Genomic DNA, 57,035 nt, shown 5'->3' with positions numbered 1-57,035 from the left:
GGGGCCCGAGCCGTCGTACGCGCTCGCGGGGCGCTGTCCCGAGCCGGACCCCCGGGCGGTGCTGGAACCGGACACGGACGGCGGCTGGCGGGTCGTGGCGGAGCGGGTGACGGTGGTGGTCTCCCGGCACGGGGCGATCGAGGTGTGCACACCCGGAGGCGTCATGCTGCGCCGGGATCTGCCGCCGCGGTGGTGGGAGCCGGTCGGCGGCGGCCCGGCACGCTGGATGCAGCGTTCGGAGGTGGCCGCCGACGCGCGGTTCTTCGGATTGGGCGGGCGTGCGTCCGGCCCCAGGCTGCGCGACGGGACGTACCGGCTGTGGAACGCCGATCCCGGCCGTGCCTTCTCCCCCGGCGACGATCCGCTGTACATCACCATGCCGGTGCAGTTGGTGGTCGCCGACGCATCGACGCATCTGGTCTTCCACGACAGCTCGTGGGACGGGACGGTGACGCTGCGGGAGGGCGAGGAAGGCGCCGGCTCCGGCCACGACCGGGGCGGGAGGTGCGAGGTGCGGATGGACGGCGGCCCGCTGCGCTGCTGGGTGGTGGTGGGCGCCCCCGCGCGCGTGCTGCACGCGTGGGCCTCGTTGACGGGGGCGCCCGCGCTGCCGCCGGCCTGGGCGCTGGGCCACCATCACGCGCGTTGGGGATTCGGCAGCGAACAGGAGGTGCGGCGGATCGTCGCGGGCTATCAGGAGCGTGGGCTGCCCCTGGACGCCGTTCACCTGGACATCGACCACTACGACGAGCATCAGGTGTTCACGGTCGACCCCGAGCGCTTCCCGAAGCTGCCGGCGCTCGCCGAGGAACTGCGGCGCGAGGGGGTGCGGCTGGTGTCGATCGTCGACCCGGGGGTGAAGGCCGCCACGGGCAACGCCGTGTACGACGGCGGGGCGGCCGTTGACGCCTTTGTCCGGGGCCCGTCGGGGCAGGTGGTGCGGGGCGTGTCATGGTCCGGTGAGTCGGTCTATCCGGATTTCACGCACGCGCGCGTGCGCAAGTGGTGGGGCGGGCTGTACGAGGAGCGGCTCGCTCAGGGCTTCGCGGGCTTCTGGCACGACATGAACGAGCCCACGTCGTTCAACGCCTTCGGGGAGTCGACACTGCCGCGCTCGGCCCGGCACGGCCTGGAGGGCCGCGACGGCGACCACAGACAGGCGCACAACGTGTACGCCCTGTGCATGGCAGACGCGGCCCACGGGGGGCTGCGCGAGCTGAGCCCGTGGGAGCGGCCGTTCCTCTTCTCGCGCTCCGGCTGGGCCGGAATGCAGCGCTACGGGGGCACGTGGTCCGGGGACGTGGCCACCGGCTGGCCGGGGCTGCGGGCGTCCCTGTCCCTGGTGCTGGGCCTAGGGCTGTGCGGGGTGCCGTACTCGGGGCCGGACGTGGGCGGTTTTGACGGGACCCCGTCGCCCGAGCTGTTTCTTCGCTGGTTCCAGCTCGGCGCGTACCTGCCGCTGTTTCGCACCCACGCGGGTCTGCGGGCCGGGCGCAGGGAGCCGTGGGAGTTCGGTGCCGAGGTGCTGAAGCACGCGCGCGTGGCGCTGGTGGAGCGCCGGCGTCTGCTGCCGTACTTCGTGACGCTCGCGCATCTGGCGCGGCGTACGGGCGCGCCCTACGTGCGTCCTGTGTGGTGGGGTGCGCCCGAGGACCGGGGGCTGCGCGACTGTGAGGACGCGTTCTTGCTGGGCGACTGTCTGCTGGTGGCGCCGGTGCTGGACCCGGGCGCCGACCGGCGTGCCGTGCGGCTGCCGCGCGGGCGCTGGTACGACACGGTCACCGAGCGGGCGTACGAGGGACCCGCGCAGGTGCTCGTCGAGGCCCCGTTGTCGCGGATTCCGGTGCTCGCGCGCGCGGGTGGCGTCGTGCCCGTGCGGGGCGCGGACGGCGGGCTCGATCTGGAGGTGTGGGCGCCGGCCCGCGGCAGGACTGGCGGCGGACTGGTGGTACCGGACGCGGGCGACGGCTGGGACGAACCGGAGATCGAACGCTACGTCGCCCGCTGGCAGGGGCGTCGGGTGGTGGTCATGCGGGACGGGGAGGACGGCGTGCGGGAGCCGTCCCACCCGGTGCGCATACGGGGGCTCGGGTGAGCCCCGGGCTCATATGTACCGGCCCTCGAACCATGCCCGTACGGCCAGGGTGTGCAGAGGGAAGGCGAGTTCCTCCGGCCTGCGCAGCAGGTGCCGGCCTTCCGTCTCGTTCGTCGCCCGGGACGGCGGGAGGGCGTCGGCGGGGCGTTCCGGGAGGAGCCCGAACAGCAGGAGGTGCCCGTCGGGCGAACTCATCGCGTCGATGAGCCGTACGTCGCGGGCGGCCGCGTCGATGCCCGTCTCCTCCTTGAGTTCGCGGACGACGGCCTGGCGCCAGTCCTCCCGGTCGTCGAGATAGCCGCCGGGGAGCGCGATGCCTCCGCGGGCGGGTGCGACGGTGCGGGTGATGACGACGAGGGCGGTGCCCTTCGGGTCGTACACGGGCTGGAGTGCGATCGCCACCGGCAGCGGGTTGCGGTAGGCGACGGCCCCGCAGGCCGCACAGGTGCGGGGCCAGCCGGAGACTCCCTCTCCGTAGGGTGCTCCGCAGCTCGAACAGTGCGAGTCCGGCTCGGAGTTGACGGTTGAGTGCTGGAATTCGGACACGCGCGGACTGTATCCGATCACAGGAACGACGTCTTCCGGAAGCCGTCCGGCTGGAGCCGTCCGGTTCCGCGGCGCGGCCTGCCCAAGTGCGCGCGCCCGTGTCACACTCCTGACGTATCGTCAGATCCAAGGTCTGGAGGGGCTTTGTCGCGCACACGCACACCGGCGGTCTCCGGCTGGTTCGCAGGCGAGGGAGAAGCGTTCCGGCTCCTGGGCACGCGCTGTTCGGCCTGCGCCACGGTCTTCTTCCCCCGCGAGGACGCCCACTGCCGTAACCCCGGCTGCCCCGGCGGCACCCTGGTGGAAACGCCTTTGTCGCGACGCGGTCGCATCTGGTCGTACACGGACAGCCGCTATCGACCTCCGTCACCCTATGTGAGCAATCCGGAACTTCCGTGGGAGCCGTACGCGTTGATCGCGGTGGAGCTGGAGTCCGAGCGGATCGTGGTGCTGGGACAGGCGGCTCCCGGTATCACCGTCGCGGACCTGGCGGTGGGCATGGAGGTGGAGGTCGTCCCGGGGGTGCTGCACGAGGACACCTCGACCACCTGGACGACCTGGAACTGGCGGCCGACGGGGGTGCGGGCATGAGGGCGGACGTGGCGGTGCTCGGCGTGGGCCTGCACCCCTGGGGCAAGTGGGGGCGCGGGTTCGTCGAATACGGCGCGGTGGCGGCCCGCGCCGCGCTCGCGGACGCCGGACTGGAGTGGCGCGCCATCGCATCGGTCGTCGGCGCGAACACGGTGCGTGGCGGCTACCCGGGGCAGGTCGCGGGAGCGACGTTCGCGAAGGCCCTGGGCTGGCAGGGCGCCCAGGTCACCAGCGTGTACGCGGCGTGCGCGTCCGGTGCGCAGGCCATCGCCGCGGCGCGGGCCCAGATCCTCGCCGGGCTCGCGGACCCGGTGCTGGTGGTGGGCGCGGACGCGGCGCCCAAGGGCTTCTTCCGGCCCACCGGCGGCGAGCGGCCCGACGACCCCGACTGGCTGCGTTTTCGCCTGCTGGGGGCGACCAACCCGGCGTACTTCGGGCTGTACGCGCGGCGGCGGATGGCGGTGCACGGCGACACGCTGGAGGACTTCGCCCTCGTGAAGGTGAAGAACGCCGCTTGCGGCGCGCTGAATCCGTACGCGCGCTACCGCAGGCGCGTCACGGCCGAGGAGGTCGCCGGCTCCACGGTGGTCGCCGACCCGCTGCGGCTGCTCGACATCTGCGCGACCTCGGACGGCGGCGCGGCACTGGTGCTGTCCAGTCTCGAGTTCGCGCACCGGCACGGGGTGCCGAGACCGGTGCGGATCCGGGCGGTGTCCACGGTGACGCCGCGCTATCCCAGCACCGTGCTGGACCTGCCGGACATCGCCACGGACTCGGCGGCGGCGGTCGAGCCACCGAAGCGGGCGTTCCGGGAGTCGATCGCCCGGGCCGCCTACGAGGAGGCGGGCATCGGCCCCGAGGAGCTGTCCCTGGCGGAGGTGTACGACCTTTCCACCGCGCTGGAGTTGCAGTGGTACGAGGATCTGGGGCTGTGCGGCCAGGGCGAGGCGGCCAAGCTGCTCCGGGAGGGCGCGACCACCCCGGGCGGGCGCATACCCGTGAACGCGAGCGGCGGACTCGCCTCGTTCGGGGAGGCGGTGCCAGCCCAGGCGATCGCCCAGGTCTGCGAGCTGGCCTGGCAGTTGAGAGGAGCCGCGGGCGAGCGGCAGATCACCGGAGCACGCGTGGGGATCACCGCCAACCAGGGGCTGTTCGGGCACGGCTCATCGGTGATCGCACTGCGCTGAGCGGCGACGGAGGTGACCCGTGGAACCGGTAGGCCGCAAAGACCTCCCTACGCTGTGTGATCGACCGGGAATGCTGCGTGAACGTCTTATGAACTGCGCCTGGGCGCGCGCCGGAAACGTCATCATGCTCCCGTGCGCCCCTGGACGGATACTCTCCGCTTCGCCTTCCAGCCGGTGGTCAACCTGGCCACCGGCGCGGTGGCCGCGCTGGAGACGCTCGCCCGCCCGGAGTCCGGAGACATCCTGGCCGAAGCCCGTCGGAACCCCGAACTCGACGGCAGGCTGGCCGTATTGGCCTTCCGAGCGGCGGCTCGCCACGAGCGGCTGGTGCCCCTGCACATCAACGTGTTCGCCGCGACGCTCGCCGACCTCGGCGGCCTCACGCCCCTGCACGACGCCGTGCGCGGGGCGGGACGCCTGCCGTGGGAAGTGACCCTCGACATCGTCCCGCCGTACACACACGTGCCGCAGCGGGCGCTCCTCGACGCCCTGTCGGCACTGCGCGACCAGGGGTTCCGGATCAGTGCCGACGGCATCGGCGAGGGCGACGTACCGCTCAGGCTGCTCACCGACCTCGCCCCGGACCTGGTCAAGCTCGATGCCTCGCTGCTCAGCCGGCCGGCCGCGGTGCGGGCCATGCGGACGCTGTGCGAGCATCTGGGCGCCCTGCTGGTGGTCGAGGGCGTGGAGACCGAACGGCATTACGCGGAGGCGCTGTCGGCCGGTGCGCAACTGGCGCAGGGCGAGCTGTTCGCACCGCCGACCCGGATTCCCGCCGTGGACGTGTACGTTCCGCCCCGCTTCCCGGACGCCCCGCCCGTGCCGCGCTCGGGGCCGACGGTGCGCGAGTTCGTACGCCCCGCCGCGCTGTTGCCGGTGACCGCCTCGGCGGGCCAGGTCCGGGCGCTGCTCACCGGGTCGCCCGACGTGTCCGGAGTGCTGCTGGTGGACCAGTCCGGGGCCCCGGTGCGCTCGGTGCACCGCTCGCGGTTCCTGTTGTCGATGTCGGGCCGCTACGGGCACGCCCTGTACGCCGACCGGCCCGCGTTCAAACTGGGCGACCCGCCGCGCACGGTCGGCGTCGACGCCACCGCCTGGGAGGTCCTGGACGTCGTCGCGGTGGGCGGCCGGGACCGCACCTCGGACGATGTGGCGGTCGTGGACCGCCGCGGGCGCTGTGTGGGCGTCGTCCGGCTCGCCGACCTGGTGCGGGCGCTGGCCGAGACGCGGGTCGAGGAGGCGGCCGGGCTCAATCCCCTGACGCGGCTGCCGGGTTCGGACGCGATCACCGAAGAGGTGGACCGGCGGATCGCCGGCGGGCGCGGCTTCACCCTGAGCTGGCTGGACATCGATCACTTCAAACAGGTCAACGACGGGGCCGGCTTCGCGGCCGGCGACGAGCTGATCCGGTCCGTGGGGCGGACCCTGCAACAGGCCACGGCTGGGCACACGCGCGTGGGTCACATCGGCGGCGACGACTTCCTGGTGCTCGCCGACGAGGAGGGCCTCGGTGCGCTGGCCGCGGCCGTGCTCGGTGCCCCGTGGTCGGCGGGCGGCTGTCCCGTCACGCTGTCCCTGGCGACCGTCGCGTGCGCTCCGGGCAGCGTGGTCGACCACCGGCAGGCCGCGGCCTGTCTGGCCCCGTTGAAGAAGGCCGCGAAGGAACTGAGCGGCACGAGCTGGGTGCTGGCGCGCGCGGGGCTGCCCGGGTACGAGATCCGGCACGGCTCGGCCGTGCCGCCCGCCGAGGCGGGCTATGCGGCGGTCGAGCCCCGGAACTGAACGGCCGCCCGTGCGAGGCCGGTTGAGCGGACGCGGGGCACACGCGCGTGGCTGTCACCGTTGCCGTCGGCGACCTTGACGCTCCCCGGGCGGCGGTGAACACTTCCCGGTGTCGGTCGGCATCGCCGCACATTCTCGGCGCCATCAGGCACTGCGCCGCGCGGGCACATCCTGAGCCACCACCCGCTCCCCCACGGGCGATTCGGCCGCGACGGCACGCTCGTCACGGCCGCCGGGCGGGGCGCGGGACTCTCCCTGACTTCGGCGGAGGTCGCCAAGGGAACCGTTCCCGCACGGAGAGCCGGGGCAGATCCCCCGGGAGCCAGCGCCTAGGCTAGGAGCCGCCATGAGCAATGCAGACATATTCGTCGGCGAGATCATCGGCACCGCGATCCTGATCCTTTTCGGTGCCGGTGTCTGCGCCGCCGTCACCCTCAGACACTCCAAGGCGCAGGCCTCGGGATGGGTCGTGATCGCGTTCGGCTGGGGATTCGGCGTGCTGGCCGGCGCGTACACCGCGGCTCCCCTGTCGGGCGGGCAGCTCAATCCCGCGGTCACCATCGGCATCGCGGTGGACACCGGCACGTGGGACAGGGTCTGGGTGTACCTGCTGGGCCAGATGGTCGGCGCGATGCTCGGCGCCGTCCTCGCGTACCTCGTCTACCTGGCCCAGTTCCAGGCCAATGTGCGCGAGGAGGACTCGGCGGACGAGCCGACTCCGACGCTCGGTATCTTCTCCACCGTTCCGGAGATCCGCAATCCGATGGCCAACCTGATCACGGAGATCATCGCGACGATCGCGCTGGTCCTGCCGGTGCTGGCGTTCGGCCTCACCAAGGGGCTCGGCGAGTCCGGCACCACCGTACTGATCGTCTCGCTGCTCGTGGTCGGCATCGGGCTCTCCCTCGGCGGGCCCACCGGGTACTCCATCAACCCGGCGCGCGATCTCGGCCCGCGCATCGTGCACGCCTTTCTGCCGATCCCGAACAAGGGCACGTCCGACTGGGGGTACGCCTGGGTCCCGGTCGTCGGCCCGCTGATCGGCGGGGCGCTCGCGGGCCTCGTCTACAACGCAGCCTTCTGACCCGGCGACCGAGGGACAGCCATGACGGACACCGCCGAGACGTATGTCGCCGCCATCGACCAGGGCACCACCTCGAGCCGCTGCATCATCTTCGACCACGGTGGCGCGATCGTCGCCGTCGACCAGCGCGAGCACCGCCAGATCTTCCCCAAGCCGGGCTGGGTGGAGCACGACGCCACCGAGATCTGGTCCAAGGTGCAGGCCGTGATCGCCGGAGCCCTCGCCAAGGCGGGGCTGCGCGCCGACCAGCTCAGCGCCGTCGGCATCACCAACCAGCGCGAGACGACGGTCCTGTGGGACCGGGCGACCGGCAGACCCGTGCACAACGCGATCGTGTGGCAGGACACGAGGACGGCGGCCCTGTGCAACGAACTGGGCGGCTCGGACGGACAGGACCGGTTCCGCGAGCAGACGGGGCTGCCGCTGGCGAGCTACTTCTCCGGTCCCAAGGTCGCCTGGCTGCTCGACAACGTGCCGGGGCTCAGGGCCCGCGCGGAGCGCGGCGAGATCGCCTTCGGCACCGTCGACTCCTGGCTGATCTGGAACCTGACGGGCGGCACCGACGGCGGACGGCACGTCACCGACGTGACGAACGCGGGCCGCACCATGCTGATGAACCTGCACACCCTGCAGTGGGACGCGGCCATCCTCGCCGCGATGAACGTGCCCGAGGCGGTCCTCCCGGAGATCAGGTCGTCCGCGGAGGTCTACGGGACCGCCGTCGGCCAACTCGCCGGCGTCCCCGTCGCGTCGGCGCTGGGCGACCAGCAGGCAGCCGTGTTCGGGCAGGCCTGCTACGACGTCGGCACCGCGAAGAACACCTACGGCACCGGCAGCTTCCTGCTGCTCAACACCGGCAGTCGGCCCGTGCCGTCCAAGAGCGGGCTGCTGACGACGATGGGCTACAAGATCGGCGGTGCGGCGCCGGTGTACTGCCTGGAGGGGTCCATAGCGATAACGGGCGCGCTGGTGCAGTGGTTCCGCGACCAGCTCGGGATCATCCGCAGCGCCGACGAGATCGAGCCGCTGGCGGCGAGTGTCGAGGACAACGGCGGCGCGTACATCGTCCCCGCCTTCTCGGGCCTGTTCGCCCCCTACTGGCGCTCCGACGCGCGCGGGGTCGTCACCGGTCTGACCGGGTACGTCACCAAGGCCCACCTGGCACGTGCGGTGCTGGAGGCGACGAGTTGGCAGACCCGCGAGGTCGTGGACGCCATGTTCCAGGACTCCGGCGTGCGGATCACCACCCTGAAGGTGGACGGCGGCATGACCGGGAACAACCTGCTCATGCAGCACCAGGCCGACGTGCTGGGCGTGCCGGTGATCCGGCCCAGGGTCTCCGAGACGACCTGCCTCGGCGCGGCCTACGCGGCGGGCCTGGCGACCGGGGTGTGGAACGACCTCGACGAACTCACCTCGCACTGGCGGCAGGACGCGACATGGACGCCGGCGATGGAGGCGTCGGTGCGCGACCGCGAGTACCGGAACTGGCGCAAGGCCGTGGAGAAGAGCTTCGGCTGGCTGGATGACGCGGCCAAGTAGCCGGAACGTGCTTCCACGCGCGTGTGCCCCGGAAAGCACCCACACGCGCGTGGACGGCCACACAGGGGCCACGGCTCCACCCCGGTCGGCGGGAGTGCGGGCCGTGCGCCGGCCCGCTCAGGTGGTGACGGACTGCCGGCGCCCGGCCCCGTACGCCATCGCGTGCTGGACGACTCCGATGAGCACCTCCTTGACCGACCGGCGGTCGCGGGCGTCGCACAGCACGAGCGGCACGCCATCGTCCAGGTCCAGGGCCTGACGGACGTCGTCCGCCGGGTAACGCGACGCTCCCTCGAAGCAGTTGACGCCGATGACGAAGGGTATGGAACGCCGTTCGAAGTAGTCGACGGCGGCGAAGCAGTCCTCCAGGCGGCGGGTGTCGGCGAGGACGACCGCGCCGAGCGCGCCCTCGGACAACTCGTCCCACATGAACCAGAACCGCTCCTGTCCCGGGGTACCGAACAGGTACAGGACCAGGTCCTCGCGGAGCGTGATCCGGCCGAAGTCCATGGCCACGGTGGTGGTGTGCTTGCCCTCCACGCCGCTGGTGTCGTCCACCGGACGGCCGGCCTCGGTGAGCAGTTCCTCCGTGCGCAGTGGCCTGATCTCGCTGACCGCGCCGACGAGGGTCGTCTTGCCCACGCCGAAACCGCCGGCCACCAGGATCTTGAGCGTGACGGGCTCGACCGGCGGCTTGTCGCGCTCAGAACGCCCGAAGATCATCGATCTCTTCTCCTGCTTGATGGGGGTGGGGTGCCGGCCGGCCGTAGCCGCCGCCACCGGGGGTTTCGATGACGAGTACGTCGCCGGGGCCGACGTCCGCCGAGTCGCTTCCGCCGAGTTCGGTGACCGAGCCGTCGGCCCGTTCCACGCGGTTGGCGCCGAGTGCGCCCGGACAGCCTCCCGCCATGCCGTAGGGCGGGACCCTGCGGTGCTGGGACAGTGTGGAGACGGTCATGGCCTCGTGGAACCGGATGCGGCGCACCGCGCCGTCCCCGCCGGACCACTGTCCGGTCCCGCCGCTCCCCCGCCGGATCGCGAAATCGTCGAGTTGCACGGGCAGTCGCCATTCGAGGACTTCGGGATCGGTGAGCCGGGAGTTGGTCATGTGGGTCTGCACGACGCTCGCGCCGGGGAAGCCGTCACCGGCGCCGGACCCCGAGGCGACGGTCTCGTAGTACTGGTGCCGTTCGTTGCCGAAGGTGACGTTGTTCATGGTCCCGGAGCCCTCGGCCTGGACGCCGAGGGCCGCGTAGAGGGCGCCGGTGATGGACTGGGAGGTCTCGACGTTGCCCGCGACCACGGCGGCGGGCGGCTCGGGCGCGAGCATCGAGCCGCCCGGCACGATGATCTCCAGGGGGCGCAGACAGCCGTCGTTGAGCGGGATGTCGTCGGCGACGAGGGTGCGGAAGACGTACAGGACGGCGGCGTTGACGACCGAGAACGGCGCGTTGAAGTTGGTGGCGAGCTGGGCGGACGTCCCCGTGAAGTCGATGGTCGCGGCGCGGCCGGCGCGGTCCACGCGCACGCGTACCCGGATGACGGCGCCGGAGTCGGTCTCGTAGGCGTACTCCCCGTCGTCCAGCGCGTCGATGACGCGGCGGACGGCTTCCTCGGCGTTGTCCTGGACGTGCCGCATATAGGCCTGGACGACGTCGAGCCCGAAGTCCTCGATCATGCGGCCGACCTCGTCGACGCCCTTCTGGTTGGCGGCGATCTGCGCGCGCAGATCGGCGAGGTTGGTTCCGGCGTTGCGCGTGGGGTACGGGGCCTCGGTGAGCAGGCGCAGCGTCTCCTCCTCGCGGAAGCGGCCGTCCTCGGCGAGCAGCCAGTTGTCGAAGAGGACGCCTTCCTCCTCGATGGTGCGGCTGTCGGCGGGCATCGAGCCGGGCGCGATGCCACCGATCTCGGCGTGGTGGCCGCGGGAGGCGACGTGGAAGAGGATCCGGTCACCGTCCGTGCCGAACACCGGCGTGATGACGGTGACGTCCGGCAGGTGGGTTCCGCCGTGGTAGGGGTCGTTGACGGCGTAGGTGTCGCCGGGCCGCATCGAGTCGCCGCGGCGGCGGATGACCTCTTTGACGCTGGTGCCCATCGAGCCGAGGTGGACGGGGATGTGCGGGGCGTTGGCCACCAGGTTGCCGTCCGGATCGAACAGGGCGCAGGAGAAGTCGAGGCGTTCCTTGATGTTCACGGACTGGGCGGTGGACTCCAGCCGGGCGCCCATCTGCTCGGCGATGGACATGAACAGGTTGTTGAAGACCTCCAGCAGAACCGGGTCGACTTTCGTGCCGAGATCGGAACTCTGTGTAATCGCCGCGCGTTCCAAGACCAGATGCCCGTCGTCGGTCGTCGCGGCCTTCCAGCCGTCGTCGACGACGGTCGTCGCGCCGGACTCGGTGATGATCGCGGGGCCGGTGACGATCCGTCCGGGGGGCAGCGCCTCACGGCGGTGGAGGGGTACGTCGCGCCAGGCACCGCCGGTGTGGAGGCGGACGGTCTCGGGCGCGGCGGCGCGGCCCTCGTAGGTGGCGAGGGCGGACAGATCCGGGGGTGGAGTGATGCCGGTGGCTTCGACGGAGAGGGCTTCGACCACCACGGGACGGTCGAGGGTGAAGGAGTACGTGGCGCGATGACGTTCTTCGAAGGCGTGTCTCATGGTGTCGGGCTCGGTCAGCTCGACGGTGAGGATGGTGTCCGTGCCGTCGTAGCGGAGCTGGGCACGGCGGGTGACCTCGATACGGTCCTCCGGGACGTCCTCGGCCAGGAGTTCCGCGCGGGCCGCGGTCTCCAGGTCGTCGGCGGTCGTGCGGACGCCCGGCATGGAGGCGGCCTCCAGCGGTGCTTCGACGGACTGCTCGCGCATCGCGGTGGTGTCGGCGAGGCCGATGCCGAGCGCGGACAGGACACCGGCCATGGGGGGCACGAGGACGGTGCGGATGCCGAGCGAGGCGGCGACCATGCAGGCGTGCTGCCCGCCCGCCCCGCCGAAGGTGGTGAGTGCGTAGCGGGTGACGTCGTGCCCTTTCTGGACGGAGATCCGCTTCACGGCGTTGGCGATGTTGGCGACGGCGATCTGCAGGAACCCCTCGGCGACCTGCTCGGGGGTGCGGTCGTCTCCGGTCCGCTCGCGGATCTCGCGCGCGAGGGCGGTGAACCGGTCCCGGACCAGCGCCGCGTCCAGGGGCTGGTCGCCCTCGGGGCCGAACACGGCGGGGAAGTGCGCGGGTTGGATGCGGCCCAGCATGACGTTGGCGTCGGTGACGGCGAGCGGGCCGCCGCCGCGGTAGCAGGCGGGTCCTGGGTCCGCACCCGCCGAGTCGGGACCGACCCGGTAGCGGGAGCCGTCGAAGTGCAGGACCGAGCCGCCGCCGGCGGCGACGGTGTGGATGTCCAGCATGGGCGCGCGCAGCCGGACGCCGGCGAGCTGTGTGGTGAAGACGCGTTCGTACTCGCCGGCGAAGTGCGAGACGTCGGTGGAGGTGCCGCCCATGTCGAAGCCGATGACCCGGTCGAAGCCGGCGAGCTGCGACATACGGGCCATGCCGACGATTCCGCCGGCGGGCCCGGACAGGATGGCGTCCTTGCCGCGGAACTGCCCGGCTTCGGCGAGCCCGCCGTTCGACTGCATGAACATCAGCCGTACGCCCTGGAGTTCGCTTGCGACGTGCTGGACGTAGCGGCGCAGCACGGGCGACAGGTAGGCGTCGACGATCGCGGTGTCGCCGCGTGGGACGAGCTTCATCAGGGGGCTGACCTCGCTGGACCACGAGATCTGCGGGAAGCCGGTGCGGGCGGCCAGTTCGCCGATCGCCTCCTCGTGGGCGGGGTGCAGATGGCTGTGCATGCAGACGACGGCGACGGCGCGGATCCCGTCGTCGTACGCCTCCCGGAGCGGCCCCCGCAGGGCGTCCAGATCGGGTGCGCTGAGCACGGTGCCGTCGGCCGCGGTCCGCTCGTCGGCCTCGACGACGCGTTCGTACAGCATCTGGGGCAGGTCGATACGCCGGGCGAAGATATGGGGGCGGTTCTGGTAGGCGATGCGCAGGGCGTCACGGAATCCGCGGGTGATGACCAGCAGGGTGCGCTCGCCCTTGCGTTCCAGGAGGGCGTTGGTGGCGACGGTCGTGCCCATGCGGACGGACTCGATGGGTTCCGGGGAGCCGTCGAGCAGCGCGCGTACGCCGGCGACGGCGGCGTCGGCGTAGCGCGTCGGGTTGTCGGACAGCAGTTTGTGGGTGAGCAGGCGGCCGTCCGGGCGCCGCGCGACGATATCGGTGAAGGTACCGCCCCGGTCGACCCAGAACTGCCAGCCTGTCACGTCACTTCTCCGCTTCCGCGCCGGTCACAGCGCCCGCAGGCCGTTGATCACGTCGCGCAGAATACTCTCGTCGGGCAGTTCCGCAGGCGGTACGGGACGTGTCACGTGGACGAGTTCCGCGGCCACGAGGTCGCCGACGAGAACCCGCACGACGCCGATGGGCAGGTCGAGTTCCGCGGCGAGTTCGGCGACCGACTGAGGGGTGTGCCGGCAGAGTTGGACGATGTCCACGTGCTCCGGGGACAGCGTCTGGTCCGCTTCCGGGTCGCCCGCGTGGGGTTCCGTGACGACCACCGCGATCAGGTCGAGGCGGTGCTGGCCGGCCGTGGTGGTGCGGCCGCGCGTCATGGCGTACGGGCGGACGACCGGTCCGGCCTCGTCGTCGAACCAGTGACTTCTTCCCTGACCGTCTCCGCTCATGTCATCCCACTACCCGCCCGAGGTCAGATCGGTACGCGGGGCGGTGCCCAGATGCACGCCGACCCGCTTGACGAGGAGCGTCATCTCGTAGGCGACCTGGCCGACGTCGGAGTCGGCGTCGGAGAGGACGGCCAGGCAGCTGCCGTCGCCGGCCGCCGTCACGAAGAGGAATGCCTCGTCGAGTTCGACGACCGTCTGGCGGACGCTGCCCGCCTCGAAGTGCCGGCCCACGCCCTTGGCGAGGCTGTGGAACCCGGACGCGACGGCGGCCAGGTGCTCGCTGTCCTCCCTGGTCAGATCCTTCGATACGCCCGTGGCCAGTCCGTCGCCGGAGAGCACGACGGCCTTGCGGATGCTGGCGACCCGGTCGACGAGGTCGTCGAGGAGCCAGTTGAGCGCGCCCTTGTCCGGTGCGGTGTGGCCGGTCGCCTTTGGTGCGGTCATCGACCGTCCCCCTTTGTCGTTCCTTGTGCTGTGCCGTTCCGGGCTCCGTCGCCCGTGGCGTTCTCCTCCCGGCCGCGCTGCCAGCCGCGCTGGAGCGAGGCCATCCGGCTGCGCACCTCTTCGGCGTCGCGTTCGACGGGTTCCCTCTCGCGCCCGGACGGTCCCGCGGGACCCTGCTTGAGCTGCGGGGCGAGACTGGCCTGCCGTACGCGCTTCGGCAGCGGTCCGGTGCCGGACCGGGTCTCCTGCGATGTGCCGCCGGTCGGCGGGGCGGTGCCGCCCTCGCCGTCGCGGGAGCGGTTCTCCGGGCCACTGGTGCGCCGGGGGAGCTGTGGGGCCGCTGAGGGCTTTTCCGGGCCGTCGGCCGGGGATTGCGCGCGTGGGTCGAAACGGGCCACGGATCCGGTGCCGGGCCGCGGGGCCGTCTCGTCCCGGTGTCGGGAGGGCAGCGGCGCCAGACGGGGTTCGGCGCCGGGCGGGTCGGCCGGGGACGGCTCGTCGTCCTCACTCCGGCGGGAGCGCTGCTCCTTGATCGGTCGGCCGTGCGAGCTGACCAGCTTGGGCGTCCGCCGGCGGGGCAGCGGCACCAGGGCGTCCGGAGAGTCGTCGGCCCCCGCCCGTTCCGCCGTGCCGGAGGACGGCCGGTGATCCGCGGCGGTGCGGCCCGCGGCCTCCTCGTCGGCACGGGCGAGGGAGCGGCGGGCGCGGAAGAGTCCGCCGCGTTCACTGTGCTCGTCGGTGAGGGCGCCCGGGAGGGCGTCCAGGTCGATGGGCGCCTCCAGTTCCACCGGGCCGTCCAGGACCGGCGCGGGCGGGCCCGGCAGGTGCACCGGAACCTGGGCGAGGGCGGCCCGCCGCTCCTCCCCATCGGCCTTCGGCCCGGTCCGGTCCCGGTCGAGACGGAAGCCGATGCCGTTGGTGTCGGGGACATCGTCGGTCAGCAGCACATCGGGGATGAAGACCACCGCGGTGGTGCCGCCGTAGGGGGACGGCTGCAGGGATACGCGGACGTTCTGGCGCTGGGCGAGGCGGCTGACCACGAACAGGCCGAGCCGGTCCGTGTCGGAGAGTTCGAACTCCGGTGTCTCGGCGAGTCGGAGGTTGGCCTCCAGCAGTGCTTCGGCCGCCATGCCGAGGCCCCGGTCGTGGATCTCCAGGGTGAAGCCGTTGGCGACCCGCTCGCCGAGGACCTGGACCGCCGTGTGCGGTGGGGAGAACACGGTGGCGTTCTCCAGCAGCTCGGCCACCAGGTGGGTGAGGTCGGCGACGGCCGGCCCGGTGACGGCGACACGCGGCAGCCTGCGGACCTCGATCCGCTCGTAGTCCTCGACCTCGGCGACGGCGGCGCGGACGACGTCCATCAGCTGGACGGGTTTGCGCCACTGGCGCGAGGGGGCGGCGCCGGAGAGGATCACCAGGCCCTCTGCGTGCCGGCGCATGCGGGTGGTGAGGTGGTCGAGGCGGAACAGGTCGGCGAGTTCGTCGGTGTCCTCGGTCCTGCGCTCCATGCTGTCGAGCAGGGTGAGCTGCTTGTGCAGCAGCACCTGGCTGCGCCGGGCGAGGTTGACGAAGACCTCGGAGACCCCGGCGCGCAGTTCGGCCTGCTTGACGGCGGCTTCGACGGCGGCGCGCTGGAGGGTGTTGAGCGCCTGGCCGACCTCGCCGATCTCGTTCCTGTCGTACTCCAGGCGCGGGGCCTCGGTCTCCACGTCGATCTTCTCACCCGCGGACAGGCGGCGCATCACACTGGGCAGCCGGACGCCGGACGCCTCGTGCGCCTCCAGGCGCAGTTGCCGCAGATCGCGGATGAGTCCGCGGCCCAGCCGCACGGACAGGACGAGGGAGGCGAGCAACGCGACCAGTCCGAGCAGCCCGGCGACGGCCGCCTGGATGATCACGCTCACCGCGACGGGGCGGGTGCGGTCCTGATAGCGGTCGCCGACCTCGTCGTCGAGGGTGCCCAGTTCTTCGAGCACGGTGCCCGCGGCGGCGTCCCAGCGCTTGGCGCTGACCTCGTTCGCGGTGCCCGCCCCGGAGTCGATGACCGCCTCCTCGGCCACCCGCACGGGCGCGGTGGTGGCGCTCCTCCAGAACCGGTCGTAGCGGTCGCGTTCGGCCGCCGGCAGCAGCGGCAGGCTGATGTCGTACAGGAGGGTGCGCTGGGCGACGAGGTCGGAGATGTCGCGGGTCTCGTCCCGGGAGAGCCTGCCGACCACCAGGGCGGATCCGAGCAGGGCGTCCTCGCGGGAGAGGAGTTCGCGGGCACGGTTGACGTTGATGAGGGCGCGGGCCTGAGTGTCCATCTCCACGTCGTCGACGCCGTCGAGGCTCGCCAGCAGCGAGTAGCAGGGGTCGACGACGCGGTTGTAGAGGTCGAGGGCCTGATGGCGGGTGACCGTGCCGTCCTCGACGCTGCGGCGCAGGGAGTTGACGCCGTCGAACGCGTCCAGGACCACGGTGAGGCGTTCGTCGTCGCCCGCGCTCATGCTGTCGCGGACGTCGGAGGTCTCGGCGTTCTTCCGGGTCTCGGCGATGGCCTCGTCGGTGGCGGTCCGGGTCCGGCGCAGGTCGCCGAGGGCGTCGGAGGCGCGCGGGTCGGCGAGGTAGACGAGGGTCTGGCGGCGTTCCTGCTGCAGGGCGCGGACGGTGTCCTCGGTGGGGTACTCGATCTTCTCCACCACGTGCGACACATTGAAGACCCGGACCACCTCCCGCCCCGTGAGCACGGTCGCAAAGCCCCAGATGGCGGCCAGGGACACCAGCGGCACGAGAAGCAGCGCCACGATCTTCCGGCGGATCGACTTCCCGCGAAAACGCATGGCCTCCCCCAGCTCGGTCCCCCTGCGGACGGGGGTGCACAGGTGCGTCAACAAACGGCGCGAGCCTACTACCGTCGCAGGGTCAACTCGAAGGCGTGTCCGGAGCCTGAACTTCACCTTCACTTCTGGGACATGGCGAGTTGTCCGGGCATTACGGGAGATTGCCGCCTGGGCTCCGGCGTCCGGGGTTCGGAGGTCCGGTCCGGCGCGCGGGGTCGGTTGGCCGAAATTCTTCGTGGGTCGGGAATCTTCCTGACGCGTCGTTCGTCCTTCTCTATGGGATATGGGGGCGGAATCGGCCACTGGAGCCGCATCCACCATCCTGGCGGCGTAAAACAGTGCAAGCCGGGCAACCACAGGGGAGCCGGTGTCTCGGGGCGCCGGAGCAGGGGTCTGCCGGCGGTGGGGAGTGACATGTTGATGGGCACGGCGGAGCGGCGCGAGGCGCCCGAGGACGACGTGGCGGGGCGCGGGACGGCGCGGCTGCTCCCGGAGGCGACGGGTGGTGGCGTTCCGTCGCAGGAGTGGGCCGCCGAGGCTGCGGAGGCGCGAAGTCAGCCGGTGTACCGGCCGTTGTGGGTCGAGGAACCCGCACGCAGACGCCGGATGCCCGATCCGGTGCGTACGGCGGCGGTGCGGGCGGTGATCATCATCGCGGTGACGTTGATGCAGGCGATGGTGGCCTTTCTGTGCACGCTGGCAGGGTCCTGGCTGGCCTTGCCGATGGTCATCAGCAGTGTGGTCAGCACGGTGGTGGCCACCTGGGGCGTGCTCGACGTCTGGGTGACGCGCCAGGTCTGGAACCAGCGCAATGGCGTGGTGTCGGTGCCGAGCAGCACGGCGCGGTCGCTGCGTCGGGAGCGGCGCACCGCCCGGCGGCAGGCGAAGGCCGCCGCGCGGGAACGGGAGCGGATACGCAGGCGGGGCGGCACCGGCCAGCTGTCGCACTCCTGACGCCGGGGCGGCGCACTACGGGCCGTCGCCGCCCGCCGACGGCCCGTGGTGTGCCGCCGCTGTCCCGGTCAGGGCGTGCTGGGCGCCGGGCGTTTGAACATGCGGGTCGCCGTGATCTCGCTGTGCACCGTTTCCCCGGCCGGGGCCTGCTGCGGAAGTCCCGGCCGCAGGTGTTCCTCCACGCTGATGTACTTCAGCCCGGCTCGCAGGTCGGCATCGTTGCGCAGGCGGATGACCAGGGGGAACTCGGCCAGTGCCGTCGTGTCGAACAGGCCGGTGGTGTAGAGGAGTTGCACGCCGAGCGCGTCGGAGACGGCGCGTTGCAGCTCCAGCAGATAGGTGGCGTTGGCGCGGCCGATGGGGTTGTCGAGGAACAGGGTGCCGGCGTGCCGGTGCCTGTCCCGTCCGCGGTCGTTCGACCGCAGGGCGGCCATCGTGCAGTACAGGGCGATCGCGGCGGTGAGCAGTTGGCCGCCGGAGAACACGTCGCCCATCTGTCCGACGGGGACGCGTTCGGCGCGCAGGACGGCGTCCGGCTTGAGGATCTCGACGGCCACGCCCTTGGGCCGCAGCGCGGCGGCGACCCCGCGGAGCAGCAGGGACATGCCGTCGCGCCGCAGGTCGGAGTTCTTCTTCAGGGCGGCGCGGGTCGCCTCGTCGATCACCTCGCCGAGCCGTTCGGTGAGCGTGGCCTGGTCGGGTTCCTCGAAGCGGATGCGCAGGAACTCCTGCCCCGACCACTCGCCGAGCCCTTCGGGCAGCCGGGAAAGCCGCTGGGCGGAGCGCAGGGTGGCGAGCGCCGACTCGACGAGTCCGCGCAGCCGGTCCACGATGGAGTCGCGGTTGCGTTCGAGCTGCGCCAACTCGTCGGTGAGGACCCGTAGTCGGGGGGCGAAGGCGTCGGCCCACTTCTGGGCGTGCTCGGGCAGCGCGGCGGCGGGCAGCTCGCGGATCTGCTGCCGGGCGGGCGTGCGCACCTGCTCATAGCGGGTCGAGTTGGCGTGCCGGACCAGGACGTCGCCGGCTTCGCGCACGGCGGCCTCGGCGGCGGACAGGTCGGCGGCGCAGCCGCGCAGCGAGCGCCGGGCCTCCGCTGCGGACCGTCTGGCCTCCTCCAGGTTGCCGGGGTACGGCTCGGGTTCCTCCTGCTCCTCGTCGGCCGCGTGCTCGCGCAGCAGGTCGCGGAGCATGGCCGCGACCTCCTCGAAGCCGCCGGCCGCGTCCTCGGCCGCGCGGTGGGCCGCGAGGAGTTCGGCGTGTGTGTCTCGTGCCTGGGCCAACGCTTCGGTGCGGGAGGCGAGTTCGGTCGTGGCGGTGCGCAGCAGGGCCTGGGCGTGCTCGGCGTCGCGCGGGAGGAGTTCCTCGGGCAGTTCGGTGTGCGCGCCGCCGTCCTCGGGGGCATGGCGTTCGGCCTCGCCGCGCAGCCGGCCCAGTTGCTCGCTCGCGGTGGACATGCGGGTCTCCAGGAGCTGGACCAGCTCCTCGGCGCGTGCGGCGGCGGCCTGCCGGGAGGGGCCGTCGGAGCCGTCGGGCGACTGGAGCAGTTGTTCGGCCCGGGTGCGGACCTTGTTGCTGAGCCGGTCAAGTTCGGCGCGGGCCGCGCTCTCGTCGCTCTCCGCGCGGGCCTGCTCGGCGCGCAGATCGGCCCCGACGCCCACCTTCTCGTACACCTGGGAGGCGGCGCGGTAGGCCTCGCGGAGGGCGGGCAGCGACGCCTTCGAGGCGTCGCCGTCGCCCTCGGCTGCGGGCACGTCGTCGGGTGCGCCCGCGATCTCGGAGCGCTCGGCGCGCAGCGCGCGGGCGGTGCGGCGGGCGTCGTCGGCGGCGCGCTGGGCGGCGCGGCGGTCCTCGTCGGCGGCGCGGGCGCGCTCCAGGCAGACCTGGGCGCGAGCCTCCGACTCGGCGGCCTCGTCGGCGAGTTCGCGCAGCTTGGCCTGCCAGCCGGAGCGCTCGCGCAGCCGGAAGGCGAGCCCGGCGAGCGCGTCGGCGGCGCGCCGGGCCTTCTGTGCGGCCTCCTGGCGTTCGTCGCGGGCCTGGGCGGCCTCGGCGGCGGCTTCGTCGGCCTCGGCGCCCGCGGTCCGGGCCTCGGCGAGTTCCGCCTCGGACTCCTCGGCGAACACGCGCGCGTCGCGGGCGGCTCGGGCGAGTTCGACGAGCCGTCCCGCCGGGCAGCCGGTGCGCCAGGAGGTGAGCCGCGCGGCCAGTTCGCGGTCCTTGGCGAGCCGTGCGGCGAGCGCGCGGATCTCCTCGTCCCGCTCGGCGGCCCGGGCGCGCAGCGCGTGCCGTTCCTCGTCGGCGGCGTACTCGTCGTGCATGGCCGGGTTCGGCGGTACCAGGAACACCTCGCCGTCGCTGGCGGCGGCGGGGGTCGGGGCGAGCAGGGCGGCGGCGGTGCCGACGGCCACGGCGGACCGCGGCAGCAGTGCGGCGTCCCCGAGGGTTTCGCGGGCACGGGTGTGGGTGTCCGGGTCGGTGATGATCACGCCGTCGACCAGTTCGGGGCGGGCGGCGAGCACCCGGGCGTGGTCGGCCGGGTCGACGGCCTGGGCGAGGTAGCGCCAGCCGGGCAACGCGGGGATGCCGTGTTCGCCGAGGAACTCGACGGTGGCGAGTACGTCGGGGCCGGGCGGCAGCAGTCCGCCGTCGCCGAGCGCCCCGAGGATGCGGGCGTCGTCGGCGGCGGCGGTGCGCAGCTCGAAGAGGTGCCGTTCGGCCAAGGAGACGGAGTCGTCGAGCAGGGCGCGCAGTTCGTCGGCGAAGCGGTCCAGGTCCTCGGGGGTGAGGGGGCCCTCGCCTGCGGGGCGGGCGCCGTCCGCGGCGGTCTCGGCGGGGGCGCCGGGTGCCGCGGCGGGGTCCTGGGTGGTGTCGCCGCCCGCGCGCGGTGCGGGCACGCCGGTCCGGGTGCCGCCCCGGGTGCCCGGCAGGCCGAGCAGTTCGCCCAGTCGCTCCTCGGCGGCAAGGGCCTCGGCGATGCGGCGTTCGGCTTGGTGGACGCGCTCGGCCGCGGTCGCCGCGTCCGCGGCTCGGGCGGCGGTCAGCTCGGCGCGGGACTCGGTGGACGCGGCTTCGCGCGCGTGGTCGGCCGCCGTGCGCGCCGCGTCGCGGGCCGTGTCCCAGGCGGCCACGGCGGTCTTCTCGGCGTCGCTGGCCGCGAGGGCGGCGCGGGCCGGGTCCGCGTCGGGGGCGCTGTCGTCGAGCCAGCCCGCGCGCACCGCCTCGGTGGTCTCCTGTTCGACCTCGGTCAGGCGCTGCCTGAGGTGTCCGATCTCGCTGCGGGCGCGCTGTGCCTCGGTGGCGGCGGCGGTCGAGTCCCGGTGGGCCGCCTCGCCTGCCTCCTGGAGGGCGGCCGCGCGCTCCTCTCCCTCGTTGGCGAGGGTTTCGGCGTTCTCGGCGGCCGCGTGCAGGGCCCGTACGAGGTCCACGGCGGCCTTGGCGCGGGCCGCCAGGGCCGGGGCGGCGTCCCGTTCGGCTTCCTGGATCGCGGTGGCCACGCGTGCGACGCGGTCGGCGGCGGCGCGGTGGCGCAGCACGGCCTCGGCCGCCTGCCAGGCGGAGTACAGGGTGCGCGCGTCGGCCAGTTCGCGTTTCTGCGCGGCGGCCGACTTCTCGCCGGCGGCGAGCGCCAGCGAGGCGTGCCGGTAGGCGAGTTCGGCGGCGATGAGCGCGCTGCGCTCGCGCGCGGCCTCGGAGTGGGTGACGGTGTGCGCGGCGGCCGTGACCCGCTGGGCGAGGTCGGCGGCCCGCACCCGTTCCACGGCGCCTCGCGCGGACAGCCGCCGGGCGAGGGTGCGGGTGCGGCGTTCGGCGCCGGCGTGGATGTCACGCGCGCGTGCGCGGGCTTCGGCGGCCTCGACGATCCGGCCGAGCAGGTCGACCGACCCGGCGGTGAAGTCTCGTTCGGCGATCAGTTCGGCGCGCCGGCCCAGCTTGTTGCCGAAGCCGCCGACCAGGTCGGCGAGGCCGTCGGTGTCCCGGGTGTCGGTGACCGCGCGCAGCAGCAGGTCGGTGAAGTCGGAGTCCTTCTTGACCGCGAACAGGCCGGCCGCTTCGCCCTCGTCGGCGTTCATCTCCCGCTGGTAACGGAAGAGTTCGGGGTCGAGGCCGAGGTCGCCCAGGTGCTCGGTCCAGCGTTCGTGGGTCTCCTCCCAGTGCACTTCCAGGTGCGGATACGCCTTTCCCGCCTCGGTGATGGCGTCCCGGAAGCCCTTCATGGTGCGGCGGCGGCCCTGGGCGCCGGACTGGCCCTCGGCGGGCGGGCGCACGGCCGTGGACTCGGCCACGGGGAGGTTGTCGAGGCTGAGTCCGGGGCCCGGCCGGAAGGAGTACCAGGCCTCGGCGAACTTGCGCGGGTCGTTGGAGACCTGCCGTCCGCGCCATTCGCTGACCTTGCCGACGACGACGCATTCGCCGGTCTGCACATGCTGCCACTCCAGGGCCACATGGCCGCAGTCGTCGGCGAGCAGGAACTTGCGCAGCACACCGGAGCTGGCGCCGCCGAGGGTGTTGCGGTGGCCCGGCAGCATCACCGAGAAGATCAGCTTGAGCAGGACGGACTTGCCGCCGCCGTTCTCCAGGAAGAGCACGCCCGCCGGCGCGGGGCGGCGCGGCGGTCCGACGGGCTCCTCCTCGAAGAACTCCGCCTGCGTGGGGGCGGGGTCGGGCACCGGCTCGCCCACGCCCCGCAGGTCGAGCACGGTGTCGGCGTAGCGCGCACCGGCAGGACCGATGGAGTAGAGGCGGACCCGGGACAGCTCGTACATGGCGGACTCTCGTGGAAGGTCTTCGAAGGGGCAGGGCTACGGAACGGAGGGGCAGGGCTACGGAGGGGTGGGGCTACGGTCAGGTGCGGCGGCCGGGCCGTCAGGAGTGGAACGGCAGCCCGGCGTCGGCCACCAGGTCCAGGTCGTCGGTGTCCTCGGCGGGCAGCAGGCTGGCCGTGCCGTCGGTGACTGGGACGACGCCGAGTTCGAGCAGTTCGGCCATGGCGGCGGCGCCTGCCATGTCGCGGACCTGGAGCTGGTAGCGCGCCGTGGTGCGGTAGGTGCCGCCGTTGTCGTCGCCGGTTCTCTGCAGGAATCCGGAATCGGTGAGGAAGGCGACCGCCTTGCCGACGATGCCGGTGGTGGAACCGGCCAACCGGCGAGCGTCCTTGGTGGCGCCGGTGGCGCTGCGCCGCACCCAGATCCGCCAGGCGGCCTCCAGGCCGGGCGCGTCGGTGGCCGGGTCGGTGTTCTCACCCTGCTCCGCGGCGCGTTCTTCGAGACGCCGGCAGGCCTGTCGTACGAACGCGTCGACGCCGTTGACGGAGACCCGACCGATGTAGCCGTCGTCGGCCAGGTCCTCCGGGCGGGGGAAGGCCAGGGCGGCGATCGCGAGATGGGCGAGGCCGTGCAGGAACCGGTCCTGGGAGTCGGCGGCGGTGCGGCGGGCGTAGTCGCCCATACGGACGGCGAAGACGGAGTCCTCGGCAGCGGTCACCGCCATGCCCGCGCGCGGGGACACCTCCAGCACGACCAGGCCGAGCCCGGCGGCCACGGCGTCCGCGAGCCGCGCGAACACCGGGTCCTCGCGGTGGCGGCGCAGCAGTTCGGTGTACTCCTGGTCGCGGGCGGGCTGCAGTTTGGGCTGTAGCCCGAAGGCGACGAGCCGGGCGGCGTCGGCGGCGTCGGCGGGGGTGACGGCGGAGCCCGCGGGCGTGGCGGCGGGCTCGGGCTCGCTGCGGTCGGCCTGCTCGGTCACGGTCGGGGCTCCTTGCTGCACTGGCCTGGTCGGGTGGGGCGGTCGGGTCGGGTCATGCCGCCTCGGTCCGGTCGGCCGCCATGCCCGCCGAGTCCAGCAGAGCGGTGCCGACGATCAGATCGGCGCCGCCGAACTCGGGGTCGTCCAGTTCCGTACCGTCGTCCACGGCGAACAGCAGTTTCTCCTCGCCCTGGCGGTAGGCGGTGCCGACCGGGGGGCTGGCCGCGTGCACGGCCATCAGTGCCACCAGGTACGGCAGTTCGGAATCCCGGCGGCGCGCCTCGGCGAGCAGCCCGGACAGCCGGCGCGGTGCGTCCGCCGGCAGGTCGAGCAGTTCCGTGGCCGCGGCCAGCTGCTCGTCGCTGAACCGGCTGTCGTCCGGTGTGGCGATCAGATCGGGCTCGGGCATCTCGGCGCCCAGGTGCTCCCGCTCCACCGGTGGGGTGAGCAGGAGGTCGACCAGGTCACCGACCCGTACCGACACCGGTGTGCGCAGCCCGGTGCCGCGCGCGAAGAAGGCGTCCGTGACCCTGACCGCCCGCTGGACGGGCAGTGGGAGGACGGGGGCGACGAGGTGGCCGTACAGGTCCGTGCCGGACGTGGTCATGGGGGTGGCGAAGGCCTGCCGGTCCTGTTCGGCGCGGAACAGCGGACCCGCCTCCAGCAGCCGGGACTGGAGCTGCGTATGGCGCCGGATGCAGTCCTTGACGATGTCGACCAGTTCGGCGGCGCGGCGCTTGTGCCCGGGGTCCTCGGACTCGTCGCGTGCCTTGCGGATGTTGGTGAGGATGGCGTTCTCGTGGCGATAGCGGTCGGCGACGTGGTCCAGGGCCTCGGCGATCATGTCGGGTACGGCGTTGAGCCAGTCCACCGCGCGGACGTTGCGCCGGGTGGCCTCCAGGGCCCTGCGCAGCGTTTCCGAGTACTGCACGGTCCGGTAGCGCGCCTGCTCCGCGGCGAGTTGGGCGTCGGCCAGGCGGCCGCGGTTGATCAGCACCTCCAGCTTGACCTCGGCGGCGATCTGGGCGCTGGTGACGTCGGTGTCGAGGGCGCCGACCAGGACGTTGACGGCCTCGTCGGTGGTGCGGAGGTAGACGGTGCCGCCGGGACCGGGGACCTCCTCGATGAGTTTGAAGTCGTAGTCGCGGCGTACGTAGGTGCCGTCCGGCGCGAACGTGCCGTAGACGGCGCGGAAGCCGCGGTCGACGCTGCCGACGTTGATCAGGTTCTCCAGGACCCAGCGGGCCACGCGCTCGTGCTCGGCCACCGGGCGGCGCGGGGCCTGGGCGGCGATGCGCGGGATGAGCCGGGCGACGATCTGTTCGTGGGCGGCGCCCGTGTCGAAGTCCATGGTGAGCGTGACCAGGTCGATGGCGGCCAGGGCCACCTCCGCCATGCCGTACACCGAGTACTCGCCGGCGAGGTTGGCCTTGCGCGCGTCCAGGTCGTGCAGCGGCGCGGTGCAGGCGAGCGCGCGCAGCCGCCGCGCCAGCCCCTCGTCGGCGGCCGGGCCCGGGGCGGGGCGCGGCCCCGCGCTGAGCTGCGGCGGCACGCTGTCCGTGGATGCAGGCGAAGTCACGGTGCACAGACTAGGTCCTCCGTCTGACAACGACCCAAACGACGCAGAAGCGGCGGCCGTCACAGCGGCGCGAGACGGCCTCGCCCCGATGGCCCCCGCCCCGCCCGGCGCCGTGTCCGCTCCCGGCGGCCCCCGCTCCGCCCGCCCGCCTCAGCCGACACCCCGGCCGCCCGCCACAGCCCCGCTCCGGCTGTCAACAACAGCCCGCACCCCGGACGCTGGGCGCAGCCGCACCCCGGACACCCACCACAGCCCCCACTCCAGCCGCCCACCACAGCCCGCCCCCCGGCCCCCAACCACAGCCCCCACCCCGGACACCCGCCACAGCCGGCGCTCGGCCGCTCGGCGTTGCCCGCGCCCGGGCGCCCGCTTCAGTCCAGGCCCTGGCCGTTCTCGCCGACCCGGCGCCGGTAGACCTCGACGACCCGTTCCAGCGAGTCCGCCAGATAGGTGCTGAGCAGCCGCTCGGCCTCGCCCCGGTCGCCGGCCTGAAGCCCTTGCAGGATCTGGCGGTTGCGGGCGAGATAGGGCTTGTGCAGCCGACGCGGGTCGTCGACGACATGGAAGGCGAGGCGCAGTTCGGCGAAGACGCTGCGCATCAACTCGTCGGTGCGTTCGCTGCCGGCGAGGGCGACCAGTTCCCGGTGGAAGTGGATGTTGGCCGTACCCACCGCTTTCCAGTCATTCTCGACGGCCGCCACCTGACCCTCGGTCACCGCGGACGCCAGTGCGTGGAGCGCGTAGGGAGGTTCGCCGAGGCCGCGGACGACGGCGCACTCGACGAGGGTGCGGGTGCGGTAGATGTCCTCGACGTCCTCCACGGCGAGGACCCGGACGAAGACGCCCCGGTTCAGCTCGTGGACGAGCAGGCGTTCGTGCGTGAGCAGCCGGAACGCCTCGCGCAGGGTGTTGCGGGAGACGCCGAGCGCCCCGCCGATGCTGTCCTCCGACAGCCGGGTGCCGGGCGGGAAGTAGCCGTCGGCGATACGGCTTCTGAGGATGTCCGAAACGCGTTCGGCGGTGCTGGTGCGCCCCAGGAGCGCGCGGTCGCCGGCCAGTCCCGTCAGCTGCTCTGCCATGCCCGGAATTCAAACGTAGAGACAAGGACGAAACAACACGGGTATTGAAGGATCGTTGAACGATCCTCTACGGTGTTCCGCACGGCACGGTCCCGGCACGGCTCAGTTCCCGCACCCTCCGTCCCTCATCTGCGAGGTGCCCATGAGCTCGCCCCCTCCACCGCAGGCCCTGTCCGCCGGCGCACGGTCCGGCACGGGTGAAGACACCGCCGACGACGGCCCGTTGGACCGGCTGTACGGCCTCGGTCCGCACGGCAGGCGTGCGTTCGCCGGCGCTTTCGGCGGATATGCCCTGGACTCCTATGACTACTTCACGCTGCCGCTGAGCATGGTCGCGCTGGCGGCGTACTTCGGTCTGGACAGCGGCCAGACCGGTCTGTTCACCACCGTCACCCTGGTGGTCTCCGCGATCGGCGGCGCCGCCGCGGGCGTGCTCGCGGACCGGGTCGGCCGGGTCCGGGCCCTGATGATCACGGTGAGCACCTTTGCGGTCTTCACCGTGGCCTGCGGTTTCGCGCCCACCTACGAGACGCTGCTGGTGTTCCGCGCCCTCCAGGGTCTCGGTTTCGGCGGCGAGTGGGCGGTCGGCGCGATCCTGGTCGCCGAGTACGCGAGCGCGAAGCACCGGGGCCGCACCCTCGGCGCGATCCAGAGTTCGTGGGCGGTCGGCTGGGCACTGGCCGCGATCGTCTACACCCTGGTCTTCTCGTTCCTCGGCGACGACCTGGCCTGGCGGGTGATGTTCTGGACCGGCGCGCTGCCCGCGCTCCTCGTGGTGTGGCTGCGCCGCCGGGTGCAGGACGCCCCGAAGGCGACGGCCATCCGCGAACGCAGCCCGCGGCGCGGCTCGTTCACGGCCATCTTCCGGCCCGGCGCGGCCTCGGCACCGGGTCTGCTGCGCACCACACTCTTCGCCGGACTGCTGTCCACCGGTGTCCAGGGCGGCTACTACACGCTGGCGACCTGGGTGCCGACTTGTCTGAAGACGGACCGCGGCCTGTCGGTGGTCGGCACCGGCGGCTATCTGACCTTCCTGATCTCCGGTGCCTTCCTCGGCTATCTGACCGGCGGCCACCTCACCGACCGGCTGGGCCGGCGCCGCAACATCTGGCTCTTCGCGCTGCTTTCGGCGCTGTGCGGCCTGGCGTACGCGAACATCCCGAGCGGCGCCGACGGCCTGCTCCTGGTGCTGGGCTTCCCGCTCGGCTTCTGCATGTCGGCGATCTTCAGCGGCTTCGGCTCCTACCTCAGCGAGCTGTATCCGACGGCGGTGCGCGGCACAGGACAGGGATTCACGTACAACACCGGCCGCGCGGTGGGCGCCGTCTTCCCGACCCTGGTGGGCTTCCTGGCCGGCAGCTGGGGCGTGGGCGGCGCGCTCGTCTTCGGTGCGATCGGATACGGCATGGCGGCGCTGGCGCTCCTCGGACTGCCGGAGACCCGCGGGAAGGAACTGGCATGACCGGCACGCCTCGTACCGATGACCGCCCCCTGACCCTGGTCGACGGGCACGCGCACGCGTGGCGTCCGGCGAGCGCGCGGGCCCGCTTCCGGGAGGGCCTGTCCGGTCCCACCGCCGGCGTCGCCGCGGGCCACACACAGGCCAACCTGATCTCGGTGCCCGCCGACTGGGCCTACGACATGCTGCTGTTCTGCCAGCGCAACCCCAAGCCCTGTCCGGTGCTCGACGTCACGGACGCCGGTTCCTGGCGCACGGTGCTCGCGGACGGCGCCGACCTGCGCACGGATCTGCCGCGCTACCGGGTGTGGCACGACGGCCGGCCGGTGGACGAGCCGACGGACGTGCGCGCCCACTGGCACGAGGACCTGGTGTCGTTCCTGATCGGTTGCAGCTTCACCTTCGAGTGGGCGCCGGCCGGGGCTGGCGTCCCGATCCGCCACGTGGAGCAGGGCCGCAACGTGCCGATGTACGTGACCACCCGTCAGTGCCGGGCGGCCGGGCGGGTGCGCGGCCCGATAGTGGTGTCCCTGCGTCCGGTACCGCCGCATCACCTGGCGGCGGCCATCCGGGAGAGCAGTCTGCTGCCGGCGGTGCACGGCGGCCCGGTGCACTGCGGCGACCCGGCCGTGCTCGGCATCGACGACCTGGACCACCCCGACTTCGGGGACCCCGTGGACCGTGCACCGGACGACATCCCGGTCTGGGCCTGCGGGGTGACCCCGCAGGCGGCGGTGATGGCCTCACGGCCGCCGTTCGCCATCACACACGCGCCGGGCCAGATGTTCCTCACCGACGCCCGCGACGAGCAGTACCGCGTCCTGTGAAACGAGCCATACCGCGATACCGCGCCCGTAGGACGAGCCGTACCCCGTGGTCCGGAACCGGCCGGACCACGGAACCCGAAGGGAGACACGGAAGACCCATGACCTCGATCGATCTGAACGCCGACCTCGGCGAGGGCTTCGGCCGCTGGCGGCTGACCGACGACGAGCGGCTGCTCGCCGTGGTCACCAGCGCCAACGTCGCCTGCGGTTTCCACGCCGGGGACGCGGCCACCATGCGGCGGGTGTGCCACCTGGCGGCCGAGCACGGGGTGACGGTCGGCGCCCAGGTTTCCTACCGGGACCTGGCGGGGTTCGGGCGGCGCGCGATGGACGTGCCGCCCGCCGAACTGGCCGCCGAAGTGGCGTACCAGATAGGCGCCCTGGAGGTGTTCGCGCGGGCGGCGGGCGCGCGCGTGGGGTACGTCAAGCCGCACGGGGCGCTCTACAACCGTGTGGTGCGCGACGAGGAACAGGCCGCGGCGGTGGTCGAGGGGGTGCTCCTCGCCGACGCCGCGCTTCCCGTGCTGGGGCTGCCGGGCTCGCGGCTGCTGGAACGGGCCGGCGCGTGCGGACTGCCCACCGTCACCGAGGCGTTCGCGGACCGTGCGTACACCGACGAGGGCACGCTGGTGCCGCGCGGGCAGGACGGCGCCGTGGTCACCGACCCGGAGGCGGTCGTGGCGCGCTCCCTGGAGCTGGCCCGCGACGGCGCGGTGACCGCCCGCTCCGGCGCGCGCGTCACGGTGCGCGCCCGCTCGCTGTGCCTGCACGGGGACACCCCCGGGGCGGTGGAGCTGGCCCGCCGGGTGCGCGAGCGGCTGACGGTGTCGGGGATCCGGGTGGAGGCCTTCGCGTGAGGGCGCTGGCCGTCGGTGACCGCGCCCTGCTCGTGGAGGTCGCCTCGGGCGAGGAGGCGCGGGCGCTGCACGCGGAACTGCTGCGCCGCCGCGCGGAGGGCTCCCTGGTCGTCGACGAGATCGTCCCGGCGGCCCGTACCGTGCTCCTCGACGGGCTGGCCGACCCGTCCAGCTGGGCCCATGAGCTGACCTCGGCCGAGGTGCCGCCCGCCCCCGCACACGCGCGTACCGTCGTGACCCTCCCGGTGCGCTACGACGGCCCGGACCTGGCCGCGGTCGCCGCCCACTGGGGCGTTGCCGAGCGAGAGGTGGCCCGTATCCACGCGGCGACCGAATTCTCCGTCGCCTTCTGCGGGTTCGCCCCCGGCTTCGGCTATCTCACCGGCCTGCCCGCCCGCTACGACATGCCGCGCCGGGACACCCCGCGCACCGCCGTGCCGGCCGGGTCCGTGGCGCTGGCCGGCCCCTACACCGGTGTGTACCCGCGGTCGTCACCGGGCGGCTGGCAGCTGATCGGCACGACGGACGCGGTGCTGTGGGACCACGCGCGCGTGCCGGCCGCCCTGCTCACTCCGGGCGCGCGCGTCCGCTTCGTACCGGTGGCCACGGCATGACGGACCGTGCGCTCCTGGTGGTACGTGCGGGGGCCCTGACCACCGTGCAGGACCGGGGGCGGCCGGGGCACGCCCATCTCGGCGTGCCCCGCTCGGGTGCGTTGGACGGGCCCGCGGCGGCGCTCGTCAACCGGCTGGTCGGCAATCCGCCGGGCGCCGCGGTCCTGGAGACGACGCTCAACGGCTGTGCCGTGCGACCCCGTTCGACGGTCGTCATGGCCGTCGGGGGCGCGCCGAGCCCCGTCCTGGTGGGCGGGCGGCCGGTCGCCTGGGGCGCGCCGGTGGTGGTGCCTGCCGGGCAGGTGCTGGAGGTGGGGACGGCCGTCCTCGGGGTGCGCGCCTATGTGGCCGTGTCCGGCGGCATCGGCGTGGAGCCGGTTCTCGGCAGCCGGTCCACGGATCTGCTGTCCGGGCTGGGTCCCGCGCCGCTCGCGGACGGTGTGGTGCTGCCCCTGGGCGACCCACCGGGTCCGCACGCGCGCGTGGACGTCGCCCCGCAGCCGCGCCCGCCGGCCGAGCTGGTGCTGCGCGTGACGCCGGGCCCGCGCGACGACTGGTTCACGCCGCGGGCCGTGCGCGACTTCACGTCACGCGTGTACCGGGTCTCGTCCGCGAGCAACCGGATCGGGCTGCGTACGCAGGGGCCCGCCCTGGAACGCGCGCGTGCCGGTGAACTGCCCAGCGAGGGCATGGTCCTGGGGGCGGTGCAGGTGCCGCCTGACGGGCGTCCGGTGGTCTTCCTCGCGGACCACCCGACCACCGGCGGCTACCCGGTGATCGCGGTGGTCCGCGCCGCCGACCTGCCGGCCGCCGCGCAGGCGGTGCCCGGTACCCCGGTCCGTTTCGTGGCCGTGCGGCGCCGCTGAGCCCTCACGCGGCGTCCGCGGTATCCGTCCGCTCCGCCACCGACAGGGCCGCGAGGGCCGCCGACACGGCGGCCGTGGCCCGCAGATCGAGTCGGGCGCTGGTGCCCCGCGCGCGGTGCCGCATCTCGTCGGCGGCCAGCCTGAGCAGTTGCGGCAGCAGGTCGGTGCAGCGCCTGGCCACCCAGCCGGTGCCGGCGGTCGCCAGCCACCACAGGCTCGCCGACCTGGTCGGCGCGGGGAACTCCGGCTCGGGCGAGGGCGCGGTGCCGGTCGCGCTGCCCGCCGCGGCGAGCAGCGCGTGGAAGCGCAGCGCGAGCTGGCGGTGGCCCCGCTCGCCGGGGTGCAGCCGGTCCGCGCTCCACATGGCCCGGTCGGTGAGCCATGCGCCCTCGGCCGCGTGCAGGTGGACGGCGCCGTACCGCTCGGACAGCGCGTGGACCACCGTGTTGACCGCGCGCTGGCGCCGGGCCAGCGGGCGGGCCAGCACGCCCGGCAGCCCCAGCATCGCGCCGGGGTCGGGCAGGCACGCGGTGAGCAGGACGGTGCCCTGCCGGGTGAACGCCGCGTAGACCTCGTCGAGCCGGGCGGCCACCGCGTGGATGTCGAAGGTGCAGCGCAGGGTGTCGTTGACGCCGATCACGACGGAGGCGATGTCCGGGCGCAGGTCGAGTGCGTCCGAAGTCTGGCGTTCCAGCACGTCGCGCGTCTGCGCCCCGCTGACCGCGAGGTTGGTGAACTCCACCGGCCCCTCGGCGATCCCGTCGGCCAGCAGTTCGGCCCAGCCGCGCCACCCGGCGCCGACGGGATCGCCCACGCCCTCGGTCAGTGAGTCCCCGAGCGCCACGAAACGGACGGGTCTCATGCCACGCCCTCCGGCACGACACGACGGGACGGCGCGGACACATCGCGCATGTCGGAGCGGGCGGCTCGGGGCGCTGCCGACGTCTGGTCCACGTCGGAACGGGACGGTACCGACGTATCGCCCTCGGTACGACGGGACGGTACCGACGCGTCGTCGCCGGTGCGACGGAACGCTCCCGTCATCACGTCGTCGTCCTCGTCCCGCCGGCAGAGCACCGGCGCGTCGTGCGCCGCCAGGAACGCCTCCACCGCGGTACCCCATCCGAAGCACTCCGCACGCGCGCGTGCGCAGTCCCGCCGCTCGGCCGTGGGGCGCACGAGAAGTGTCTCGACGGCGTCTGCGAACGCCTCTCCGTGGTCGGCCGCCGTCGCCCCTGCGGACCCGATGACCTCGGGCAGCGCGGACGACGCGCTCGCCACCACGGGCGTGCCGCACGCCATGGCCTCCAGCGCGGCGAGCCCGAACGTCTCGGCCGGGCCGGGCGCCAGGGCCACGTCGGCCGAGGCCTGCAGCGCGCCCAGCTCAGCGCGGTCGGAGACATGCCCGAGGAAGGTCACCGGCAGCCCGCGCTCCCGCGCCCGCTGCTCAAGCCGTGTCCGCAGCGGACCGTCCCCGGCCACCACGAGCACCGCCCGCCGCCCGCGCCGCAGCAGCGCCTCCAGCGCGTCCAGCGCCGTCCCCGGCCGCTTCTCCACGGACAGCCGGGAGCACATGACCAGCAGCGTCTCGTCCGCGCGCGCGTGGACGGCGCGCAGCCCGCCGTCGCGCAGCGCCGGGTGCCGGTCCGTCAGGTCCACGCCCAGCGGGGCCCGTACGACATTGCGCGCGCCGATGCGGACGAACTCACGCTCGGCGAACTCGGTGGTGCACACGACCCGCGAGTAGGTGTGCGCGGTACGGACGTTGAGGGCGTCGGCGGCCCGCCGGGACAGGCCCTGCGACAGGCCCCAGGTGCGCAGCACGCCGTCGGCGGTCTCGTGGGAGACCATGACGGCGGGGACGCGGGCCCGCCGGGCCCAGCGGCCGGTCCAGCGCAGCGTCGTGCGGTCCGAGACCTCCAGGCGGTCCGGGGCCAGCTCCTCCAGGAGGGCGGCGACCCGCCGCTTGTCGAGCAGCACCCGGTAGCCGCCGGTGCCCGGCAGCAGCGGGCCGGGCAGGGTGATGACCCGGCCCTGCTCGGTGTCCCGGTCGCTGTGGCGCTCGCCGGGCACGATCAGCACCGGCTCGTGGCCCGCCGCACAAAAGCCCTTGCCCAGCTCGCGCAGCGCGGTGCGCAGGCCGCCGGACGCGGGGGCGACGAAGTTGGCGAGCCTGACGATGCGCAGGGAGTCGGTGCTCATGCCGCCACCGCCGTCTTGCGGGCGGCGAGCATGTCCTCGTAGTGCGTGATCAGCCGGTCGCCGATCGCGGCCCAGGTGCGGCCCTCCACGGTGGCGCGCCCGGCGGCGCCGTACCCGGCCCGCAGCGCCGGGTCGACGGCCAGGGACCGCACGGCGTCCCGGAAGGCGTCCGCGTCGCGCGGCGGGACCAGCAGCCCGGTGTGCCCGTGGGCGACGAGGTCGAGCGGGCCGCCGGCGGCGGGCGCGACGACCGGCACGCCGCTGGCCATGGCCTCCTGGACGGTCTGGCAGAACGTCTCGAAGGGGCCGGTGTGCACGAAGACGTCCAGCGAGGCGAAGATCCGGGCCAGTTCCTCGCCGGTGCGCCGGCCCAGGAAGACCGCGCCCGGCAGGGCCTCGCTGAGGTGGGCGTGACTGGGCCCGTCGCCCACCACCACGACCCGCACGCCCTCCAGGCCGCAGGCACCGGCGAGCAGTTCGACCTGCTTCTCGGGGGCGAGCCGGCCGACGTAGCCGACGATCACCTCACCGTTCGGGGCGAGTTCCCGGCGCAGCGTCTCGTCGCGGTGGCCGGGGCGGAAGCGGTCGGTGTCCACGCCGCGCGGCCACAGCCGCACCCGGGGCACCCCGTGGGTCTCCAGGTCGTTCAGGGCGGCGCTGGACGGGGCGAGGGTGAGGTCGGCGGCGGAGTGGACGGAGCGGATGCGCCGCCAGGCCGCCGCCTCGCCCGCGCCCATGTAGGTACGGGCGTAACCGGCGAGGTCGGTCTGGTAGACGGCCACGGTGGGGATGCCGAGCCGGGCCGCGGCCGCCATGCCGCGGACGCCGAGGACGAAGGGGCTGGCCAGGTGCACGACGTCGGGGCGGTGTTCGACGAGGGCCGCGGCGAGGCGTCGGCTGGGGAGGGCGACGCGGACCTGGGGGTAGCCCGGGAGCGGTAGGGAGGGGACATGGACGACAGGGCACGGCGCAAAGGCGTCGGGCCTGTTTCCGGGAGCGGGAGCCGGAGCGACGACGAGGGGGGCGTGACCGCGATCGACGAGGTGCCGGGCGGTCTGGAGCGCGCAGTGGGCCACGCCGTTCACATCGGGGGGAAAGGATTCGGTCACGATGACGACACGCATATCCGTGTTCTCGCCGCACTGGACGTGGCCGCGTCAACGTGGATCTTTCCGAACGAGGAACGTCCCATGAGCGTTGCGCTGCACACCCGAGCAGGTCAGCCCGTGTCCATCCGCTTCTGACCGATGAGTCACCCCGTGTTCACGCGAACCGTCCGTCGGGTGCGATGCGGTTGCGTACGGCGGTCTGGACCTCGGCCTCCTCGGCCGGGTCGGCGGCGAGTCGGCGCAGCCGCTCGACGACCCGGGCGTCGCCGGTCTCGGCATGCCGGGCGGCGACCTCGCGCGTGGTCTCCTCGCAGTCCCAGAGGCATTCGACGGCGAATCCGGTGGCGAACGAGGGGTCGGTGGCGGCCAGGGCGCGGGCGGCCCGGCCGCGGAGGTGGGAGGAGGCCGTCTCGCGGTAGACATGGCGCAGAACGGGCGCGGCGCAGGCAATGCCGAGGCGTCCGGCGCCGTCGACGAGGGTCCACAGGGTGGGCGCGTCGGGCCCCTCGCCCCGTACGGCCTCGCGCAGCGCCGCGAGGACGAGTTCGCTGTCGCGGGCCGCGCCGCGGCAGGCGAGCATGCGTCCGGCGGCGGCGCCGAGGGCGTCGGGCCTGAGGGCCCAGCCGCGTGCCCGGTCGACGGCGGCGACGCTGCGCATCCGTTCGAAGGCGTCGACGGCGGCCTCCGCGACGGGCGTCGAGCCGCCGGTCACCGCGGCCTCGATCAGGCCGAGGGCTTCGGGGTCGTTGCTGTCGGCGAGGTACCGCAGGGCGGTGCACCGGGCTCCCTCGGCGCCGTCCCGGGCGGCGCGGACGATCTCCGGCCGGTCCTCCGGGCCCGCCACGGCGGCGAGACAGCGGGCGGCGGGAACGTGCAGGACGGTGCCGCGTTCCACGCCCTGCTGGGCCCATTCGAGGACGGCGTGCACGCTCCAGCCCGGGCGGGGTCCGGTCGATCGCAGCTGGCGCTGCCAGCGGTCGAAGCAGCCCGCCTCCTGGGCGGCACGCACGCGCGTGGCGACGGATTCACGCGGATCGTCGGCCCACAGCCGCCACGGCCTCGGTTCGAAGGCGTCGCGGACGGCGGCGGCCAGTTCGGCCTCGCCCTCGGCGTCCGTGCCGAAGCGCGCCAGGACGGGGACGGCGAGTGCGCGCAGGGCCGCGTCGTCGTCGCGCAGGGCGAGTTCGTCCAGGGCCCAGGCCCAGTTGGCGCCGTGGGCGGCGTATCGGCGCAGCAGACGGAGCGCGTCGTGCCTGCCGTACGAGGCGAGGTGCCCGAGCACGGCCAGCGCGAGGCCCGTGCGGGACTCGTCGGGCTCAAGGACGTCCTCCGGGTCGAAGAGGTGCGTCTCGATCGCGTCCAGCTCGCCGTTCAGGTCGAGATAGAGGCGGGCGTAGTAGAGGGAGCGGTTCTCGACCTGCCAGTCGTGGCGGGGGTCGTGCAGCACACAGTGGTCCAGTGCCGCGAGCGCCTCGGCGCGGGGAGCGGTGAGCGCGTGCAGGGTGCCGTCGCCGCGGCCCCGCTGGAGCAGGCCGAGCAACGTGCCACTGGGCGCTATGACCGGATCGAACATGGGAAACAGCCTCACATCAAGCGTCGACGCAACCGGGGAACGCGCACTACCTGGCCGCGTGACACAACGTCGGGGCGCCCGCCGTCTCTTGCTTGCTGTAGACCATCTTCCTCTGCCTCTCGTCGGTGGCCCATGCGGACCGCTTCACGGTCCGCGCGGTGCGGCAACATCTGCCCAGCCATCGCGTCCGTGAATCACGACGTCATAATGACTCGCGGGTTTCTCCTGCCGCGACCGTATTTCCGGCGGCCCTTTACCGCCTCCCCCGTTTTCCGTGTCGTGCCTGGTCAGAATGTTCGGATCACTGTGCGCCGAACAATTCAAGGAGTTCCGTCCTGCCGAACATCCGGGCGGTGTCGACGGCCGACGGAGTACCCGCGGCGGGATCGGCACCGCCGTCCAGAAGGACTTGGATCACTTCCGTCTCGTCCTTGAAGACGGCGCCGGCGAGCGGGGTCTGGCCCCGGTCGTTGGCCCGGTCCACGTCGGCGCCGCGGGCGAGCAGGGCGCGCACCGCTTCGGCGTGGCCGTGGTAGGCGGCGAGCATCACGAGCGTGTCGCCGCGGTCGTTGGTGAGGTTGGCCGGCACACCCGCGTCCAGGTACGCCACCAGCGCCTCGGTCCGCCCCTGCCGGGCCAGATCGAAGATCTTGGTCGCCAGCTCCACGACGTCGGGGTCGGGGGCTTCACTCATCGCCGGACCGCCTCTCCTGCACTTCGGGACTTTCGGGAACTGACCGAGCCTACGGCAGCGGGGGACCGCGGCCGTACGGGTGAATCGCCAGCGTACTGGCTGACGGGGCACATGGCCGGACGCGCCCGAGGTAAAGATCATCGCGAGTCCCAGGGGCCACGGGGGCCACATCCGCCGACCGGGTGAGTCCTGCCCCGCCGGGCCAGGACGGCTCCGCCACCTGGGGGAAATCGCCGCCATTTCACCCGTTTGCACCTTTTATCGTATAGATGCATGCTGTGATGCTGGAAGTACTCACGGTGACTGTCCCCCCTCGACACCAGGAGACCGCAAATGATTCTCTCCATGTCAGGCGTCGTCCTGCTCGGCATCATCGTCTTCCTCTTCTTCCGCAAGGACGGCCTCAAGGCGTCGCACGCCGTGGTCTCGTCCCTGTTCGGCTTCTACCTCGCCAGCACGGCCATCGCCCCGAGTATCAAGGCGGGCGGCGAGAGTCTGGCGAGCCTCCTCGGTGGTATCAAGTTCTGACGCCGACCGTCCCGCCCGCACGCACCGTCAGGAGAAGGCAGTGGCCCGGCGCCCCCTCCCCCGCATTCTGAGCACCGGCAGCGCGCAGATCGCCAGGAGCCGGGAGCTGGCCCGGACGGCGGCCGACAGCGCCACCGACGTCCTCCACCCGCTGATCACCGTCTCGCGCGGGCTGGGCCGGCTGGTCGCGGCCGGACGGCGCAAGTGGGCGGACACACCCAAGGACAAGCGCGGGCCGCTGTTTTTTCTGGCGGCCTCGGTGGTCCTGGTCGTGGCGCTCGCCCCGTACGGACCGCTGCTGGCCGCCATCGCGCTGATGGCGGCGGCGGCCTGGCACGGCCGGGACCGCGCCCCGGCCGCACCCGAGGGCCCCGACGAGTCCCAGACGCAGCGCCTGCAGTCGCTGTACGAGTGCCTGGTGCCCTACTTCTCGGTCCCCGAGGACCCGGCGCCGCTCTTCGACCACGGCGGGGACTGGCAGAATGCCTTCCTCCAGCACGACTTCGACGAGGCGGGGCGCGTGGCTCATCTGGTGATCCGCTACCCGGCCTACTTCCCCGACGGCGAGGCCGTGGCCCGCGCCCGGATCGAGCAGCTGCTCGCCGCCAAGGCCGGACGTGGCCGCGAGTACCACTTCGCATGGGACGAGGAGGCCAATCAGCTCACGGTCGGCGTCCTCGCGCCGCTGCCCACCGACATCGCCGCCCAGCGCTTCGTCTCCGCGCCGGGCGAGACGGTGCTCGGTTTCACCGACGCGTCCGAGGTGCAGCGCACGCTCCCGCTCGGCTACGGCGGCGAGCAGCGCGACGTCCCGCCGGTGGTGTGGCGCACCGGGATCCGCTCGACCGAGCCGCATCTGCTGGTGATGGGCCGGCCGGGCAGCGGAACCTCGACGCTGCTGCGGTCCGTCGCCCTCCAGGCGCTCCGGTACGGCGATGTGCTGATCGTCGAGGGCGGCGGCACCGGCGAGTACGCCTGCCTGACCGGCCGGGCCGGTGTCCTGGGCGTGGAGTGCGGGCTCACCGGGGCGCTGGCCAGCCTGGAGTGGGCCGCCCACGAGACGGAGCGGCGGCTCATCGCGGCCAACCGGGCCCGGCAGGCCGGGCATCCGCCGCCGGACGACACCAGGCGGCCGCTGTGGATCCTGCTGGACCGGCCGGGCGCCCTCACCCACCTGGCCGCGACGGAGGGCCGCAGGGACCCGCAGTCCCTGCTCCAGGTGCCGCTGCGGCACGGGCGCGCGGCCCAGGTGACGGTGGTCGTCGCGGAGGGCTTCGACAACGCGGACGTCCTCGGCGACGCGGTACGCCAGCACACGCGCGCGCGTGTCGTGCTCGGGCCCGTGACGCCGGAGCAGTCGGCGGCGGTCCTCGGTGTGCCGCCGCACACGACGGCGCCGGCCCAGGTGCCGCCGGGGCGCGGTTACGCCCGGCTGGGCGACGGCCCCGTGCTCCGGCTGCAGGTCCCCGCGACGCCGGACCCGTACGACGACGCCACGCGCGAGGCCGACCGACAGGCGGTGCTGGCACTGCTCCCCGCACACGCCACACCCGCGAGCGCGGAACCGGCCGAACCGCAGCCACCGACGACGGCGACGCCGACGGAGCCGGCCCCGGCGGAAACGGCCCCAGCGAAGCTGGCCCGGGTGGAAACGACCCCGGCGGAAACGGTCCGGGCGGAAACGGCCCCGGCGAAGACCGCACCGGTGGAGGCGGTTCCGGTGCGGACGTTCGCGGTGGAAGTGGTCCCGGTGAAGACGTTCTCGGCAGAAGCAGTTCCGTTGAAGACGGTCCCGGTGGACGCGGTCTCCGTGATGGCGGCCCCGACGGAGAAAGTCCCGACCGAGAAGGTGCCGGTGGACAGGGCCGAGACGGAGAAGGCCCGGACGGAGCAGGTCCCGGCGGAGACGGCCCAGGTGGAGACGGTCCAGGTGGAGACGGTCCAGGTGGAGACGGTCCAGGTGGAGACGGTGCCCGCGAAGACGTCCCTCGCGAAGGCCGTCGCGGCGGACGCCGTCGTCGCGGAGAGCGCCACCTGAGCGACCGCGAACCGCCCCGCCGCACCGGCACCCGTACCGACACCGGCAACAGCAACAGCAACAGCACCGGCACCGGCACCGGCACCGGGCCAGACGGACCACCCCATCCACGCTGGCCGCGTCCGTCCGGCACCGGCCACGTCCCACGACGCCCTTCCCGCGACCGCCGCCACCGCCTCCGCCGCCGCCTCCGCCTCCGCCTCCGCCAGGCGAACCGCAGCGCCATGCGGACGTGGAGGCCCCTCGCCCCCGGTGCCGCGTCTGCCGACCGGACCGCGGTCGGCGAGTCCCCGGCCGGGACGGCCAGTCGCCGTTAAGCGACAAACGTCCGCGGTGCCTCCGTCCCCGTGGTCGCGCCCGTTGCGACCAGGTGGGCCGCTGCCGCCAGGCGGGTCGCCGCCTCGTCCGCCACCGCGCCACCGACCGTGAACGGCAGTCGCACATAGCCCTCGAAGGCGCCGTCGACGCCGAAGCGGGGGCCCGAGGGTACCCGGACTCCGACCCGCTCCCCCACCTCAGCGAGCCGCGAACCCGACAGGCCGCCCGCGCGCACCCACAGCGTGAGTCCGCCGCGGGGCACCGCGAACTCCCAGCCCGGCAGCTCCCGCCGTACCGCCGCCACCAGGGCGTCCCGGTTCTCCCGGGCCTGGCCCCGGCGCAGTTCCACCGCCTGCTCCCAACCACCCGTGCTGAACAGCCAGTTCACGGCCAGCTGCTCCAGCACGGGGGTGCCGAGGTCGGCGTACGCGCGGGCCGCGACCAGGCTGCGGATCACATCGGGGGCGGCGCGCACCCAGCCGATGCGCATCCCCGCCCAGAAGGCCTTGCTGGCCGAGCCGACCGTGATCACCGTCGAGCCGGCCGGGTCGAAGCCGCAGACCGGCCGCGGCATCGTGGCACGGTCGAGGTCCTCGTCCAGCCACAGCTCGCTCATCGTCTCGTCGGCGACGAGCACGGTGCCCGCGGAGCGGGCCGCGTCCACCAGCCGGCGCCGCTGGTCGTCGTCGGCGAGCGCGCCGGTCGGGTTGTGGAAGTCGGCGACGACATAGGCGAGCCGGGGCGCCGCCTCGCGCAGCACCTGACGCCAGCGGTCCAGGTCCCAGCCCAAGAGCCCCTCGGCCATCGCGACGGGGACCAGCCGGGCACCCGCCTCCCGCATCAGCTGGAGGATGTTGGCGTACGACGGCGACTCCACCGCGATGCGCTCGCCACGCCCTCCGAAGAGGTGGCAGATGGCGTCGATCGCGCCCATCGCACCGGTCGTGACCATGATCTGCTCGGGCATGGTCGCGATCCCGCGCGCGGTGTAACGCTCGGCGATCATCGCGCGCAGGGCCGGGAGCCCGGCCGGGTAGTCGCCGTGGGTGTGGGCGTACGGGGGCAGCTCCTCCAGAGCGCCCTGGACGGCACGGGTGAGCCAGGGCTCCGGCGCGGGCAGGGCCGCACAGCCGAGGTCGATCATCGAGCCCAGCGCCTCGGGCGGGAGCGGTTCGAGCCCGCGCGCGGGCAGCGGGTTCCCGGCCGGTACGGCGGTCCAGCTGCCCGCTCCGCGCCGGGACTCCAGGAAACCCTCGGTGCGCAGCGCCTCGTAGGCGGCGGCGACCGTGGTACGGCTCACGGACAGTGCCAGCGCGAGTTCGCGTTCGGCGGGCAGCCGCGCGGCCACCGGCACCCTTCCCTCCAGGACCAGCAGCCGGATGCCGTCGGCGAGCGCCCGGTAGGCGGGCGGACGGCGGGTGCCGGGCCCGGCCGGGCGGTCCTGCTGTGAGGTGAGCAGCCGGGCGAGTTGCGCGGCCCCCACCGCCGAGGTCCACTGCGCCATGGTGATCGGTCCACCTTCCTCGAATTGGCCCTGGATGATGTGTCTTCCCCAACCACAGAGTGTCATGAGTCAGGCCACCGACACCACCAGGGGGTGCCTCTTGTCCACTCAGGACCGTCTCGGGCGACGGTTGATCCAGCTGTACGCCGGGCTCGCGCTGTACGGCGCGAGTTCTGCGCTCGTCGTCGAGGCGGGACTGGGACTTGAGCCCTGGGGCGTGCTGCACCAGGGCCTCGCCCGGCTCACCGGGCTGACCATCGGCGTGGTGTCGATCGCCGTGGGCGCCACGGTGCTGCTGCTGTGGATCCCGCTGCGCCAGCGGCCGGGCCTCGGCACGGTCTCCAACGTCTTCGTCGTCGGACTCGCCATGGACGGCACGCTCGCCCTCGTCCCCGACGCGCACGCGTTCGCCGCGCGGATTCCGCTGCTGGTCGCGGGTGTCGTGCTCAACGGCGTGGCGACCGGCCTCTACATAGCGGCGCGTTTCGGACCGGGCCCGAGGGACGGCCTGATGACGGGGCTGCACCGGCGCACCGGCCGCTCGATCCGGCTGATGCGCACGGCGGTCGAGGTCGCCGTGGTCGTCACCGGCTTCACGCTCGGCGGCACGATCGGTGTGGGCACCGTGCTGTACGCCGTGTCCATCGGCCCGCTGGCGCAGCTCTTCCTGCGGGTATTCGCCGTCCCGTCGGCATCCCGCGGCAGCACGGCCGTTGCCACCGGGTCACCGGAACGGGTGATACTGCGTCCGTGAGCACGCCGACACGCCACCCTTACCTCGACCATCCCGGCCCGATCCCGTTCGCCCACCGGGGCGGCGCCGCCGACGGCCTGGAGAACACCGTGGCGCAGTTCCGGCGCGCGGTCGGCCTCGGCTACCGGTACATCGAGACCGATGTGCACCTCACGGCGGACGGGCGGCTCGTCGCCTTCCACGACGACACCCTCGACCGGGTCACCGACGGAGCGGGCCGGATCGCCGACCTGCCGTGGTCGACGGTGCGGCAGGCGCGGGTGGCGGGCAAAGAGCCGGTGCCGCTCTTCGAGGAGTTGCTGGAGACGTTCCCCGAGGTGCGCTGGAACGTCGACCTCAAGACGGAGCCGACGCTGCGGCCGTTCCTCGACTTGGTCGAGCGCACGGGCTCCTGGGAGCGGGTCTGCGCCGGCTCCTTCTCCGAGGCGCGGGTGCTGCGCGCCCAGCGGCTCGCCGGGCCGCGGCTCGCCACCTCGTTCGGCACCCGGGGCGTGCTCGGCCTTCGGTTGCGCTCCTGGGGGCTGCCCGCGGCCGTGCGCAGGTCCGCGGTCGCCGCCCAGGTCCCGGAGTCCCAGTCGGGCGTCCCCGTGGTCGACCATCGCTTCGTCCGCGTCGCCCACGCGCACGGGCTGCAGGTGCACGTCTGGACGATCAACGAACCGGATCGGATGCACCGGCTCCTCGACCTCGGAGTCGATGGCATCATGACCGATCACATCGACACGCTGCGCAACGTCATGCAGGACCGGGGCGTCTGGGTCTGAACCCGGGTCCCGGTGGATCGCGCACGGCGCTTCGGGCGGCACCTTCAGCGGAAAGGCGAGGGCACGGGTGGGCATTCAGACCGTGCGGGCGGGGGCGGACGACGTCGCCGAAAGGCGGCGCGAGCAGCGCGGCTGGTACTTCTACGACTGGGCCTGCTCGGTCTATTCGACGAGCGTGCTCACCGTGTTCCTCGGCCCGTATGTGACATCGGTCGCGAAGTCGGCCGCGGACGCCGACGGCTTTGTGCACCCGCTCGGGATACCCGTGCGGGCCGGGTCCTTCTTCGCCTATTCGGTGTCCCTGTCCGTGGTCCTCGCGGTCGTGGTCATGCCCCTGGTGGGCGGCCTGGCCGACCGGACCGGCCGCAAGAAGCATCTGCTGGGGGTGGCCGCGTACACAGGGGCCGGGGCGACGACGGGCCTGTTCTTCCTGGACGGGGACCGCTATCTGCTCGGCGGGGTGCTGCTGGTCGTCGCGAACGCCGCGCAGTCCGTGGCGATGATGCTCTACAACTCCTATCTGCCGCAGATCGCCCCGCCCGAGGAGCGCGACGCGGTCTCCTCGCGCGGCTGGGCCTTCGGTTACGCGGCCGGCGCCCTGGTGCTGGTCGTCGACCTGGTCCTCTACTCGGCGCACGACTCCTTCGGTCTCTCCGAGACGGCCGCGGTGCGGATCTGCCTGGCCTCGGCCGGCCTGTGGTGGGGTGCCTTCGCGCTGGTGCCGCTGCGCCGGCTGCGGGACCGCCGGTCCACGACCGCCCCGGTCGCGGCCCCGGGGCTGCGGCAGTTGGCGGCGACCGTCCGCGACATGCGCCGGCACCCGCTGACGCTGGCCTTCCTGCTGGCGTACCTCGTCTACAACGACGGCATCCAGACGGTGATCTCGCAGGCATCGGTCTACGGCTCCGAGGAACTGGGGCTCGGCCAGTCCACCCTCATCGTGGCGGTGCTCCTGGTGCAGGTGCTGGCCGTCGCGGGGGCGCTGGCGATGGGGCGGCTGGCCAGGGTCTACGGCGCGCAGCGCACGATCCTCGGGTCGCTGGTCGCCTGGACGCTCACGCTGGCGGCCGGGTACTTCCTGCCCGCCGGGGTGCCGGTGGGGTTCTTCGTGCTGGCCGCCGGGATCGGGCTGGTGCTCGGCGGCAGCCAGGCGCTGTCCCGTTCGCTGTTCTCGCACCTCGTACCGCCGGGCAAGGAGGCCGAGTACTTCGCGGCCTACGAGGTGAGCGACCGCGGCATGAGCTGGCTCGGTCCGCTGCTGTTCGGTCTCACCTATCAGCTGACGGGCAGCTACCGTTCGGCGATCATCTCGCTGGTGGCCTTCTTCGTCATCGGGTTCGTCCTGCTCGCGCGGGTGCCGGTACGGCGGGCGATCAGCGCGGCGGGCAATCCCGTCCCCGAGAAGATTTAGCCTGGATTTAGCGCCCGAGGCGAAAGGGCGGTAGTGTACGCGTTTGGCCTGCCTGGCGTACCGTTACTGCGCGTCAAAGCTGCTGAGACGCCGGGTGACATCTGCTAGCAGATGTGACAAACCGGGCGCCGGTGGGTACAACAAGGGGCGGCTACGACGGCGACGCATGACCCGGAACGGGACTCGGAACGGGAATCTTTACCGCCGACCGGACGTTGACCGGATGACGACGACAGCGACACCTGTCCTGTGGGCGACAAGCCCGGGAGGCACGATTCATGAGTGAGCGAGCTCTTCGCGGTACGCGCCTCGTGGTGACCAGCTACGAGACGGACCGCGGCATCGACCTGGCTCCGCGCCAGGCCGTGGAGTACGCATGCGAGAAGGGGCACCGCTTCGAGATGCCCTTCTCGGTCGAGGCGGAGATCCCGCCGGAGTGGGAGTGCAAGGTCTGCGGTGCCCAGGCGCTCCTGGTGGACGGCGACGGCCCGGAGGAGAAGAAGGCCAAGCCGGCGCGCACGCACTGGGACATGCTGATGGAGCGGCGCACCCGTGAGGAGTTGGAAGAGGTCCTTGAGGAGCGCCTGGCAGTACTGCGCTCCGGGGCGATGAACATCGCGGTTCATCCCCGGGACAGCCGCAAGTCCGCCTAGCGGGCGGCGGGACACCACAACGCACATCACCGCGGGCGCCGTACGTGATCGATACGTACGGCGCCCGCGGTTGTGCGTGACCCTTTGTGCGTGACCCCGGGTGCGGCCTATGCGTGACCGTGGGTGCGGCGCGTGACCGCGGGTGCGGCGCGGGCCGTACCGCCCTCAGCGGGTCAGGGGCGGGCGCGGCTCGCGCGTCGCGTCACCCGGCCCGTCCGCGTCCTCCCTGATGACCTCACCCTGGACCACCTTGCCGTCCGGGCGGTGCATGCGGACCTGCTGGAAGGCGTCGCCGAGGGAGCCGGGGGCCGCCCGGGAGAGCCTGCGCTCGAAGGCCCGCTCCGCATACCGGCTCACGGCCTTCTGCACCGGCGGGATCAGCAACAGCAGGCCGGCCGCGTCCGAGATCAGGCCCGGGATCATCAGGAGCAGCCCACCGAGCATCATCAGGCCGTTGCCGCCGCCGCGCTCCGGGGGGACACCGCGCTGCACCGCCTCGTTCAGACTCCGGAAGGCGCGACGGCCCGCCCGCTTGATGACCACCGAGCCGGCCACGAGGCCGGCCGCCAGAAGCAGGAACACCGTGAGGCCGCCCGCCGCGCCGGCGACCTGGGTCAGCAGCCAGACCTCCAGCACCAGCCAGGCGGCGATGCCCAGCGGAAGATACCGGCGCGCCCGGGAGCGCCGGGGCCGGGCGGGGTGCGCAGGGGGCGGAGCGCCAGTCGTCATGTTCCCAGTGTGCCTGGGTCCGGCTCAGTGCGGGATAAGGGGGGCGATCAACGCTCCTCGGGCGGCTTGCCCTTGCCCGCGATCTTGCCGACCCGCTCGCCCACGCCCCACGCGGTGACCCGCCACAGCGCCTCCACGAGGATGTCGCGGCTCATCTTGGAGTCGCCCAGTTCCCGTTCGACGAAGGTGATGGGCACCTCGACGACATGGAAGCCCGCTTTGACGGCGCGGCGGGCGAGGTCGACCTGGAAGCAGTAGCCCTGGGAGGCGACCTCGCCAAGACCGAGGCCCTCCAGGGTCTCGCGGCGGAAGGCGCGGTAGCCGCCGGTGATGTCGCGCAGGGGCAGGTCGAGGGCGAGTCGCGAGTAGAGGCTGCCGCCGCGGGAGATGAACTCCCGGCTCCTGGGCCAGTTCACCACCCGGCCGCCGGGCACCCAGCGGGAGCCGAGCACCAGGTCGGCGCCCTTGAGCGCGGTCAGCAGACGGGGCAGTTCCTCGGGCTGGTGGGAGCCGTCGGCGTCCATCTCGACGAGCACGCCGTAGCCGTGCTCCAGGCCCCAGCGGAAGCCCGCGAGGTAGGCGGCGCCCAGGCCCTCCTTGCCCTTGCGGTGCAGCACCTGGACATGGCCGTCCTGCGCGGCGAGTTCGTCGGCGAGCTTGCCCGTGCCGTCGGGGCTGTTGTCGTCCGCCACCAGCACATGCGCCTCGGGGACGGCTGTGCGTACCCGGCCGACGATCGCCTTGATGTTCTCCGCCTCGTCATAGGTCGGGATGATCACCAAGGCCGTACCGAGCGGGCCGAACTGCCTCGCCCCGGCCCGTGCCGCTGGGGTCCCGTCGCCGTCGTTCACTGCTGCCCCTTCATGTCGTACGCAGGCGTCCACCATAGTGGCCGCCGCCTGCGGTGACGTGACGCCTCGTTCGTATGGCGGTGTCGATTCCCCAAGAACGGGGTAAGAGCGTGCGCTCCGTGCGGGTGTCCCGCTGCGGATGGGGGCCCGGCGCCCTTCGGGCCGACCTGGAACCCGCTGGCTGCGGGTCGACCGAAAGCCGTTGTCTACTGAGCGTCCGGGCCCCACCCGGGTCGCACCTCCCCGACCGGCCGGAACGTTCCCTCGTCGGCGTGGGCGCTGAGCCTGGTTCCCAGCGACGGTGCCCCGGTGCGGCACACCGTCCCTGACCCAGCGGCGCTGCGACGCGTGCGCGGAAGCTCCCCGGTCGGGCGTCCGGTGGTGGACTCGGCCGAACCTACCGGCCCTCGGCCGCAGCCTGTCAACAGCCGTCCGACCTGCGCCGATCCCGGCCCGCTCGGGGGCGGTACGGAGGATGCGCAGGTCGCGCGACGCAGGGGCGGGCGGCGGCGTCGGCACGCCACCCCCACAGATCACTCGCCCGGGCGTACGAACACGGTCCGGCCGCCTACCACGGTGCGCAGACAGACCGGCAGGTCACGGCCGGGGGTCAGATCGGGCAGGCCGGGGGTGCCCGAGCGGGGGTCGGTCGACCAGCGCGCGACGCGGTCGTCGGGGGCCTGGACGACGAGCCGGTCGGTGCGCCACACCGCGTAGTCGGCGGGCGCCCCGGGCACCAGGACGCCCGCGTCGTCCCGGCCGACGGCCCGCCAGCCGCCGCGCGTGTGCGCGGTGAACGCGGCGCGCACGGAGATCCGGTGCTCGGGCGTGCGGTGGAAGGCCGCCGCGCGGACCGTGCCCCAGGGGTCGAGGGGCGTGACGGGGCTGTCGGAGCCGAGGGCGAGCGGGACGCCCGCGCGCAGCAGGGCCGCGAACGGGTTGAGGGCACGGGCCCGCTGCGGGCCGAGCCGCCGCGCGTACATGCCGTCCTCGCCGCCCCACAGGGCGTCGAAGGCGGGCTGGACGGAGGCGGTCAGACCCAGTTCGGCGAAGGCGGCGATGGTCTGCGGGGTGAGCAGTTCGGCGTGTTCCACCCGGTGCCGGGCGGCGCGGACCCGGGTGAGGCCGACCTTGTCGGCGGCGGCCCGCACGCCCTCGACTACGGCCGTCACCGCGGCGTCCCCGATGGCGTGGAAGCCCGCCTGGAGTTCCGCCTCGGTGCAGGCGATCACATGGGCGGTGACCGCGGCGGCGTCGAGGTAGGCGACGCCGGTGTGGTCGGCGTCGGCGTAGGGCTGGTGCAGACAGGCGGTGTGGGAGCCGAGGGCACCGTCCACGAACAGGTCGCCGGCGGCGCCGAGCGCGCCGAGTTCCCGGGCCTTCGCGACGCCCTCGTCGGCCTGTTCGGCCCAGTAGCCGACGACACGCGGGCCGGGCTCGTGCGCGGCGAGCCGCAGCAGGTCAGTGAAGTCGTCCTCGGAGGAGATCCGCGGGCCGCCGCACTCGTGGAGGGTGCCGATACCGAGGGAGGCGGCGCGCGCGAGGGCGGCCCGTTGGGCCTCGGCCCGCTGGGCGGGGGTCACGGCCGCGAACGCGGCGGCCCGCACGGCGTGATGGTCGTCGCCGGTCAGCGGCGCGTCCTCGCGCATGACCGCGTCGGGCAGGAGGTCGAGCAGCGCGGTGGTCACGACGGCCGAGTGGACGTCGATGCGGGACAGGTACAGCGGGCGTCCGCCGGTGGCCGCGTCCAGTTCCGCGCGGGTCGGTGGCCGGCCGCCGGGCCAGCGCGCGGCGTCCCAGCCGTGCCCGAGCAGTACCCGGTCGCCGGGGCGGGCGGCGGCGAAGTCCCGTACGAGGTCCAGCGCGGCCTCGCGGGTGCCGGCGGTGGACAGGTCGAGGCCGGTGAGGGCGAGGCCGGTGGCGGTGGTGTGCACATGGGCGTCGGTGAAGGCCGGGGTGACCAGGGCGCCGTCCAGGTCGACCACCTCGTCGACGCCGTCCGCGAAGGCGTCGGCGGCGCCCTCGGAACCGACCCAGGCGACCTGGCCGCGTTCCACCACCATGGCGGTCGCGAAGGGGTCGGCGGGGCTGTGCACTTCTCCGCGGCGCAGGAGAACGGTTTTCGGGTCGGCGGGGCGCTCGTTCATGCCCGACAGTCTCTCGCGCACCACCGCCTCGACGGCACCCGGGGCGCCGCCGACACGCGCCGACGAGAGCGGCGGCGACCGCGAACGCGCCCCGCACCCGGAGGGCGGGGCGGGTCAGATCCTCGGCGGGCGGGCCCCGCAGGACGACACCGGCGGGAACGCGGCCACCGCGACCTGCCCCCGGCTCAGGAAGCGAGACGGTCCAGATCCACCGCAGCCAGACCCCGCAGAACGACACCGGCCGGAACACGGCCACCGCGACCTGCCCCCGGCTCAGGAAGCAAGACAGTCCAGATCCACCGCAGCCAGACCCCGCAGGACGACACCGGCCGGAACACGGCCACCGCGACCTGCCCCCGGCTCAGGAAGCGAGACGGTCCAGATCCACCGCAGCCAGACCCCGCAGAACGACACCGGCCGGAACGCAGCCACCGCGACCTGCCCCCGGCTCAGGAAGCAGAGCGGTTCAAGTCCTCGGCGGGCGGGCCTCGCAGGACGGCGCAAGCGGGAGCGCGGCGACCGAGCGCGCGCCGGGCTCGGGGAGCGAGACGGTCCAGATCCTCGGCACCCAGACCTCCCCGCAGGACGACACCGGGCCGCACCGACGCGGATACGGCGACCGCGACGCGCCCCGGACCCGGAGGGCGGGGCGGGTCAGATCCTCGGCGGGCGGGCCTCGTAGGGCGTGGACAGCACCACCGTCGTACGGGTGGACACGCCCGCCAGCGTGCGCAGCCGGGCCAGCAGTTCCTCCAGTTCGTGCGGTGTGGCCACGCGCACCTTGAGGATGTAGTTCTCGTCGCCGGCGACGCTGTGGCATGCCTCGATCTCGGGGACGCCGGCGAGGCGGTCCGCGATGTCGTCGGGCGCGCTCGGGTCGAACGGTTTCACAGAGATGAAGGCGGTCATGGGCAGCCCGACGGCCTCGGGGTCGACAACCGCTGCGTAGCCGCGGATGACACCGCGGTGTTCCAGCCGGCGCACCCTCTGGTGCACGGCCGACGTGGACAGACCCGTGGCCTTGCCCAGGTCGGTGTAGCTCATCCGCCCGTCCTTGACGAGCAGCTGCACGATCTGACGGTCCAGCTCCTCCATGGCGCCAAAACCTACAGTGCGCTTGATCTGCCCGGATACCCGGGCAACCCAGGTCATAGCCGGTTTGTGATGTCGCGGGGGGTCGAGCGGGGGTTCACGGAGGGACAAATGCGCCGCACCGGGCACCTGCGCACGGCATGTGACGAACGCCACACCCACCGGGCGGGGTCCGTGATGGTCTCGTGATTACCGCCGAGAGCGGACGGGAAGTGCTTGCTGTGGTCGAGGCCGCAGCGCCTTCACGGCCCAGCCCGAGGGGGAGAATCCCATGCAGAGTCTTAAGCGCCCTGGTCGTACCGCGTCCAAGCGGCAGCAGCCGGCGATCGAGCCGCAGCCGGAGGGCGTCGAATCCGACGCCTACGACAGCGACGAACTCGACGCCTACGACACCTTCGAGATGTACCGGGTGATCTGCCCGGACTGTGCACAGCCCATCGCCCTGCTGGCGGACGAGGACGTGCTGCCGGAGCACGCGCTGTGCGCCTCGCCGTGGAACCCGTTCGGTCTCACGGTGTGCGCGGGCACCGGCCGTTCGGCCGCCGAGGCCCGCTCCGCGGACGAGTCGTTCGCACCCCAGGAGCAGGACACCGCCCTGCTGCTCACGCTGCCCCAGGGTCTGAACTGGCGCACGCAGCCCTTCTCGCACGCCGGCGGCCCGGGCTCGCGCCCGATGCGCGTGCCGACGATGCGCGACCAGGCCGCCGCCTGAGCCGCCTCGCCCGGTCCGGACAACCGCCCCGAACCAGGGCGCACAGGCCGTCGTGGTGCAGGATCGATGCGCCAGGCCCCGCAGGCACGGCGGCTTCCCCGAAGATCGTGGACGACGTTTCCGATGCGCGCGTTCTCCCATGAGCACGGTTCGGCGGCCCAGCGCGGCCACGGCCCGGCCGGTCGAGCCGGGCCCTGATCGGCGGTGAGCGGGGTGGTTCTGTCGAGCGATCCGGCGCGGTGAGCACGTAGGGCAGGGACGCCCCGCCGCGCGCAGTGCCCGTCACCGGCAGCGCGAACCGCCGGCGGGTGGGCAGGGACGGGCGCCCCGGCGCGCGGGTGGTGGCCGAGGGGTGCGGGGCGGTCGCCGGGCGTGGACTGCGCCCCCGGGACCGAGGTCGACCCTGCGTCAGGTTCTGGCGAGAGGGGCGGGCCGCGGGCGACGCGGTTGAACTCACGGTCGAATGCGGCGCCCGGTGACCCGGGTGGCCGCGGCGGCGTTGCCCAGGCATGTCCCGCACGCAATCGACAGCCGGCCGGCCGCGCCGGCTCTTCGTCCACCGAACCGTCCACCGGACCGCGGAATCGGTTCTCCCGCCCCAGCCCCAGGACCCGCCCATCTACCGCGATCTGCTGCGCGCCTGGGCCGACCGGGGCCGCACCCTGCCGGGCCGCGACGACCCGGAGTGGGTGCGGCTGGCGGCCCTGCCGGGCGCCCCGGGCCGGATCAGTGAGTCTCCGGCCCCGTGAGGTGGCGGGCGATGACCATCCGCTGGATCTGGTTGGTGCCCTCGACGATCTGCAGGACCTTGGCCTCGCGCATATAGCGCTCCACCGGGAAGTCGGCGGTGTAGCCGTACCCGCCGAGGACCTGGACGGCGTCGGTGGTCACCCGCATCGCGGTGTCGGTGCAGTGCAGCTTGGCCATGGCCGCCTGCTTGGCGAACGGGCGCCCCGCGTCGCGCAGCCGGGCGGCGGTCAGGTACAGCGCCCGGCCCGCCTCGATCTGGGTGGCCATGTCGGCGAGCAGGAAGCGCAGGCCCTGGAAGTCGGAGATCGGCCGCCCGAACTGCCGGCGGCCGGTGGCGTAGCCGACGGCCTCGTCGAGCGCCGCCTGGGCGAGGCCGATCGCGCAGGCCGCGATGCCGAGTCGCCCCGAGTCGAGCGCGGACAGCGCGATGCCGAAGCCCTGGCCCTCCTCGCCGATGCGCCGTTCGTCGGGCACCCGCACGCCGTCGAAGTGGACCTGCGCGGTGGGCGAGCCCTTCAGGCCCATCTTCTTCTCCGGCGCCGCCGCGCTCAGGCCCTCGGCGTCGCCGGGCACCAGGAAGGCGGTGATCCCGCGCGGGCCGTCCTCGCCGGTGCGGGCCATCACCGTGTAGAAGTCGGCGATACCGCCGTGCGTGATCCAGGCCTTCGTGCCGGTGATCACCCAGTCGCCGTCCGCGCCGCGCACCGCCTTGGTACGCAGCGAGGCGGCGTCCGAGCCGGAGGACGGCTCGGAGAGGCAGTAGGCACCGAGCAGCCCGCCGCCGAGCATGGCGGGCAGATGCTCGGCCCGCTGCTCCTTGGTGCCGTGGGCGGCGAGCGCGAAGGAGGCCAGGGTGTGCACGCTGACTCCGAGGCCGACGGTGAGCCGGGCCGCTGCCAGTTCCTCCAGGACCTGGAGATAGACCTCGTACGGCTGATCACCGCCGCCGTGCTCCGCGTCGTAGGGCAGGCCGAGCAGTCCGGACTCGGAGAGCAGGGTGAAGACCTCACGCGGGAAGCGTCCGGCGTCCTCTTCCTCGGCCGCCCGCGGGGCGATCTCGCGGTGCGCCATCTCGCGGACGAGCGCGATCAGGTCCCTGGCCTCGTCCGTGGCCAGCTGACGCTCCACCGGCTGAGGGGCGTGGTCGGACATGTCGACGGTCTCCTCCCTGTGTCGGGCGCATCGGCGGACGTGCGCCTTGGGTGGGGCGGCGCCGCCTGGTCTTCTCCGGTTCCGGCCGAGGTGTGCGCTCCCGGGTCGCGGAAGCGGCTGACCAGCGGCTGTGCGCTGTGAGTATGCCCGATCGGCACCCTCCAGTCACCAGTTAACGACCGCTTACTTCAAGAAACGTCCCGGCGGCCCAGGCCCCCTCGAAATTGGTCCGAACCATTGACCCGAGTGGTCTAGTCCTCCTAACCTCTCGCATCAACGCTTGATCGCGTTCATGCCAATCGGCACGCGTTCCCCTCTCCCCCACGAGGAGACACACCGATGCACCTGTCCCCCCGTTCCCGCCGTCCCCTGCGGGTGCTGCTGTCCGCCGCGTGTTGCGCCGTCCTCGGCGCCGGTCTGCCGGCCGCAGCGAGCACCGCCACGGCCGCCTCCCCCACCGCGCCGAGCGCGACCGCCGCCGGCTCCAAGGTCGTCGGCTACTTCACCGAATGGGGCACCTACGACCGCACGTACCACGTCAAGAACATCGAGACCTCCGGCTCGGCCGCCGAGCTGACCCACATCAACTACGCCTTCGGCAATGTCACCGGCGGCAAGTGCGCGATGGGCGACTCCTACGCCGCGATGGACCGCGCCTACACCGCCGCCGAGTCCGTGGACGGTGTCGCGGACACCTGGGACCAGCCACTGCGCGGCAACTTCAATCAGCTGCTCAAGCTGAAGAAGGAGCACCCGAACCTGAAGATCCTGTGGTCCTTCGGCGGCTGGACCTGGTCCGGCGGCTTCGGCGAGGCAGCGAAGGACCCCGCCGCGTTCGCCCAGTCCTGCTATGACCTGGTGAACAACTCCAAGTGGGCGGGCGTCTTCGACGGCATCGACATCGACTGGGAGTACCCGAACGCCTGTGGCAACACCTGCGACACCAGCGGCCGGGACGCCTTCCGGAACCTCATGGCGGCGCTGCGCGCGAAGTTCGGCTCCGGCAGCCTGGTGACCGCGGCGATCACCGCCGACGCCACGAGCGGCGGCAGGATCGACGCGGCGGACTACGCGGGCGCCGCGCAGTACGTCGACTGGTACAACCCGATGACATACGACTTCTTCGGCGCCTGGGACGCGACCGGCCCGACGGCCCCGCACTCGCCGCTGACCTCCTACTCCGGCATCCCGAAGGCCGACTTCCACACCTCGGCGACCATCACAAAGCTGACCGGCCTCGGCATTCCGGCCGCCAAGCTGCTGCTCGGCATCGGCTTCTACGGCCGCGGCTGGACCGGCGTCACCCAGGACGCCCCGGGCGGCACGGCCACCGGCCCGGCGGCGGGCACCTATGAGCAGGGCATCGACGACTACAAGGTGCTCAAGACCAAGTGCCCGGCGACCGGCACGGTGGGCGGCACCGCGTACGCCAAGTGCGGCAACGACTGGTGGAGCTACGACACCCCGTCGACCATCGCCTCGAAGATGACGTACAAGAACCAACAGGGCCTGGGCGGCACCTTCTTGTGGGAGCTGAGCGGGGACACCTCGAACGGCGAACTGATCAAGGCCGTCGACTAGGGCGCGGCCGGGCGGGGCGGGTGCCGGAGGGCTCGCGTCCCGCGTCAGCCGTCGCGGCGGGCCGGCGGGGGCGCCGGATAGGACGGGTCCAGTTCCTCGATGGCGCGCAGGGCCCCGCCGAGCGTCTTCACCAGCAACTGACGCATGGTGTCGCGTGGCAGTTCTGGGCGGGCGATCCAGTCGAGGGTGGCGCCCTCGACGCTGCACACCCAGGCGAGCAGCCCCACCCGGGCCAGTGGCGCGATGTCCCCGCGGCCGTACGCGCCCTGCGCGATGGTCGTGACGATCGCCTCGCGCACGCCGTCCCGGATGGCGTGCACCTCGGCGTCGAAGCCGACGCCGCCGCTGACGATGGTGCGGTAGGCCGCCTGGTGGTGCTCGGCGTAGCGCAGATAGCTGTCGATGGTGCGGTGCACGCGGTCCGCGGCCGGAAGTTCCAGGCCGCTCGCGGCGTAGCTGACCAGATGGGCGACGGAGTCCTCGATGATCGCCAGGTAGTAGCCGCGCTTCGACCGGAAGTAGTAGTAGATCAGCCCCTTGGCGACATGTGCCTGCCGAGCGATGTCGTCCATGGAGAGCGCGTCGTAGGAAGTGTCTGCGAACAACTTCCGGCCGATGGCGATGAGTTCGGCACGACGCGCCAGCGAGCGCTCGGTGCCGCGCGCCTGCGGCCGGGCGACGGCGGGCTGTTGGTCGATAGGCAATTCGGACCCTGGTCTCAACAGGCTGCGGGACATCCGCAGTATGTCAGAACGTCACAGCAGCCCCAGCTGAGTCACGAGCATCGCCACGACCACGACCAGGGTCCAGCCCAGGACGTGTTCGACGATCTTCGGGCCGTCGTCGCGGGGACCGCCCGTGCGGGTGCGGGCGGTGGCTGAGTGTGCGGTCATGGCGTCTCACTGGGGTCGGCTGTGCTGGGTGGACTCCCCCCACCGTGCCGTCCACCATGCCACCGCCCGCGGCCCGTGCGGCGGAGAGGTTGGTCACAGGCGCACGGCCCCCGCTCCCCGGGGGCCGTGCCGCCCGCCTCAGCGCACGCCCACCGCCGCGAGCGCCCTGCGCTGGCGCGGCGTCGGACGGACCGGGAAGAAGAGGTAGCACACGCCGCCGGTGCCGGAGACCACCGCGCCACCGGCGTTGTACCGCTTCGTCCTGAGCCAGATATTTTCCCACTCCCGCCGGAGGTAGACGCGGCGCACCGCCTCGTTGCTCGGCGAGGCCGGGTCGTTGGCGATCACATCGCCCTCGGCGGTGAAGCCGATCACGGTCATCAGATGCCCGGAGGTGCCGTACCCGGCCCCGGTCAGCTCGGTCTTGAGGAACGACTGGGACGTGATGGCCGGGATGCCGGCCGCGATCAGCCGCTCCAGGTCGGTGAGCGAGCCGAGCCGGGTGACCACGCCCTGCAGCCCCCGGAACGTGGCCGCGTAGGCGGCGTTGAACGGCCAGTTGCCGCAGCCCCGGTACTGGTGGTCGTAGGTGTGGCGGGCGGCGTGGTCCACCTGCGGGTCGGCGTAGCTCGGGTCGACCCAGGACAGTTGCTCGGGGGTGAGCCGGCCGCCCCAGTACTCGATGATCATCTGCGAGGAGGTGGGACTGCACCAGGCCTCGCCGCCGTTGTCGTACTCCGGGTACTGGCCCGCGTGCACCTCCTGCGAGTAGCGCGGGACGATCAACTCCTCGGCGACGCGGGGCGTGGCGGCCGGGACGGTGAAGCGGTCGGGGATGTCGGAGCCCATCGCGCCGAGCCGCCAGACGGTGGGGGTCAGCTGCGAGCCGGGCCTGCGCAAGAGGGTGAGCCGCAGCCGGTAGGACACCAGACGCAGGCCGGTGGCGGCGTCGTCGACGGCGAAGGTGTCCGTCCAGATGCTGCTCTTGCCGTCGGACTGACCGTCCACGGAGGTCCGTTTGATGTCCTGGTCCCCGGCCGCCCAGCGGCCCATCACGTACCAGGGCGTGTCCGTGCCGTCGGAGTACGTCCCGCTCAACTCGATCTGGATCCAGGTGCCGTCCGGGGTGCGCGCGTTCCAGGAGGCGATGGCCTCGGTGGCCGGGACGCGGAGGAGATGGACCGGGGAGGTCCAGGTGGCGTACTCCCAGGCGGCGGTGGTGCCGGTGTGCGGGTCCGTGTACTCGGTGGTGCCCGCGGGGACGCCGATCACCACGCCGGGGCGGACCCCCGGAACGGCCACGACGCCCTCGGCGACACCGGAACGCCAGTCGCGGTACGTGGTCCAGGCGCGGTTGTCGACGGGTCGGTCGGGGCCGGGTTCGTCGGCGTCCAAAACGGTCGCGGCGCCCGCCGGCCCCGTGCCGGTGACGACCGCGCCGGCGGTCGCCGCGGCGGCGACCGCGGCGGCCAGGACGGTTCTGCGGGACGGCTGTTCGGCTCTGCTCATGGGCGGAAGTACCCCCAGGTGTCCGAGTCGGGACGGGTCCGGTCCACGGCGGTCCCACCCCGGGCGGTGGCGCCCGTCGGCTCGATCGCCGTGCGGTTGTGCGCCAACTATGGATCAGGGGGCATGCCCCTGCCAGCTCTTCGGCCCATGCCACGCCCATGATTATTGGTCTCGTCCACTGGCACGGCCGCAGGGTACGGCCCGCCGGCGGCGCCACTAGGATGACGGCGGAACACCTCCCTCCTCTCTCGTCCCTCAAGGAACCGTCTCTCGTCCCGGAGGAACCGTCATTCACGACCTCGCCGCCCGGTTGCGCGGCCTCGCGCCGTCCTGCGGTCCGGTCCGGCTGATCGGCATCGACGGCCACGCCGGCTCGGGAAAGTCCACGTTCGCGGGGGCGTTGGCCGCCGCGCTGGGCGGGGCGCCGGTGCTGCGCCTGGACGACATCGCCAGCCACGACGAGCTGTTCGACTGGACCGGGCGGCTGCTGACCCAGGTGATCGAGCCGCTGGCCCGGGGCGAGAGCGCGGCATACGCGCCTTACGACTGGCGGGCCCGCGCTTTCGGGCCGCCCCGCGCGCTGCCGGCCGCGCCCGTCGTCCTCGTCGAGGGCGTCGGCGCCGGCCGCCGGGCGCTGCGGCCGTATCTGGCCCGCCTGCTGTGGATGGAGCTGGCGCGCGAGGACTCCTGGACCCGTGGCCGCCGGCGGGACGGGAGCGAGCAGCGGGAGTTCTGGGCCCGCTGGGTCGAGGCGGAGCGCCGGCACTTCGCCGAAGACCCCTCGCGCCCCCATGCCGACCTGCTGGTGCTCCAGTCGCAGAAGGGGCACGAGGTGCTGCCGGGGCCCGCCGCGCCCCGCGGATCCACACCCAACGTGACGCACGGTGATGGACCATCCGCTGTGTGCTGAATCCGTGAAGGCCCCTGCACAAGAACTTCTCCGAGTGCTTCAACTCCGCTTGACCCGGGGGCCGTACAGGACTTACGTTCTCAATGTGCGGCCACTCGGAGCCGCCCACAGACGCGAAGCCCCCGGTTGTTCCCCCGTGACCGGGGGCTTCGTTCTGCCCGCGTCCCGCTCTCCGGACGCCCAACGCGGCGATCCGATCACCCTCGGTCACCGTGCCGTGTGCGCCCCATCTGCTCCCACCTCGTCGAACGGGCCGTGCGACACCCTTCGGCACCCGCCCGACGCGCGGGTACGATGCCCCTGGTGCGACCTACGAACGGCTGCTTCGCGCACCTGCAACTCCGGTCCGCGGCACA

At 73.1% G+C, this 57,035-nt stretch carries 46 protein-coding genes (1 of these 46 running past the window's edge); 22 read left to right on the top strand and 24 right to left on the bottom strand.

What is annotated here, in order from left to right:
* Positions 1–2,095 carry the 3' portion of a glycoside hydrolase family 31 protein gene (locus ABT245_RS12945; protein WP_351732500.1) on the top strand. The gene continues 266 nt to the left of window position 1, outside the view, so 2,095 of the gene's 2,361 nt are visible here — the last part of the coding sequence; its start codon lies beyond the left edge, outside the window; it ends in the stop codon at positions 2,093–2,095.
* A 9-nt stretch (positions 2,096–2,104) separates the two neighbouring features.
* Here the strand turns inward: ABT245_RS12945 and ABT245_RS12940 are convergent, their stop codons facing one another.
* Positions 2,105–2,641, bottom strand: coding sequence for an NUDIX domain-containing protein (locus ABT245_RS12940; RefSeq protein ID WP_351732497.1), 537 nt, complete (start codon positions 2,639–2,641; stop codon positions 2,105–2,107).
* A 144-nt stretch (positions 2,642–2,785) separates the two neighbouring features.
* On the opposite strand from ABT245_RS12940, the gene ABT245_RS12935 reads away from it, so the two are divergent.
* The 5 genes from ABT245_RS12935 (at position 2,786) to glpK (ending at position 8,827) form a co-directional block, all read left to right on the top strand.
* On the top strand, positions 2,786–3,232 hold the full coding sequence (locus ABT245_RS12935) for a Zn-ribbon domain-containing OB-fold protein (RefSeq protein ID WP_351732495.1): 447 nt from the start codon (positions 2,786–2,788) through the stop codon (positions 3,230–3,232).
* Positions 3,229–4,419 carry a lipid-transfer protein gene (locus tag ABT245_RS12930; RefSeq protein ID WP_351732492.1) on the top strand — a complete coding sequence of 397 codons (1,191 nt, stop codon included), beginning with the start codon at positions 3,229–3,231 and terminating at the stop codon, positions 4,417–4,419. The genes ABT245_RS12935 and ABT245_RS12930 overlap by 4 nt, the downstream gene beginning before the upstream one ends.
* A 132-nt stretch (positions 4,420–4,551) precedes the next feature.
* Positions 4,552–6,201 (top strand): GGDEF domain-containing protein, encoded by a 1,650-nt coding sequence (locus tag ABT245_RS12925; protein ID WP_351732490.1) that lies wholly within the window; start codon positions 4,552–4,554, stop codon positions 6,199–6,201.
* Between the two features lie 346 nt (positions 6,202–6,547).
* Entirely contained in the window at positions 6,548–7,285 is a 738-nt protein-coding gene (locus ABT245_RS12920; RefSeq protein ID WP_351732487.1) for an MIP/aquaporin family protein, read from the top strand.
* 21 nt (positions 7,286–7,306) lie between these two features.
* A complete protein-coding gene (glpK, locus tag ABT245_RS12915; protein WP_351732485.1) occupies positions 7,307–8,827 on the top strand; it encodes a glycerol kinase GlpK in 1,521 nt (506 codons plus the stop codon).
* 117 nt (positions 8,828–8,944) lie between these two features.
* On the opposite strand, the gene ABT245_RS12910 is transcribed toward glpK, so the two are convergent.
* From ABT245_RS12910 to ABT245_RS12890, 5 genes are read right to left on the bottom strand one after another with little or no spacing between them, the layout of a single operon-like run.
* Entirely contained in the window at positions 8,945–9,550 is a 606-nt protein-coding gene (locus ABT245_RS12910) for a GTP-binding protein (protein ID WP_351732483.1), read from the bottom strand.
* On the bottom strand, positions 9,531–13,148 hold the full coding sequence (locus ABT245_RS12905; protein WP_351732480.1) for a hydantoinase B/oxoprolinase family protein: 3,618 nt from the start codon (positions 13,146–13,148) through the stop codon (positions 9,531–9,533). The genes ABT245_RS12910 and ABT245_RS12905 overlap by 20 nt, the downstream gene beginning before the upstream one ends.
* 24 nt (positions 13,149–13,172) lie before the next feature.
* The gene (locus ABT245_RS12900) at positions 13,173–13,568 is read right to left on the bottom strand and encodes a DUF742 domain-containing protein (RefSeq protein WP_351732477.1); all 396 of its coding nucleotides are present in this window, start codon (positions 13,566–13,568) and stop codon (positions 13,173–13,175) included.
* Between the two features lie 9 nt (positions 13,569–13,577).
* Entirely contained in the window at positions 13,578–14,012 is a 435-nt protein-coding gene (locus ABT245_RS12895) for a roadblock/LC7 domain-containing protein (RefSeq protein WP_351732475.1), read from the bottom strand.
* The gene (locus ABT245_RS12890; protein ID WP_351732473.1) at positions 14,009–16,831 is read right to left on the bottom strand and encodes a nitrate- and nitrite sensing domain-containing protein; all 2,823 of its coding nucleotides are present in this window, start codon (positions 16,829–16,831) and stop codon (positions 14,009–14,011) included. Before ABT245_RS12890 ends, ABT245_RS12895 begins: the two co-directional genes overlap by 4 nt.
* Before the next feature lie 420 nt (positions 16,832–17,251).
* On the opposite strand from ABT245_RS12890, the gene ABT245_RS12885 reads away from it, so the two are divergent.
* Positions 17,252–17,785, top strand: a complete 534-nt coding sequence (locus tag ABT245_RS12885) for a hypothetical protein (protein ID WP_351732529.1) — start codon at positions 17,252–17,254, stop codon at positions 17,783–17,785.
* Positions 17,786–17,853: 68 nt separating this feature from the next.
* Here the strand turns inward: ABT245_RS12885 and ABT245_RS12880 are convergent, their stop codons facing one another.
* From ABT245_RS12880 to ABT245_RS12865, 4 genes are all read right to left on the bottom strand, one after another.
* Positions 17,854–22,545, bottom strand: coding sequence for a hypothetical protein (locus tag ABT245_RS12880; RefSeq protein WP_351732471.1), 4,692 nt, complete (start codon positions 22,543–22,545; stop codon positions 17,854–17,856).
* A 100-nt stretch (positions 22,546–22,645) separates the two neighbouring features.
* Positions 22,646–23,524 (bottom strand): hypothetical protein, encoded by an 879-nt coding sequence (locus ABT245_RS12875; RefSeq protein WP_351732469.1) that lies wholly within the window; start codon positions 23,522–23,524, stop codon positions 22,646–22,648.
* A gap of 52 nt (positions 23,525–23,576) precedes the next feature.
* Positions 23,577–25,103 (bottom strand): hypothetical protein, encoded by a 1,527-nt coding sequence (locus tag ABT245_RS12870; protein ID WP_351732466.1) that lies wholly within the window; start codon positions 25,101–25,103, stop codon positions 23,577–23,579.
* A gap of 371 nt (positions 25,104–25,474) precedes the next feature.
* Positions 25,475–26,182: a GntR family transcriptional regulator gene (locus tag ABT245_RS12865; RefSeq protein WP_351732463.1), complete on the bottom strand. Its 708-nt coding sequence runs from the start codon at positions 26,180–26,182 to the stop codon at positions 25,475–25,477.
* A 142-nt stretch (positions 26,183–26,324) separates the two neighbouring features.
* Here ABT245_RS12865 and ABT245_RS12860 point away from each other — a divergent pair, with 142 nt between their 5' ends.
* From ABT245_RS12860 to ABT245_RS12840, 5 genes are all read left to right on the top strand, one after another.
* The gene (locus ABT245_RS12860) at positions 26,325–27,644 is read left to right on the top strand and encodes an MFS transporter (RefSeq protein ID WP_351732461.1); all 1,320 of its coding nucleotides are present in this window, start codon (positions 26,325–26,327) and stop codon (positions 27,642–27,644) included.
* Positions 27,641–28,468: a putative hydro-lyase gene (locus ABT245_RS12855; protein WP_351732458.1), complete on the top strand. Its 828-nt coding sequence runs from the start codon at positions 27,641–27,643 to the stop codon at positions 28,466–28,468. Before ABT245_RS12860 ends, ABT245_RS12855 begins: the two co-directional genes overlap by 4 nt.
* A 98-nt stretch (positions 28,469–28,566) precedes the next feature.
* Positions 28,567–29,325, top strand: coding sequence for a LamB/YcsF family protein (locus tag ABT245_RS12850; protein ID WP_351732455.1), 759 nt, complete (start codon positions 28,567–28,569; stop codon positions 29,323–29,325).
* Positions 29,322–29,939 (top strand): 5-oxoprolinase subunit B family protein, encoded by a 618-nt coding sequence (locus ABT245_RS12845; RefSeq protein ID WP_351732452.1) that lies wholly within the window; start codon positions 29,322–29,324, stop codon positions 29,937–29,939. Before ABT245_RS12850 ends, ABT245_RS12845 begins: the two co-directional genes overlap by 4 nt.
* Positions 29,936–30,805 (top strand): 5-oxoprolinase subunit C family protein, encoded by an 870-nt coding sequence (locus tag ABT245_RS12840; RefSeq protein WP_351732450.1) that lies wholly within the window; start codon positions 29,936–29,938, stop codon positions 30,803–30,805. Before ABT245_RS12845 ends, ABT245_RS12840 begins: the two co-directional genes overlap by 4 nt.
* Before the next feature lie 4 nt (positions 30,806–30,809).
* On the opposite strand, the gene ABT245_RS12835 is transcribed toward ABT245_RS12840, so the two are convergent.
* The 5 genes from ABT245_RS12835 to ABT245_RS12815 form a co-directional block, all read right to left on the bottom strand.
* Positions 30,810–31,667, bottom strand: coding sequence for an SGNH/GDSL hydrolase family protein (locus ABT245_RS12835; protein ID WP_351732447.1), 858 nt, complete (start codon positions 31,665–31,667; stop codon positions 30,810–30,812).
* Positions 31,664–33,007: a glycosyltransferase gene (locus ABT245_RS12830; protein WP_351732445.1), complete on the bottom strand. Its 1,344-nt coding sequence runs from the start codon at positions 33,005–33,007 to the stop codon at positions 31,664–31,666. Before ABT245_RS12830 ends, ABT245_RS12835 begins: the two co-directional genes overlap by 4 nt.
* Positions 33,004–34,131, bottom strand: a complete 1,128-nt coding sequence (locus tag ABT245_RS12825; RefSeq protein WP_351732442.1) for a glycosyltransferase family 4 protein — start codon at positions 34,129–34,131, stop codon at positions 33,004–33,006. The genes ABT245_RS12830 and ABT245_RS12825 overlap by 4 nt, the downstream gene beginning before the upstream one ends.
* 139 nt (positions 34,132–34,270) lie before the next feature.
* The gene (locus ABT245_RS12820) at positions 34,271–35,689 is read right to left on the bottom strand and encodes a HEAT repeat domain-containing protein (protein WP_351732440.1); all 1,419 of its coding nucleotides are present in this window, start codon (positions 35,687–35,689) and stop codon (positions 34,271–34,273) included.
* Between the two features lie 301 nt (positions 35,690–35,990).
* Complete coding sequence (locus tag ABT245_RS12815) at positions 35,991–36,383, bottom strand: ankyrin repeat domain-containing protein (RefSeq protein WP_351732437.1); 393 nt, start codon at positions 36,381–36,383, stop codon at positions 35,991–35,993.
* Between the two features lie 333 nt (positions 36,384–36,716).
* Here ABT245_RS12815 and ABT245_RS12810 point away from each other — a divergent pair, with 333 nt between their 5' ends.
* Together ABT245_RS12810 and ABT245_RS12805 are read left to right on the top strand one after the other, a co-directional pair.
* Positions 36,717–36,911: a hypothetical protein gene (locus tag ABT245_RS12810; RefSeq protein WP_121888451.1), complete on the top strand. Its 195-nt coding sequence runs from the start codon at positions 36,717–36,719 to the stop codon at positions 36,909–36,911.
* A gap of 40 nt (positions 36,912–36,951) precedes the next feature.
* Complete coding sequence (locus tag ABT245_RS12805; RefSeq protein ID WP_351732434.1) at positions 36,952–38,949, top strand: hypothetical protein; 1,998 nt, start codon at positions 36,952–36,954, stop codon at positions 38,947–38,949.
* Between the two features lie 313 nt (positions 38,950–39,262).
* Here ABT245_RS12805 and ABT245_RS12800 read toward each other — a convergent pair whose 3' ends face one another.
* Complete coding sequence (locus ABT245_RS12800; protein WP_351732432.1) at positions 39,263–40,771, bottom strand: SCO1417 family PLP biosynthesis transcription factor; 1,509 nt, start codon at positions 40,769–40,771, stop codon at positions 39,263–39,265.
* 64 nt (positions 40,772–40,835) lie between these two features.
* Between ABT245_RS12800 and yczE the strand changes: the two genes are divergently transcribed.
* The 4 genes from yczE to ABT245_RS12780 all read left to right on the top strand — a co-directional run bounded on the left by yczE (position 40,836) and on the right by ABT245_RS12780 (position 44,353).
* A complete protein-coding gene (gene yczE / locus ABT245_RS12795; RefSeq protein ID WP_351732430.1) occupies positions 40,836–41,525 on the top strand; it encodes a membrane protein YczE in 690 nt (229 codons plus the stop codon).
* Positions 41,522–42,289, top strand: coding sequence for a glycerophosphodiester phosphodiesterase family protein (locus tag ABT245_RS12790; RefSeq protein ID WP_351732428.1), 768 nt, complete (start codon positions 41,522–41,524; stop codon positions 42,287–42,289). The genes yczE and ABT245_RS12790 overlap by 4 nt, the downstream gene beginning before the upstream one ends.
* A gap of 67 nt (positions 42,290–42,356) precedes the next feature.
* The gene (locus ABT245_RS12785; protein ID WP_351732426.1) at positions 42,357–43,700 is read left to right on the top strand and encodes an MFS transporter; all 1,344 of its coding nucleotides are present in this window, start codon (positions 42,357–42,359) and stop codon (positions 43,698–43,700) included.
* Positions 43,701–43,978: 278 nt separating this feature from the next.
* Positions 43,979–44,353, top strand: a complete 375-nt coding sequence (locus ABT245_RS12780; RefSeq protein ID WP_003977404.1) for an RNA polymerase-binding protein RbpA — start codon at positions 43,979–43,981, stop codon at positions 44,351–44,353.
* Between the two features lie 165 nt (positions 44,354–44,518).
* Here the strand turns inward: ABT245_RS12780 and fxsA are convergent, their stop codons facing one another.
* The 4 genes from fxsA to ABT245_RS12760 form a co-directional block, all read right to left on the bottom strand.
* Positions 44,519–45,082: an FxsA family membrane protein gene (gene fxsA, locus ABT245_RS12775; RefSeq protein WP_351732423.1), complete on the bottom strand. Its 564-nt coding sequence runs from the start codon at positions 45,080–45,082 to the stop codon at positions 44,519–44,521.
* 47 nt (positions 45,083–45,129) lie between these two features.
* The gene (locus ABT245_RS12770; RefSeq protein ID WP_351732421.1) at positions 45,130–45,933 is read right to left on the bottom strand and encodes a polyprenol monophosphomannose synthase; all 804 of its coding nucleotides are present in this window, start codon (positions 45,931–45,933) and stop codon (positions 45,130–45,132) included.
* 533 nt (positions 45,934–46,466) lie between these two features.
* Positions 46,467–48,080 (bottom strand): amidohydrolase, encoded by a 1,614-nt coding sequence (locus ABT245_RS12765; RefSeq protein WP_351732419.1) that lies wholly within the window; start codon positions 48,078–48,080, stop codon positions 46,467–46,469.
* A 654-nt stretch (positions 48,081–48,734) separates the two neighbouring features.
* Positions 48,735–49,175, bottom strand: a complete 441-nt coding sequence (locus ABT245_RS12760) for an Lrp/AsnC family transcriptional regulator (protein ID WP_351732526.1) — start codon at positions 49,173–49,175, stop codon at positions 48,735–48,737.
* Between the two features lie 268 nt (positions 49,176–49,443).
* On the opposite strand from ABT245_RS12760, the gene ABT245_RS12755 reads away from it, so the two are divergent.
* Positions 49,444–49,884 (top strand): hypothetical protein, encoded by a 441-nt coding sequence (locus ABT245_RS12755; protein WP_351732416.1) that lies wholly within the window; start codon positions 49,444–49,446, stop codon positions 49,882–49,884.
* Positions 49,885–50,393: 509 nt separating this feature from the next.
* Complete coding sequence (locus ABT245_RS12750) at positions 50,394–50,633, top strand: hypothetical protein (RefSeq protein ID WP_351732413.1); 240 nt, start codon at positions 50,394–50,396, stop codon at positions 50,631–50,633.
* Here ABT245_RS12750 and ABT245_RS12745 read toward each other — a convergent pair.
* Positions 50,611–51,786 carry an acyl-CoA dehydrogenase family protein gene (locus tag ABT245_RS12745; protein ID WP_351732411.1) on the bottom strand — a complete coding sequence of 392 codons (1,176 nt, stop codon included), beginning with the start codon at positions 51,784–51,786 and terminating at the stop codon, positions 50,611–50,613. The genes ABT245_RS12750 and ABT245_RS12745 overlap by 23 nt on opposite strands.
* Before the next feature lie 339 nt (positions 51,787–52,125).
* Between ABT245_RS12745 and ABT245_RS12740 the strand changes: the two genes are divergently transcribed.
* Positions 52,126–53,367 carry a glycoside hydrolase family 18 protein gene (locus ABT245_RS12740; RefSeq protein WP_351732408.1) on the top strand — a complete coding sequence of 414 codons (1,242 nt, stop codon included), beginning with the start codon at positions 52,126–52,128 and terminating at the stop codon, positions 53,365–53,367.
* Positions 53,368–53,411: 44 nt separating this feature from the next.
* Here the strand turns inward: ABT245_RS12740 and ABT245_RS12735 are convergent, their stop codons facing one another.
* From ABT245_RS12735 to ABT245_RS12725, 3 genes are all read right to left on the bottom strand, one after another.
* Entirely contained in the window at positions 53,412–54,071 is a 660-nt protein-coding gene (locus ABT245_RS12735; protein WP_351732406.1) for a TetR/AcrR family transcriptional regulator, read from the bottom strand.
* Positions 54,072–54,122: 51 nt separating this feature from the next.
* Positions 54,123–54,260 carry an SCO1431 family membrane protein gene (locus tag ABT245_RS12730; RefSeq protein ID WP_351732403.1) on the bottom strand — a complete coding sequence of 46 codons (138 nt, stop codon included), beginning with the start codon at positions 54,258–54,260 and terminating at the stop codon, positions 54,123–54,125.
* A 138-nt stretch (positions 54,261–54,398) separates the two neighbouring features.
* Positions 54,399–55,769 carry a C39 family peptidase gene (locus ABT245_RS12725; protein WP_351732400.1) on the bottom strand — a complete coding sequence of 457 codons (1,371 nt, stop codon included), beginning with the start codon at positions 55,767–55,769 and terminating at the stop codon, positions 54,399–54,401.
* Between the two features lie 310 nt (positions 55,770–56,079).
* Between ABT245_RS12725 and ABT245_RS12720 the strand changes: the two genes are divergently transcribed.
* Positions 56,080–56,679, top strand: a complete 600-nt coding sequence (locus tag ABT245_RS12720; RefSeq protein ID WP_502982114.1) for a uridine kinase family protein — start codon at positions 56,080–56,082, stop codon at positions 56,677–56,679.
* The last annotated feature ends 356 nt before the right edge of the window (positions 56,680–57,035 follow it).

Source organism: Streptomyces sp. NPDC001508 (assembly GCF_040298665.1).
In the GTDB taxonomy this organism is placed as follows: Bacteria; Actinomycetota; Actinomycetes; order Streptomycetales; family Streptomycetaceae; genus Streptomyces.
The sequence above is the reverse complement of the archived record's forward strand: the minus strand, read 5'-3'. Positions and strand labels throughout refer to the sequence as shown.

What these genes read in the sequence shown, in the direction of transcription:
- ABT245_RS12835 (WP_351732447.1), bottom strand. Translation starts at nt 31,667, where the DNA reads ATGAGACCCGTCCGTTTCGTGGCGCTCGGGGACTCACTGACCGAGGGC.
- ABT245_RS12820 (WP_351732440.1), bottom strand. Translation starts at nt 35,689, where the DNA reads ATGTTCGATCCGGTCATAGCGCCCAGTGGCACGTTGCTCGGCCTGCTC.
- ABT245_RS12865 (WP_351732463.1), bottom strand. Translation starts at nt 26,182, where the DNA reads ATGGCAGAGCAGCTGACGGGACTGGCCGGCGACCGCGCGCTCCTGGGG.
- ABT245_RS12730 (WP_351732403.1), bottom strand. Translation starts at nt 54,260, where the DNA reads ATGACCGCACACTCAGCCACCGCCCGCACCCGCACGGGCGGTCCCCGC.
- ABT245_RS12840 (WP_351732450.1), top strand. Translation starts at nt 29,936, where the DNA reads ATGACGGACCGTGCGCTCCTGGTGGTACGTGCGGGGGCCCTGACCACC.
- ABT245_RS12830 (WP_351732445.1), bottom strand. Translation starts at nt 33,007, where the DNA reads ATGAGCACCGACTCCCTGCGCATCGTCAGGCTCGCCAACTTCGTCGCC.
- ABT245_RS12750 (WP_351732413.1), top strand. Translation starts at nt 50,394, where the DNA reads ATGTCCCGCACGCAATCGACAGCCGGCCGGCCGCGCCGGCTCTTCGTC.
- ABT245_RS12910 (WP_351732483.1), bottom strand. Translation starts at nt 9,550, where the DNA reads ATGATCTTCGGGCGTTCTGAGCGCGACAAGCCGCCGGTCGAGCCCGTC.
- fxsA (WP_351732423.1), bottom strand. Translation starts at nt 45,082, where the DNA reads ATGACGACTGGCGCTCCGCCCCCTGCGCACCCCGCCCGGCCCCGGCGC.
- ABT245_RS12780 (WP_003977404.1), top strand. Translation starts at nt 43,979, where the DNA reads ATGAGTGAGCGAGCTCTTCGCGGTACGCGCCTCGTGGTGACCAGCTAC.
- ABT245_RS12740 (WP_351732408.1), top strand. Translation starts at nt 52,126, where the DNA reads ATGCACCTGTCCCCCCGTTCCCGCCGTCCCCTGCGGGTGCTGCTGTCC.
- ABT245_RS12855 (WP_351732458.1), top strand. Translation starts at nt 27,641, where the DNA reads ATGACCGGCACGCCTCGTACCGATGACCGCCCCCTGACCCTGGTCGAC.
- ABT245_RS12900 (WP_351732477.1), bottom strand. Translation starts at nt 13,568, where the DNA reads ATGAGCGGAGACGGTCAGGGAAGAAGTCACTGGTTCGACGACGAGGCC.
- ABT245_RS12895 (WP_351732475.1), bottom strand. Translation starts at nt 14,012, where the DNA reads ATGACCGCACCAAAGGCGACCGGCCACACCGCACCGGACAAGGGCGCG.
- ABT245_RS12745 (WP_351732411.1), bottom strand. Translation starts at nt 51,786, where the DNA reads ATGTCCGACCACGCCCCTCAGCCGGTGGAGCGTCAGCTGGCCACGGAC.
- ABT245_RS12760 (WP_351732526.1), bottom strand. Translation starts at nt 49,175, where the DNA reads ATGGAGGAGCTGGACCGTCAGATCGTGCAGCTGCTCGTCAAGGACGGG.
- ABT245_RS12725 (WP_351732400.1), bottom strand. Translation starts at nt 55,769, where the DNA reads ATGAGCAGAGCCGAACAGCCGTCCCGCAGAACCGTCCTGGCCGCCGCG.
- ABT245_RS12930 (WP_351732492.1), top strand. Translation starts at nt 3,229, where the DNA reads ATGAGGGCGGACGTGGCGGTGCTCGGCGTGGGCCTGCACCCCTGGGGC.
- ABT245_RS12880 (WP_351732471.1), bottom strand. Translation starts at nt 22,545, where the DNA reads ATGTACGAGCTGTCCCGGGTCCGCCTCTACTCCATCGGTCCTGCCGGT.
- ABT245_RS12765 (WP_351732419.1), bottom strand. Translation starts at nt 48,080, where the DNA reads ATGAACGAGCGCCCCGCCGACCCGAAAACCGTTCTCCTGCGCCGCGGA.
- yczE (WP_351732430.1), top strand. Translation starts at nt 40,836, where the DNA reads ATGAGTCAGGCCACCGACACCACCAGGGGGTGCCTCTTGTCCACTCAG.
- glpK (WP_351732485.1), top strand. Translation starts at nt 7,307, where the DNA reads ATGACGGACACCGCCGAGACGTATGTCGCCGCCATCGACCAGGGCACC.
- ABT245_RS12890 (WP_351732473.1), bottom strand. Translation starts at nt 16,831, where the DNA reads ATGCGTTTTCGCGGGAAGTCGATCCGCCGGAAGATCGTGGCGCTGCTT.
- ABT245_RS12885 (WP_351732529.1), top strand. Translation starts at nt 17,252, where the DNA reads ATGGGCACGGCGGAGCGGCGCGAGGCGCCCGAGGACGACGTGGCGGGG.
- ABT245_RS12920 (WP_351732487.1), top strand. Translation starts at nt 6,548, where the DNA reads ATGAGCAATGCAGACATATTCGTCGGCGAGATCATCGGCACCGCGATC.
- ABT245_RS12825 (WP_351732442.1), bottom strand. Translation starts at nt 34,131, where the DNA reads ATGCGTGTCGTCATCGTGACCGAATCCTTTCCCCCCGATGTGAACGGC.
- ABT245_RS12815 (WP_351732437.1), bottom strand. Translation starts at nt 36,383, where the DNA reads ATGAGTGAAGCCCCCGACCCCGACGTCGTGGAGCTGGCGACCAAGATC.
- ABT245_RS12800 (WP_351732432.1), bottom strand. Translation starts at nt 40,771, where the DNA reads ATGGCGCAGTGGACCTCGGCGGTGGGGGCCGCGCAACTCGCCCGGCTG.
- ABT245_RS12860 (WP_351732461.1), top strand. Translation starts at nt 26,325, where the DNA reads ATGAGCTCGCCCCCTCCACCGCAGGCCCTGTCCGCCGGCGCACGGTCC.
- ABT245_RS12755 (WP_351732416.1), top strand. Translation starts at nt 49,444, where the DNA reads ATGCAGAGTCTTAAGCGCCCTGGTCGTACCGCGTCCAAGCGGCAGCAG.
- ABT245_RS12850 (WP_351732455.1), top strand. Translation starts at nt 28,567, where the DNA reads ATGACCTCGATCGATCTGAACGCCGACCTCGGCGAGGGCTTCGGCCGC.
- ABT245_RS12810 (WP_121888451.1), top strand. Translation starts at nt 36,717, where the DNA reads ATGATTCTCTCCATGTCAGGCGTCGTCCTGCTCGGCATCATCGTCTTC.